We start from the raw sequence: 57,127 nt of genomic DNA on the forward strand, positions 1-57,127 counted from the left end.
ATTTTCATCGCCCCAAGAATATCAGCACGGCACGGCGGCTTGGCAAGGATGATCGCAGGATCACCAAGCCTTTCCCGATATGAAGCTGCTCTCAACAAGCGTCGCGACGCCAGCAGAATGCCGTATCGCCTGGCCGCGTATATCAGCCGGGATCGGAGCGGAGACGGCAATGTCTGGACACATCGCGAAACACTATTCTGTCCCACTTCAACTGCGACTAAGTCCTGCGGCGAACGCACTCGCAGCGTTACACCGACGAATTTTAGGTCAATCTACGACAAGTTCCGGCGGATCATAGGTCAATCATCGACGCAATTTGCGATAGTAAAGAATACGAACCGAGGAATAACTGCCGATTTTATGTAGATCACCGAAATATCGGTGAGATACGAGCAGTCCTCTTGCGTTATCCTGCCGTTATAGGCGATTTTTTCGTGCAGCCGATGTGGCTGCGATGAGAAAAGGAACGCGAGTATGAATTTTAGTTCATTAGCTCCACGGGGGGGAGGTCGATTTATCGATATAACCGTTGGTGCAGCGGTATGCGCTGTCGCCGCGGCGGCGGCACATGCCGGCGCCGACACCACGTTCGCGCCGGCGTTGACCAAGTTCACCGACTTTCTGGAAGGTTCAGGCGGTAAGATCATCACCGTCATGAGCCTCGCCGGCGGCGTCATCGGTATGGCGTCGGGGCGCTTCAGCCTCGGCCAGATTGCCGTGCCGGTCGGTTGGTGTCGGCGTCGGCACCGGTGTGCCGATCGTCACCGCCGCCGTCACCGCGCTGATCTAAGCGCGGTCTGTCGCAACCCGGAGGGCGGTGACACTTCATGTCGGATCAATATCAGATTCCCCAGCGGCTCGACGATCCCGAGCTCATCGGTCTGTGGACGATCGATGAGTTCCTCGCGATGGTCATCCCGTTTGGTTGGGGCATCCTTTCTCAGCACATCTTTATCGGGATTCTTATTGCAGGGTCGGCGTGGTTTGGTCTGCGAAAAGCAAAGTCAGGCCGAGCTTCGTCGTGGCTGCTGCATGCTGCTTACTGGTATCTGCCGGGATCGTTTGTCCGACTGAAGCTGACACCGCCCTCGCATTGCCGCTTGTTGGCGGGGTGAGGGCACATGCTCGCCGAGATCTCGCACGGCCGTTCGCAATCGCTGCTCAAGCAGCGCAATATGCTCGCGGTCTTCGCCCTGGCGCTGATCAGCATCGTTCTGATGCTGGTCCTCGCGCTGTCGACCAAAGACCGCGAGATGGTGTTGCAGCCGGTGCTGTCGCGTCCGCTTACGCTGTCATCGGCCGGCATCAGCCCTGAGTATTTCGAGCTGGTCACCCGCGATACCGCGGTGATGGTGCTCAACCGGACCCCGTCGGGCCTCGACTACTGGATGGAGCAGGTTCTCAAGGTCGTTCATCCGTCAGCCTACGGCCGGGTCAAGAACGCCCTGACCAAGATCGTCGCCGAGCAGAAGGGCTCCGACGTCGCCCAGGCGTTCGCGATGACGCGAATGACCGTCGATCCCAAGCGTCTCGTGTCCGAAGTCACGGGTACCGTGACGACTTATGTCGGCACCAAGATCATCGCCAGCGATGTGCGGACCTTCCGCTTCCGCTGGTCCTACTCGGGGCTGTCGCTCAGCCTCGTCGAGTTCGGCGAGCTGGTCGCCGATCACGCGGGAGCAGCATCATGAATATTCGCGATGCCGGGATTATCGGCTTCGCCGCCGGCGGCGCAACGTACATCGCCGGCACGCTGGCGGCGGTCGAACCGCGGCTCAAGCTCGCCGGCCTCGGCCTGCTCGCCGTCGGCTCGATGTTCACCACGCGCCCCGCGCTCGCCGATCAATATCGCATGGCGGGCGACAACGCCCGGGTCGAGTGCGTCGCGTCGAAGAAGGATCTGACCCGGATCAGCCTCGTCGGCGACCAGTTCGCCAGCCTCAACAAGGTCGCGACCGGCGTCCCGTACAACGACTTTTCGGTGGTCAACGAGCCCGTGCGCGGCGACATTTATCTGTCGGTCCCCGAGACCTATGCGGCCAAGACGATCAACTTCTTCGCCACGTCGAAGAAGGGCTATGCCTATAAATTCACGTGCACCGTGTCACCGGTCGAGGCGCAACAGGTGTTCGTCACCAACCCGGGTCTCGCGCAGGCGAAGGCGCGGGAGTGGGAAGAACAGACGCCGGTCGAGGAGACCGCGGTCCGTCTGATCGAGGCGATGGCGACCTCGGCAATCGTCGAAGGCTTCGAGGTTCGCCAGCCCAACTCGTCGCCCGCGATAGTCGGATCTCTCTCCATTCGGCTGATCGCCGAGTATCGCGGCGCCAGCCTGCTCGGCAAGGTTTTGCGGGTCGAGAACAAGGGCACCGCACCGGTCACCCTGCACGAGGCCGACCTCGCGCCGCAGGGCACCTACGCCGTCACCATCGCCACGCCCGAGATCGGCCCCGGTCAGTCGACCGTCGCTTATCTCGTCGGCCAGAACGAGAACTGAGCCATGGCCGATCGTGACATGGGTGCGGGCGGCGAGCGCGATGCGAGCGGACGCGCTGCGCGCGGCGGGCTCGGGCGGGGCCGCGTTCCCGATCCGCGCGATCCGCTGGGCGGGGTCAACGCACGGACGAAGAAGCGGCAGGCGATGTGGCTCGCCGGGATCAGCGGTGTCGTTTTGCTGGCCGGCTCGAGCTACATCTTCAGCGGGTCGAGCAAGCCGGTCAAGAATGACCCGTCGCAGCCGCTCGTCACCAAGATCTCAACCGACGACATGGTCGGCAAGAACCTCGCCGACAAGGCGTGGCGCAGCCAGGCCGAGGTCATCCAGTCGGACCAGTCGATGCGGCTGAAGACGATCGAAGGCGAGGTTCCCAAGGTCCAGACGATGCAGCAGCAGATCGCCGATCTGCAGCAGCAAAACGCCGCGATGAAGGCCAATGGCGAGAAGGTGCTTCAGGTCCTCAACAGCGATAACGCCGCCAAGGCGGCGCAGATCGAAGTGTTGCGCAAGGGCGGCGGACCAACCGGTGGCACGCCCGTCGCCGGCGGTGCCGAGCCCTTTCGGGTCGCGGGATCGTCCGCCCCGACCTATGGCCCCGCCGCGGGTGGCTACGACGCCCAGGGTCGACCGATGGTTGCCGGTGCCGCGGGAGCGCCGGGCGGGATGCCGTCGATCGCCGAGGTCAAAACGATCAGCTTCGGCGGGCAGGGGGCAACGGTCGGCGGTCCGAGCGGCAAAGACCCGATCGGGTTCAAGCTCGAGCATCCCGACGCACCGCCGACGGTGGTCGAGGATTCGATCGATTATCTCCCACCCAACTCGTACGCGTCGGCCAAGGTCATCGTCGGCGTCGATGCGTCCGCGGGCGTCCAGTCGCAGACCGATCCGCTTCCGGTGGTGCTGCGCATCACCGGGCCGGCCCGCTCGGTTGTCCAGAACGGTCGTGTCCTGACGACCAAGCTCGAAGGCTGCATCGTCAACGGCGCGGCGCGCGGCGATCTCTCGGCCGAGAAGATCTACGTCAAGCTGGCCAAGATGACCTGCGACCAGCCCGGCGGGCGCGTCGCGGTCAGCGAGGTCAAGGGCTTCATCAGCTTTGGCGGCAAGACCGGCGTTCGGGGCAGGGTGGTCACACGCGAGGGCGGTTTGATCGGTCAGGCATTCCTTGCCGGTATCGCTGGCGGGTTCGGCCGCGCCTTCACCGCCAACACGGACTCGGTGCTGCAGGGCTCGAACGTTACGGTCAATGGGACGCGGCAGCTGCTCGGCCCCGGCGCAATCGCCACCGGCGGCCTCGGCGAGGGTGTGTCGAAGGCCGGCGACATGGTCAGCAAGTATCTGATCGAGCGCGCCGAACAATACCAACCCGTAATCGAGATGCCGACCGGCATCGATGTCGAGATCGTGTTTCTCGACGGTGTTTACGTGAGGAGCAGCAAGTGAACCGTACATCGATTGGGCGGTTCGTCCGCTCGCCGGCAGTCGTCTTTGGTGGTGTCCTCGCGGGCGCGGCCGCGATCGGATTGGTCAGCGGCGTAGTTCCGGCGCTCGCGGCGGGACGGGTCGATATTTCATTGCGCGCCGCGCTCGCCAAGCGTTTGCCGCGGACCAAGATAACTGCGGTCGACTGCAACAAGCTGACGGGTCTGTGTGAGGTTAGCGCTGGCAACACGCTGTTCTACACCGACAAAAATGCCCGCTATCTCGTCATCGGTCGCGTCTACGATATGGAGACGCGGACCGACCTGACCGCGGCGAAGCTCCTCGAACTAAACCCCGACACGCTGCTCGGCGCAGCGGCGCACAACGACCCTGCAACCGGCGAAGGCGGCATTCGCGCTGCGCCGTCCAAGGTTGCGCTGTCCGAACTTCCCGCAGCCGGTGCGATCCGGTGGGGTCCCGCGACCGGCCCCAAGGTCGTCGTCTTCACCGACTTCCATTGCCCGTATTGCATGAAGCTGTCGGAAAGCCTCGGCGCGATCGGCGCGCGCGTCGAAGAGCGCCCGATCTCGGTCCTCGGCACGCGCGCGCTGACCGACAAGGTCTATTGCGCCAAGAACCCGGTCGCCGCGCTCCACGGCGCGTATCGTCACGAAGAGCCGGAGACCGACACCGCGAAGTGCGACGTCTCGGGCCTCGATGCCAACGAGGCGTTCGCCAAGCGGCACATGTTCTCGGGTACGCCGATCGTCGTTCGCGCCGACGGCGCAGTCATCGAGGGCTATCGCCCGGCGGCCGAGCTTGCCGCTTGGCTCAAGGGCGGCGCGGCATGATCCAGCTGGCGATCATGGCTGGCGCGACGATCGGAACGGTCGTCCGGCCCTTCTGGGTCCTGACCGCCGCTGCGCTCGCGGCCGTCGCCGATGTTCTTTTTTCCGGGAGGTGGTGATGCGCGCGTCTCTACGACTGCTTTTGCTCGGTTCGTTCGTGCCGCTCGCCAGTTGCATGACCTCGGGCACCAACATGCACGGCGATTTCGCCTGCCGCGCACCGAACGGCACCTGCGCGCCGATGTCGTCAATCGACGCCAAGGCGGTTGCTGGTATGGGAGCATCCGCGCAGCCGGTCGGCGGTATCGCAGATCCGGCGATGCCGCGCGAGGGCAGGGTGGTCACCGCGTCGACCGATGGCTCGCCCCCGGGACGCACCTCGGATCGTGTCCTTCGCGTCGTCTTCCCTGCGCATATCGATGCCAGCGGCATCTACCATGATGAGTCGACTGCCCACGCGGTGATCGAGCATGGTGGCTGGACCGACAGTCTGACCGGCGGCGCGCGGCGCACCGCCGAAGCGACACAGACCGCTGCGGTCGCACAGCCCGCTGGTCCTGACGGGTCGGCGACGAGCAAGCTCGCATCGCTCGACGAGGTGATCGCGGGCAAGGCGGCAAGTACGCGGAAGAGCGAAGGCGAGGCGGTCGCTGGGTCATTTCCCCCGACGTTGGCGGTCTCGACATCTGTGGTGCCGCGTGCGGCGATCATGCGCTCTGCAAGCGCGATCGACCTTCGCGAAGCGGCGGCAGCAGCGTCGGCACCGCCGGTTGCCGGCCTCGATCCGAACTTCGACACGCCCGATGTCGCCGCTGTGGTCGCCGACCAGACGACGTCTGCGGCAGAGCATTGCACCGGCTATCGCCCGGTCTGGTGGCATGGTCACGCCTATCGCCGTCTCCGCCCTGTACCGTGCTCGACGACTGTCGCTGCAGCCGGAGCTATCTCGACCCCTGGCGGTTCGGTTTCCGCCGCGTCGTCGACGCGCTCGCTCAACCTCGCGCGTCTTGATTCTGCAGCGGCTCCTGTTGTTGCCTTGGGGTCCACTGCGCCAGTGTCATCGCCTCCATCGTCCACGGTTCCCACGCCGGTGGTTGCTCCGACGGCATCTGCGCCCGCGAACAAGGCTGTCGGCTACGCGCCCACGACCGATGCGAACGTCGCTGCAGCCCGCGTCTCGATGCTGACCAGGCCGATTATCGCCGATCAGATCCGTCTCGGTCGCGCCGATGCCATGGCTGCCGCACCCCCGTCGATCGGCCAGTTGCTTGCCGGAAGCGGTGTCACCACGAGCGCGGTCACCGGTGAGACGCCGCAATGAGCATTTTCAGCAAGATCGCCGGTGCCGCCTTCGGGGACCGCGCCGAGCCCGACGCCGAGCGGCCTGTCATCGGTCTCGACATGCTGTCGAGTTTCCTGCCGTACCGGTCGTACGACGCGAAGGATGGCATCTTCCTCAACTCGCGCTCGAACGGTTTTGCGATCGAGATCCCGCCGTTCGTCGGCTCGGACGAGCGCACCGGCGAGGTTCTCGCCCAGTTCTTCCAGGAGGCGATGCCGCAGGGCGCCGACGTCCAAGTCCTGTCATGGTCGAGCCCGCGCATCGCACGCAACATCGGGGCGTGGTTTTTCCCGCGCTACGAGTCGGGGGCGTTCTACCGGCGCATGGCGCGGCACCGCGCCAAGCACTTTTTCAACGGCGTCTGGACTTCGCTGTCGGTCGACGCGCCGTTTCACCTCAAGAACCACCGCGTCATCATCTCGGTGTCGGTCGACCATAAGTCGAAGTCGTCGCGTGAGGAGCTGGTCCAGTGCCGCGACGGGCTCGTCAGCGTGTTGCGCTCGCTCGAGGCGAACGCGACGATCCTCGACCCGGTCGCCCTGATCGCGCTCGTCGACGATCTGACCTCGCCGACGACGGCGAGCGAGGACGAGGCGGTCGACTATAACGAGCTCGATCCGATCGCCGAGCAGGCGGTCCGCCGCGACATTGAGATCCACGTCCACGAGGATCGGCTGATGCTCCGGACCGAGCGGTTTCGGCCGACCGGCGAGAACGATGACGGCGTCGCCGAGATCGGCGAGGTCTATCCCGACACCTTTGACATTCGCCACTTCGGCGTTCGCAACTTCCCGCAGCGCTGGGCACCATGGGAGTGCGCTCGGCTGATCGGCGACCTGTTCTCCGACAAGCTGCGGCTGCCGTGTCCGACCGCGACTGTGCTGTGCCTGCGTTACCCCGATGAGACCAAGTCGAGCGGCAAGGCCGGGTTCAAGGTCATGCGGACGACGAGCCTCGCCGAAAGCCGTGGCGCAAAATACATGCCGAAGATCCGCGAGCAGTCGGCCGAGTGGAAGCATGTCCAGGACCAGCTCGGCGAGGGCCGCAAGATCGTCCGGCTGCACTACGGGATCACGACTTATTCGGTCGCCGACGAGGGTGACACTAACGAGCGGACGCTGAAGTCGATCTACCGTTCCGCCGGGTGGGACCTGATGGACGAGCGGTTCCTGCAGATCCAGGGTCTGCTGTCGGCGTTGCCGATGACGCTCGGCGACGGGCTCGGCGACGACATGGAGCGCCTCAAGCGCTTCAAGACGATGCTGACCTCGACCGCCGCCAACATGGCGCCGATGCAGGGTGAGTATCTTGGTGGGCCGATCGCTCACCTGCTCCTCGTCGGTAGGCGGGGTCAGCCGTTTTTCTGGTCGCCGTTCGAGAACGGTGCGGGCAACCATAACGTCACGATCATGGGCAAGTCGGGCTCGGGCAAGTCGGTGCTGCTCCAGGAGGTCTGCGCCGCGCTGTGCGGGGCCGGGGCCAAGATCGTCGTCATCGACGACGGCCGCAGCTTCATGAACTCGGTCAAGTTGCAGGGCGGGGCATTCATCGAGTTTACGATGTCGTCGGGGTTCTGCCTCAACCCGTTCTCGATGATCGATGCCGAGCGGATCGCCATCGACGAGGACTATAAGCTCGACTGCCTGGCGATGCTCAAGGCGATCGTCGGCCAGATGTGCCGGTTCATCGACAAGCTCAACGACACCGAGCGCGGGCTGATCGACGCCGCGGTCAACCACGTCTGGGACACCCTCGGCAACACAGGATCGGTCCACGACGTCGCCCAGGCCCTTGCCGACGCCAAGAATCGCGATGCCAAAAACTTGTCGCTGGCGATGAGCCCGTTTTGCAAAGGGGGCACTTACGGGGGGTTCTTCGTCGGCCAGTCGACCTTGAAGCTCGAAGCCGATTTCACCGTGTTCGAGCTGAGCGACCTGTCGACGCGCGAGGAGCTGCGCGCCGTCGTCCTGACGACGATCATGTTCATGACCACCCAGATGATGACGTGCACGCCGCGCAGCGTGAAGAAGATGCTGCTGATCGACGAGGCGTGGCAGATGCTCAAGGGCGGCAGCACCGCCGACTTCGTCGAGGCGTACGCCCGGACCTGCCGTAAATATGGCGGTGCGCTGTGCACCGCGACCCAGTCGGTCAACGACTATTACAAGTCGCCCGGGGCGCAGGCCGCGCTTGAGAACTCCGACTGGATGCTCGTCCTCCAGCAGAAGCCCGAGACGATCGCAGACTTCAAGAAGCACGATCGCCTCGAGATGGACGCCGCCACCGAGACAATGATCCGGAGCCTCAAGCGCAACGGCTCGGAATACTCCGAGGTGTTCATCAAGGGTCCTGAGATGCGGGCGCTGGGCCGCCTCGTCCTCGATCCATTCTCGGCTACAGCGTATTCGAGCTCACCCGCGACGTACGCTCGGATCGAGGCGCTGATGGCGCGCGGCATGACCGTCGACGCCGCAGTTGAGGCTGTCGCCTTCCCTGAACAGGAGGTTCGCTATGATATCGCTGCGGAGTAGAGCCGGTGTGAGCGGTGGTCCGCGCGTTCACGCTGACCTAGTTGCCGACCTTGCCTATATCACCCTGAAGACCGCTGGATGGCTCGCCGGCAACCTGCTCGGCATCCTTGGCTGTGCGGTGGCGATGTTCATCGTCATCAGCCACGGCCGCGTCGACACCTTCTTCCTCCACGTCGACAACCTGGCGTCGCGCTACGTCGCCGCCGATCTCGGTCGCCGCGAGCTGTTCGAGCATCAGCTGGTGCAGGTCTTCGTCATCGTTCTCGGGGTGACCCTCGCGGTCCGCGGGCCGCTGTTCGTCAAGCGCCTGCGCCGTGAGTTGCGCGAAGGGAAGGGGGCATGAGCGCTGCTGATCCCCTCTACCTGCCTGGGTTCGACGCCCCACGCGACGGCGAACCCGTTGCGGTGGGTGATACGCCGCTAGCACCGGTCGCGCTGCAGGACCGCACGTTCGCTGGCTTGACCATTCCGACGCTGATCCTCGCGGCGATCGTGTTGCTGCTCGGCCTGTTGTCGGCGTGGCAGACGCGCGAGATCCTCGCGTTGCGCTCGCACCGCATGGTCTCGGTCAGCCTTGCGACCATCGTTCGGGATTTCATTGCCACCGAGGCGCACAACGGTGGCACGCCCGAGACCTCGGCGATGCGGACCAAGCTCTATCTCGCCGCGACCCAGGCGTCGATCCGCGAGCTCACCGAGCAGGGCACGACGGTGCTGGTGTCCGAAGCCGTCGCTGGCAACTCGGTGCCTGACGTCACGCCGGCGCTCAAGGCGAACATCGATGCCAAGCTGAAGGCCGTCCAGATCTCGGCGGCGGGGAGGTAGCGATGCCGACGGGGCCCCACGCTGTTGTCGTCACGATCAGCATGCTCCTTGCCGCTGCCAGCGTCTTGGTCAGCGATGGTTCGTCAGGCCGCTGTGGTGCGCTTTCCGCGGGGCTCGGTCTGATCCTGTGCTTCATCAAACCCTCGCGCGGCTCCCGTGTCCGCGCCTGCAACTCGGCTGGAGGCGAAGATGCCCGCTGACAAGATCATTGGTGGCTCGTCCGCCAGCGTGGCGACCGACAAGGAACGGTTCTGGACTGGCAAGCGCAAGCGCTTCTATGCGACGATCGCCGGCGCCGGGCTGATCTATGCCGCCGCGAGAAGCCTGTCGGACTGGCGCGACACCCATACCATTCTCATCAATACGACGACGTCGCTGCCGAACTGGGCGTTCGTCCTCGACAAAAGCCACGAGCCCGTACGCGGTGCGCTGGTCTTCTTCGACCCACCGCCGTCGCCGCTGATGACCGCGCACTTCGGCGCGCACCCGTCGGCGTTCGGCAAGCGCGTCTACGGCGTCGCCGGCGATTTCGTCACCCGCGTCGGTCGCACATTCTTCGTCAACGGCCACCCGGTTTCGGTGGCGAAAGCGACCTCGACCCGCGGCGAGCCGCTCGCGCTTGGACCGACCGGCGTCATCCCGCGCGGCTGCTTCTACGTCGGCTCGGGCCACAAGGATGGTTTCGACAGCCGCTACGCTGCGATTGGCTGGATTTGCATGAAGCGCGTGTTCGGCACCGGGACCGCGATCCTGTGACCGTCGCGGTCGCCTGGGTCCGTTCGGGTGTGCCGATGTGGGAGGCGTGGGACGTCGAGATCTCGCGGGCTGAAGCGATTGCCGAGATCGACAAGCATGATGTCGAAGGTGGCTCGGCGGCCTTCCTCACCGAGGTCGGTGACAAGTCGATCTATCGTGGCGCGGAGGTGCTCGAGTGGCTCGGCTACTAGGCCCCGTCGCTCTCCCGCGCCTCGCCTGTGCGATCGTGGTAGCGTGCTTGGCTGCAAGCACGGTTGCCGCGCGCGACTACGGCCAGCTTGGTACGACCACCCCGGTGATCGAGCCCGACCTTCTCGCGGCGATCGAGGCGCGTCTGCTCGCGGCGCAGGCCTCGGGCAAGATCGCCGCGATGAACAAGACGCTCGCCGCGCGGACCGAGGCCAAGGTCAAGCGGCCGCCGCCGGTCGAGGGCCTGTCGCCGACGACAGCGGTGCGGTCGTGGACATACGATCCCACGATTACGGTCGGCAGCGACATCTCCGACCATCGCGGCAACCTGATCATTCCCAAGGGCCGCAAGGTCAACCCGCTCGACACCGTCTCGCTGCGTCAGAGCCTGGTGTTCATCGATGCCGACGACGCGGCGCAGCTTCGTTGGGCGATCAAGTCGACGACGGTGCTCAACGCCAAGCTGATCCTCACCGGCGGGTCGCCGTTCACCGTGATGAAGGCTGAGCAGCGCCGGGTGTTTTTCGACCAGGGCGGCAAGCTGGTCGCCAAGTTCGGCATCCGCCACACGCCCGCAGTCGTCGAGCAGGCCGGGCATGTCCTCAAGGTCACCGAGGTCGTGCCGCCGCGAGCAGCCGCGCGTCGCGAGGCCGCCCTGTGACGGCCGCGATCCTCACCCGCGATTCCGCATTCCGTCGCTGGCTCGCCGCGCGTCCCGGTCTGTGGCTCGAGGTCGGCGCGCTCGATGATGCGTGCTCGCTGCTCGCGTTGATGGTCGAGCGCCGGCGTCTCGCGTTGCCGCCGATCGCCGCGCTGAGAGTGCCGCGTGCAGCACGGAGGCGGCATCGCGCGGTTCCAGCTGAGCGGCGCGAGGCGGACGCCAATAGTGTCAGTGGAGGTCATTTATGAACATGATCGACCAGAGCCGGATGGCGACGCCGCCGGCACCGCAGCCGCCGTACCTGCGGCGCTTGCGTATCGCCAGTGCCACGCTGTGCCTCATCACCGCGCTTGGCGTCGCCGGCATCGAGCCGATCCGCCAGTTCAGCATCTATGCGGTCGGCGTCGTCGCCGTCGCGATGATCGGCGCTGTCGTCACCGTCCTGCTCTATTGGGTCCTGCGGCGTCGGGTCGAAACCGCGTACTGGACGCCTGCTCGCGAGGCGGCTCACATCGACAGTGTCGTTCGTGGCATCGATCTGAGGCGCGCGGAGGGAAGGGGTCGACCGGCCTCCGGTCGCCGCAACGTCATCGTTCTCGATCGACGTGCCGCCGCACCCGAAGGGGTGTTTACCCGGCTGTGGGCGGCGACCGTCAGGCTCCGCCGCGGTCACAGCGCAAAGTGGTGGACGCCGCGATGAAGCGCGGGTCTTTCCTGTTCCGAGCGCTGGCGCGTGTGTCGATCATCATGGCCGCGTTCGGCCTTGGCGCGGCACCGCCGGTCGCAGCGGCCCCCGGCGTCTGCACCGGCCACTTCGTCAATCCGATCACCGACATCTGCTGGGGCTGCCTCTTCCCGTTGTCGGTGGGGGGCCTGTCGATCTGGCCGTCGTCGAACGTCGACACCTCGAACCCGGCGCTGCCGGTCTGCGCGTGCGCGACTCCGGTCCCCCGGATCGGTATCGCTATGGGGTTCTGGGAGCCGGTTCGGCTTGCTGATGTCTCGATGAAGCCGTGGTGCTTCGTCAACCTCGGCGGCCTCAAGCTCGATCCCGGGTTCGACATCGGGTTCAAGACGATGGCGGGGCCGAGTGCCGTCGGCGGTGACCAGCAGAACAACGGCAGCTGGCACATTCACTGGTACATGTACCCGCTGATCTACTGGCTCGAGCTGATCGGCGACTGGATCTGCCTCGAGAAGGGCTCGATCGACATACTCTACCTGACCGAGATTGACCCGCTGTGGCAGGACAGCGAGCTGACCCTGATCATCAATCCCGAAGCGGTGATCTTCTCGAACCCGCTCGCGGTCGCCGCCTGCGCCGCCGATTGCGCGCTCGCCTCGACCCATCTGCCCAACGACGCGCTGTTCTGGTGCGCTGGATGTCAGGGGACGATGTACCCGCTCAACGGCAATAACTCGGCGCAATACGGCCACGTCCAGGGAAGCCGCCTCGCGCTCGAGCGGTTCGCGTTCAAGCTCCACCGTGAAGCGATCGCGTGGGGGACGTCTGGTGGGGCGGCGCTATGCGGGCCGTACGTCATGCCGATCATGCAGAAGTCGCAGTATCGGTTCCAGATGACCAACCCGGTGCCGTCGACGTTCGGCCCGGCGACCTGTCCGCCGATCGGCGCGACGACCGCGGTCGGCTCGGGTCAGATGCTGCCCGTCATCGGCGAGGACATGGGCTACCTCGTCTGGCGCAAACGCAACTGCTGCGTGCTGTGATGGCCGATCGTCTCACCTCAGCGCCCCGCCTGCGCCTTCTCCTCCCCGCGCTTCTCGTGCTGGCGGTCGACGTCATCGTCGTGCCGTGGCTCGCACCGATTCACGCCCAGGTTGTCGAAGGCGTCGATGTTGGCGCAGCGCGGGCGCGGGCCAAGGCGCAGTCGCACGACCTTGAAGCGTTCTCGGCTGAGGTCGGCAAGCGCGGCGAAGCGCTTCGTCAGGAAGCCCTCGATATGCGCACCGGAGCGCAAGCGAACCGTGCGCGCATCGGCTCGGTCAAGACGGGCGGTGCCAAGGGCGTATTCGACTTCGATGCGATGATCGCCGGCGCCGATGCCGCCGCCACGGGCAGCAAGCTCGAGCGTCCCAAGCTCATCGTGTTCGCGTCGCTGTCGATGCCGGTGCCATCGCTCAAGACGCTGTGCCGCGACGTCACCAAGGCAGGCGGCGTCGTGGTCTTTCGCGGATTCAAGAACGGGTCGGTCAAGGATTTCATGACGGGTCTCGCGCCCGCGTTCGACAAGGGGCAGAAGATCGACGGCGTTGGCATCGATCCCCGACTGTTCCGGGCGTTCGATGTCCAGGCGGTGCCGACCTATGTCGTGACCGCCGGCGACGTCGAGCCGTGCGATGGGTTTCACTGCACAACGACGTTGCCCGCGTACGATCGCGTCGCTGGCAACGTCACCACCGACTATGCGCTGTCGACGATCGCCGGTGGGCGCGGTCCCGGATCGGCGGCGGCTAAGGTCTATCTTACGCGGCTTCGGCGCGGAGGGCAGGGGTGACGCCGCAGTTGCATGCGCAGTTGACGGCTGCGGGCCAAGCGGCTGCCGGAGGCGTGTGGCGCGTCGCCGGTGGGTATGCGCTGCTCACGTGCGGGATCGTGGTTTTGCTCCTGCTCATTCGCATTGCCGGTCTTGGAGCGGGAAGGCCGTGGCTGTCGCGCATCGAGCGGAAGCGTCTGATGACCCCCGCAGAGGTCCGGTTTTGGCACGTTCTTGAGACCGCGCTGCCCGACCAGCGCATCTTCGCCCAGGTCGCGATGGGGGCCTTGCTCAAGCCGGTTGCGGGTCTCTCAGGTAAGGAGTGGTGGTCGACGTTCGGCCGGTTCAGCCAGAAGGTCGTCGATTTTGTCGTCGTCGACAGTGCGGGCGAGGTCATCGCCATCGTCGAGCTCGACGATCATTCGCATGTGACCGCCAAGGATCAGGCGCGTGACGCGCTGCTCGCCTGCGGCGGCTATCCGGTCGTTCGATTCCTGCCCGGCGATGGGCGTAACCCGGCCGTTGTTCGCGCGAGGCTTATCGCGGGTGCGGAGCCGGGTCCGCAGCGACCGGCCCGCCGTCACCTCGAGGCGGTGCGATGATCGGGCGTCGCCTCATCGGTCTGCTCGTCGCCGCGGGTATCGCGTTCGGTGGCGGCGTCGCGATCGGTCAGACCGCGCACGATGACGGCAAGGCGTTCGGGGCATTGCTCCGGCCTCGCGCGGCGACCAATGCCAAGACGACGCCGACGCCGTCGACCATCCCTGGCTACGTCGCCAGCACACCGCCTGAGACGAGCTACTACACGTCGCCGAGCAGCCTCGCCCCGGCTGCCGCGGCTGCGGCACCGGGGACGACCGGTTATCAGGTCGTAACCTCGTCGGTCGCCAGTCGGGCGCATTTTGCACCGGTCGATCTCGACGCGACGGTCGCGCGGGGCAGAACCGTCGCCGCCGATCCGATGACCTATGTCGCCGGCTACGGTGTCGCCGGAGCGCCGGGATCGTGTCATCCGCTGCCGCCGAGCACGCCGTCGGGCGCGACCTATGAGGTGACGTGCAACACCGGCTACACGATTGACCCATCGGTGCCGCATTCGTGCGTCATTCCGGTGACGCCGCAGTTCGCATCGACCTATCGCTACGAATGCACCGACGGCGATTATCGCGGTAATCACACCGCGAGCTGCGACCCGTTCTACGCCGCCGCCTGTAGTGTGACGGCATCGCGGCATGGCCGGTGCCTCGAGGGTGCGTGGCCCGATTGCGTCGAGCCCGGTGATCCGATCTACACGATGACGTGTTCGGCGATCGTTCCCGGGCAGACCCTGCTCGGCTCGTCGACCGTCTATACCGGCTCGGTGACCGATACGAGCGCGTGCGCGACCTGGGCCGGCGACACGACGTGCACGGCCGCGCCCGACGTCTGCACCGACAGCGATCCCGTCACGCGTATCGTCAGCGGCGTATCGGTCACGCAACCGTGTTGGGCGTGGTCGCGGACCTATACCTGTGGCGGCGGCCTCTCGACTGCACCGAGCAACGACTGTTCGAGTCTGCCGACCGGCTGCGTGTTCGAGCGCGAAGACTGCCTGAGCCCAGCGGGCTTGCCGTGCACGACGACCGACCGGGTCTATAAATGCCCGGTGCCGCCGGGTCCGGCCGACAAGACCCAGTTCATCTGTGACGGCGACGTCTACTGCCTCAACGGGTCGTGCGACACGATCGTCCGGACGCCGAACACCGACTTTGCCAACGCCGCGGTCGCGCTCAATGCCGCGAGCCAGGCGGGCAAAGAATTTAACCCCGCCGACCTCACCCTGTTCAAGGGATCGCGGCAGACCTGCCAGAAGGCGATCTTCGGGTTGATTAACTGCTGTGTGCCGCGCGGCCTGCCGCTGCTCGGCGGCTGCAACGCGGCCGACGCCGCCTTGAAGACCCAGCAGGACAAGGGGCTGTGCAGCCTCGTCGGTAGCTATTGCTCGAGCCACACCCTGTTCGGGATCTGCCTGCAGAAGAAGGAGGCGCACTGCTGCTACCTGTCGAAGATCAGCCGCATCCTGCAGGAGCAGGGCCGCGTCCAGATCGGCAAGCCGTACGGCGATCCGTCGAAGGAGACGTGCCCCGGGTTCACCATGGACGAGTTCCAGCGGCTCGACCTGTCGCGGATGGATTTCAGCGAGATCTACGCTGACTTCACCGACGCCGCGGTCCTCCCCGACGAGCTCGCCACGACGACGTCGATGCAGACCAAGATCACCGACTATTTCGCGACGCACCACTGATGGAGGGCAATAATTTCATGACCGTGGCGTTCACTGACAGCGCGGGGATGACGATCATGGAGATCGGCATGGCGATGCTGCTCATGCGGACCGGATCAGCGGAGCTTGACGACTTCGCGGCCGAGTTCGCACGTCAGTTCCGGGTTCCGGTCGAGCCGGTCGACCTTCGCCCCTGCTATACCCGGATGCTCGAGCGGCACTGGATCGAGCCGCATCCGACCGAGCCGCTGCGCGTGCTTGTGACCAAAGCGGGCGAGGACACCACCTTTGCCGCGTTCGCCGGCTTCGTTCGCCTCGTCGACCCGACCGGCGATTACTTCAAGGCGTCGATCATCTTCGGGATGACGACGCGTCAGCACCAGGAGGATGACGATGGGTAACCCTGTGAACCGGGGGCGCGCGCTGCTCGCCTACATTGCGACGCTGATGGCGATCGCTGCGCCGATCGCGCCAGCGATCGCGGCCGACGGTGCCATGATCGAGGACCCGGCCAACGGAAGCAACTTCTATTGTGCCGAGCGCAAACTTGGCACCTGGTTCTATTGCACCAAGCCGAAGGCCAAGCCGGTCGATCCTGCGGTCGCGACGCCGCCCGCAGCTCCGGCCGAGACCGCGACCGAGCGCCTCGACAAGGTCACCGCCGAGCTGCGTGAGCTGAAGGCGAAGGCCATCCTCGAGCCGTCGACCGAGAACATCACCGCCTATGTCCAGTTTCAGCGCGAGCAGCTCGACCGCGCCAGCATGTTCTCCGACGTCTGGCAGCGCGCCGTGTGGCAGAACCCCGAGCTCGACTACACGCTCCAGCGTCCGGTTGGGACCGTCGCCAAGGCGGCGTGGCTCAATGACCGGAAGGTCGACCGCGACCAGGCGATCAACCATCTCGGCGAGCGCTACGGCATCTTCTACTTCTTCGCCCAGTCGTGCGGCGCGTGCGAGATCTTCTCTCCGATTTTGAAGTCGGTCACCGACAGCCATGGTCTGCACGTCATGGCGATCTCAACCGACGGCGGACCGTCCGACGTCTTCACCCATTATTCGGTCGACAGCGGCCAGCGCGAGCGCATGGGCCTGACCTCGAAGGCCACGCCGGCGGTGGTCCTGTTCGACACCGTCACGCATCGCGCGGTGCCGATCGGTTACGGCGTCATCGCCGCCGACGAGCTGATGGACCGGATTTACACTCTTACCCAGACCAAGCCCGGCAGTGATTACTGACCGCGCACCCGCAATCGGAGGCTGACAATGGACGCTCCCCGCTGGTTCCTGCTTGCGCTGCAGGCGTTTCCTCGAGCCGCGGGGAGGGGGCTGGTCTCGATGTATTTGGCACTATGCCCGATCTGCAATCTGGCAAGACTGCTCATCTGGCTGCGTACCAAGATCAGCCTTCGCTCGCTCCCGCGCCTCTTCTGCCGGGCTGCCGGTCACGGCAGCGCGGCGCTGTTCGTCCTGGCCGCCGCTAACCTTCTGGTAGTTCCGCTGCTCACGTCGCCTGCGCGCGCCGACGTCGCCGGCGCGATGGACGGATACTTCAATGACATGGGCGCGGCGGCGAATGTCACCGGACCGAGCGCGTATCAGGGCCAGGAGGCCGGATACTACTCGGCCGGGAATATCTGGACGCGGTTTCCGCAGAAGAACACCAGCCTGATGAACCTCCAGCTGCCGCACGCCAGCGCCGGTTGCGGCGGCATCGACATTTTCGCGGGGTCGTTCTCGTTCATCAATTCGAGCCAGCTGATCTCGCTGATGAAGTCGATCGCCAACAATGCGGTCGGGTTCGCCTTCAAGCTGGCGATCGATACCGTCTGCCCCGAGTGCTCGAAGGTCATGGAGGAGATGAAGCAGACCGCCCAGCTGATGAACAACCAGGCGATCAACAGCTGCCAGATGGCGGCGGGCCTCGTCGGCTCGGTGTGGCCGAAGTCCGATATGGCCGACAAGGAGATCTGTCAGCAGTTCGGCAGCTCGACCGGCGTGTTCTCCGACATGGCCGCTTCCATGGCGGGCTGCGGCAACGGCGGTTCGCGGACGTCGACCCTGACCTCGGCGGCAGCTGATCCGCAGTTCAAGGATGCCGCGGCGATGAGCGTTCCAATCAACTTCACCTGGCACATGATGGAGAAATCGGACTTCTTTGCGCCGGGCGGAACGATGGATACGAGTTTAGCCCAATACGTGATGACGATGGTCGGCACGATCATCTATGTGCCGGCAACCGATGGTAACCCGGGCGTCTACAACACGATCCCGGGCGACGTCTCGACGACCCTGGTGACGGCGCTGCTCGATGGCACCGATGCGACCGGCGCGGTCAAGGTGTGGACGTGCGATACGGCCGACCCGTGCACGGCGCCGACGCTGCAGCCGACGACGATCGCGGCGGCAAAGGCGATCCGCTATCGCGTCAAGGCGCTGATCGACGGCATGGCGGCAAACATGGCGAGCGACACGGCGCTGACCGCACAGCAGATCGCGCTGCTCCAGGTCGCATCATTGCCGCTCTACAAGATCCTCGCGGTTCAGGCGGCTGCCGGGCGCGGTGCCGGCATCGAAAGCTCTGACACGCTCGCCGAGATCACCTCGGTCGACCTGCTGACCTCGATCCTCGATCAGCTGATGGCCGAAGTCGGCAAGACCCGGGCGACGCTCACAGCTGCTGACGCGGTCAAGGCCGAGGCGTGGCAGGCGAACTTCGTCGCGACGCGGACCGCGCTCGCCGAGCGTCAGGCGAACACTCAGGCCAAGGTCTCGGCGCTGATGCAGATCATTCAGAAGACCGCGTTCCTCGAATCGACGCTGGCAGCCCAGATGTCGCCGACGATGACGGCGACGCTCGACTGGTCGCGTTCGGTCGGTTCGCACGGTCTGAACTAGGAGCCCTCGTCACGCGCAGAGGCGCGAGGCGGGAAAGCGCGGAGAAGGAAGGGCGCGTATGTCGGTCGTTGAGGTCTACACGATTGGTGGCGGCGACTATATCGTCAACACCTTCAACGCCGTCGCCGCGTGGACCGGGGAGGGTGGCTACAAGAGCCTGCTCCAGGTCGTCCTCGTCATGGGATTCACCATGTCGTGCCTCGTCGTTGCCTTTAACAGCGACTGGCGGGCGTGGATCAACTGGTTCCTCCAGGGCACGTTGATGTACATGTGCCTGATGGTGCCAAGGGTCGACGTCCAGGTCATCGACCGGATCAACCCGAGCCTCGCGCCGTCCTATATCGCCAACGTGCCGATCGGGCTCGGCCTTGTCGCGAGCTTCACTAGCCAGGTCGGCGATTATATGACGCGATCGGCCGAGGTCGTGTTCGGCATGCCGACCGACATGCAATATTCGACGAACGGCATGGTTTATGGCGCGCGTCTGATCGAAGCGGCGAACTCGATGCGGATCGACGATCCCGAGTTCGCGACCAACCTCGATGAGCATATCCGCAACTGCGTGTTCTACGACATCCTGCTCGGCCACAAGACGATGACTGCTCTCGGGCAAAGCTCCGACTTATGGGCGTCGATCGGTCCTGGCAGCCCCGCGCGTGCCCAGAAATATATCACGATCGATGCGTCGAACGCGACGACAACGACCGACATCGTCACCTGTCAGACCGCCTATGGCCGCTTGTCGACTGCATGGACCGATGCTGAGAACCGTGCGATGTGGGGCTTGGGTCGGTTGCTCTATAAAGGCCCGGACGCGGTCGTCGGTGCCAAGCTCGCGGCCGACCTTGGCGGCGCATATTCCTTTCTGACGGGCGTCAGTCAGGACGGCTCGGCGACGTTCAAGCAGACGTTGCTGTTAAACGCGTTCACACAGTCGATGCACACGATGTCGGCGTCCGGCGGCGGCGGCGCAGTCGACGTCTATGCTCAGACGCGCGCGGAGATCCAGACCAAGAACACCTATGGGTCGATCTCCGCGGCTGCACAGAAGTGGGTGCCGATCCTCCACGTCGTTCTGACGGTGATGTTTTATGCCCTGTTCCCGGTGCTGTTTCCGTTGTTCCTGCTGCCGAGTGGCGGGGTTGCGGCGCTGAAGGGCTACATCACCGGGTTCTTCTATCTCGCGGCGTGGGGACCGCTGTTTGCGATCCTCCACATGATCATGATGCTCAAGGGGGTCGATACGCTGACCGGTGCCGCCGGCGGGGAGGCTCATCAAGTTCCCACGCTGTTCCACATCGGTGGCATCAGCGATGCGGCGAGCGATATCGCAATGCTCGCGGGCTATATGATGGCGTCGGTGCCGTTCCTCGCCGGCGGCATCGCCAAGGGCGCGATGGCGATCTCGAGCAACGCGACGAGCTTCCTGCAGCCGTCGCAGAACGCGGCCGAGGTCGCGGCGAATGAGGCGTCGACCGGTAACATCGCGCTCGGCAACACCAGCCTCGACAACTTCTCGGGCAATAATCGCTCGTCGAACAACTGGAGCGACGTCGCGAGCTACTCGTCGGGCGCGTCGGTTTTCAACACGCGCGGCAGCGACGGGTTCATGACGCACGGCTACCCGGGAGCCGAGGTCGGCGATGCCAGCGGCGCGCTCTCGCGTCTTGCCGTCACCCCATCGCTCACGTCGGATCTGCAGTCGTCGTTCTCGACGTCGGCAACCGAGGCCCGCTCGCGATCGGAGACATTGTCGAATAGCGCGTCGTCCTCTCTCTCCGCGGCAAACACCCAGGCCAGCGAGCTGCGCTCGGCGTTGCAACACACGGTCGCGAACAACAACGACATCGGCGCCGATACGCGGCAATCGATCACGACCGGGCTCAACGCCCAGCAGCAGCTATCGGAGCGACTGCAGCAGGGCGCGCACTTCACGAAGAGCGAGGCCGATGGTGCGGCGTCCGAACTGTTCCTGACGGGTCAGGTCAACGGCAGCTATGGCACGCCTCTCGGGGGCATCGTCGGGTCATCCGTTGGTGTCAGCGGTTCTGCAGGTGGCCGTACGTCGTCGACACACACCACCGGCAACAGCGCCACGGCCGACGTCGGTAAGGCGAACGAGATCCTTGGCAGTGTCGCGAAGTCGGCGACGTTCAACGACCAGCGCGACAGCTTTAATCGTGCGGTGAGAAGCACCGGCGACAGCTCGATCACGGCAAAGGCAGATACCGCCAGCGCGTCCTATACGACGTCGGCAAGCCGTAGCCAGGATGCGCGCACCGCCTACGACCAGTCGCAGCGGTTCGAGAAGGCGGCGTCGCTCCGCGACAGCGAGGGTGTGTCGGTCTCTGGCAACCTTAGCCAGCGGTTCGTCGAGTACGTCCACGGCGAACAGCGCAAGCTCGCCGCCGGCGGGGCTTATGCCGATGGGACGAAGGCATGGAATCCGACGCGCGAGCTTGCCTCGACGCCTGACGAGCAGGCTCAACAGGCGTTCTTCATCGCGGGGTTCGTGAAGTCGGAGCGCGCTCGGGTTGCAGCTGGTGTCGAACCGAGCCTTTCGGCGCCGACGCCGGCGGGGATCGTTCGGCCGAGCGCAAATGGGCAGTCGAAGGTTCATCCGCCGCTCGGTGTCGTGGGCTCGGGCGGATTACCCGCGGCAAGCGGACCGGGCGGTGGATCGCTCGACCAAAGCCGCGCATCGATCGCCGGGGAACTGGCGACGGCCAATCGTGACACCGCACCCATTCTGCAGCGCGGTGAGAGTGATCTTCGAGGCGCAACCGCTGGTGTGACCCGTAATCCCGGCACTACGCTTGACCGAAGCAGCGATCGCGGTGCCGCGCATTGGTTTGATGACAAGGCGAAAGCTATCGCCGACAAATTTAAGTGAGATAATCAGTCACAAGGCCAAAAATGACGATCACGCCAAATGCAACGAAGGGCGCTAACACGACAACCGCGATGGTGCGGGTCACCCACTTCGGCTGTGCCTTTTCGCGGACGAACGCGCCGAGCCGGTTGTTGACGATCGCGTCATTGAGCTAGCGAAAGCCTTCCATGTCGGCGGGACGTGCTGCTTTCAGCGCCGCAACCTCGTCGCGGAGCCGGGCAACTTCATCCTCAAGAGCAACGTCGCTCATCACACCGTCCATCCAGAACAATACAAGTACACTTCTAGCACAATCTGCGGTACGATTCCAGTCCGTTACCGATGGATCGTGCGCCATGCCAAGCCCTTCCACTCCCGCGCCGTACACGCTGAACGACGGTCGGCTTGAGTTGCTGGCGGTCGACCACGCTCGCAATATTGCTCGTCGCTATGCGCTCGAGGTGTCGGAGGATCTGTTCGGGTTCCACGTCGTCGAGACGGCGTGGGGCAGGGTCGGGGGATGGACGACGGCCAAGCGTGTATCGTGCCCGACGCTCGCCGAGGCGGATCGGCTGATCTCCCACCATCTTCGCCGACGGGCGTCGGCCGAGCGACGGATCGGCGCCGCATATCGGCCTGTAGGAGCGTGATGCGGGCCGCCCTAGTCCTCGCCGCCGCCGCCATTGCGATCGCCTCTCCAGCAAGCACGTGGGGCGACAGGGGCCATGCGTGCGATCGCCGACATTGCCTGGACGCAACTGACGCCGGCAGCGAAGCGCGACCTCGCACAGCTGCTGGCGGCTGCGCCCGATCTGGCGACGCCGGCGTGCCCGGTTGGATCGTTCGAGGATGGCGCAATATGGGCGGATTGCGTGCGGTCACAGTACCGCGATCTCTACGCGCAGACCGCGACATGGCATTATGTCGACGTCTCGATCTGTCGGACGTTTCAACTTCCCGAGGACCGTGACGCTCGGTATGTCGTTCGTCGCTACCAACACGAGCTTGCAGTACTCTCCAACCACGGTGCTCCTCCAGCTGTTCGTCTCGAGGCACTACTCTGGGTCGAGCATCTGGTCGGAGATCTCCATCAACCGCTCCACATCGGAGATGATGACGATCGCGGCGGTAACGAGGTGCAAATCCGCCCGCAGTCCGGGCGCTATCCGCTCAACCTCCACGCCGAATGGGACCGGGTGCTGGTCGACGACACCGTGCGTGCAACACCGGGTGGTGTTGCCGGTCTTGCCGCCGCCGCTGCTAATCACTCCGGTCGAGCGCGCGAGTTGTCGCCGACAGCGTGGGCGCGCGAAAGTTGGGATATCGCCGGTCGCGTGGCGTACGGCCGGGCGCTGGATGCCAATTATTGCGACCACGGCCATCGCTCGATCGATGTCGGTGAGGATTACCGGTTCGCGGCCATTCCGATCGTCCAGACTCAGATTGAGCGCGCCGGGGTCCGGCTTGCAGCAGTTCTAAATTCAGTCTTGCGGTAGTAGGAGGCGTCTCCAGGCGGCGCTGGTCGTATCACTCAAGGTTAGCAGAGTTCATCGAACAGTTTTGGCGCGAGGCACAGGCGATAGGTGGCGCGTGAGCATGCGACGTAGAGAAGATTGAGGAGCTGATCCGTTTCCTCGGTCTTGGTCGCATCCTTAGCGCGTCTGGCCATGAGCTCGCGCGGAGAGTCGAAGTCATCAAGGACGAACACGGTACGAAACTCCCGCCCTTTGACCTTGTGTGCGGTCGACACCGTGATCTGCGCGTCGCCTTCCTTGTCACGGTGCAGGCCGGCGAGCCTCTGCAGCAGGGCTGGAAGCTCAATGCCGTGCTTCTCGACGATGTCGCGCAGCCGCCTCGCGTCGACGTCGCCGCGCTCGGCCGCGTCGTTAAACTGCCCCCACGACGTGAAACGGGAAACGTCGGCGTCGGTGACCTGAGCAAGCTGGTTGTGGCGCAGCGCGTAGGCCGATGAAAGTTGACGCTCGAGCCCGGCAAACCCGCCAATCAGGTGGAACGGCTTATCGACCAGCGACAGGCCTTCGAACAGGCGCGCGTTGGTCCGGGCGAGGATTGCGGTGCCGGGGCCGGCACTTGCTGCCCCGCCGTAGCGGATGATCTCATTCTCGATCGCAGGGTTGCCGTGCAGCGGCCGCCGCGGCGGCCGCGAGTGGTGCTTGAGGATGCGGTTGCACAGCGTCGCGATCTTCGGGCCGAAGCGCCAGCTGTGCGTTAGCGGCAATTCCTCCGCCGAGAACTGCTGCATCGCATCGATTGCGCCCCTGAAACGGTAGATCGACTGGTACGTGTCGCCGACCACGACCGTCGGAAGCGCCGCCTTGCGCGCGACTGAGATCAGCACCGGGTTGAGGTCCTGGGCTTCGTCGAGAAGGAGATATGCAAAATTCCCTTCGATCCGATGCCACAGCTCGAACGCCTTGAGGTAAGTGTCGTGGGTAATTGGCAGGTCGTGCCGCTCGAACCGGAGCAGCTTGACGGCGATCGCCTTGACCATGTGGCGGATCGCCGACCGTTGGTTGAGATCCGCGAGCTGGCAGTGGTCGGCGCGCAGCTTGCTGCCGGCATCGATCAGGAAGCTGTCGAGCGTGTTCAGGATAGCGGCACGAACCTGACCGTAGGTCATGCCATCGACCGGGCGGATAAACTCATCGTAGGGGCGCAGGTGCTCGAAGCGGAACTTGTTGATCGGGTCGCCGCGCTTGCCGATCTGCAGCGCGCGGTGTGCGAAGCTATGGGCGGTTCGCGTCTCGATCGAGCCCGGGAACTTCCGCCGCGCCTCGTCGGCGATCGAGCGATTGAACGCCAGATAGAGGCCTTTCGCCGGCCAGCGCTTGGCATATTCGACGAGGGTCGAGGTCTTTCCGCATCCGGCACCGGCGGCAACTTTGATGATGCCTTGTGGCGGTCGCGCGAGAATCTGCGCTTGTTCGGGCGTCGGGGTCATCGATGTCTTACTGATGGTTGGCCGACCGCGCTTCTATGTGCGACCTGCATAAATATATGATCTCGTCGGGATACATGATTAGCGCGGACGACACGAGACGATTGAACGGTCGGAATGCGCGCACCTTAATTTTAAGGGTGCACGGCGTCGAAGAATGGCGGTAGGCGAACTAAGCTATGATCGGCTTTAGAAGCCCAATCAATAATGGAGCTCGCCACGCCGGCTATGGGGAGCGTCGCACCGGGTCGCCACGCAAAATGCTCGACACCTTCCGTTGCTAGGAACGCGGCAAGCGCATCGTTGTCGATCTCGTTTTCGGTATCGGCGGCGATGTGAACGGCGATCGCAGTGGGCTGCGTATCAGTCAATGTGATGTTCGCGATCGTCCGGTCAGGATTCAGGTCGACCCGAAGTCCCTTGACGAACTTTCGCTGTGCCGCGACGGCGATGCGAAGCAGTTCGCGCTCGGGCAAGTTCTCGTATGGCAGCCATTCACGGGTCACCGGCATAAGGGCGATATCGAACATCTCTGCCGCGCCGGATGGTCTCAGCGCGAAGCTGGCAGCGATGATCAGATGACCGTCTTCGGCGGCCGACGATCGCCACAGATCATGCTCGAGCGCAAACCGCTTGTGGAACCGCGCGGCGGTGTCGGTGTCCATGTACAGCGGCCAATCGGCGAGGTGTCGGAGGGTGATGACCTCGCCGTAGCGGGACGCACCGATCGACTTCACCTCGCCGATCACGACCATCAGCGTGTCGGAAACACGGGCAGGGGCCAGCGTCGTATGCCGTCGACCCGCTATGCCGGCGACGTCATCGCTCTTAAACGTCTCGGGGATGAACACGCGCGGGCCGAGCGTGGCGCCTTTGGCCCAGCAGTGTTCGACGGCACCGAGCAGCGCACGGCGAACGACGTACCAGTTTCGTTTGCTTGCCATGCGCGGCACCCAGTGGGTCAGCTCGGCCTTGTACCACAGGACATGAAGCAGGCCGCGCATCGATAGCTTGCGCCCATTGTGCTTCAACGCGGGCTTCTCGTTGGTGATCGCCGACGGGGCTGCACGCGCCGCGCCGCGTTTCAGCGGGAACGCGAGCTTCAAATAGACGTCGCCCGTCTCGTCTTCGCAGACCGCGTTGCCGAGGACCTGGCCGATTCCGGTTAGATCATCAGGAGCATCATAGTGATCGCACCCGGGCAGATGCTGCGCGCCGCTACCAGGCCAGCGTGCAAGCACGCAACCACCGGTTCTTTTGGCGACGTAGAGCGCAAGCTCAACATCGTCCCGGCATTCGCATAGAGCCCGCGCGCGCTTGGCGTGGGCGCGGGCGAGGATCGCCTCGAAGTCCTCATCCGCCGGCGAAACGGACCGGTCGAATAGTCGATAGCTTTGCATATCGTCCCCCCCCCGTTCATCGGCCGGAATCGACTGCGGCCCAAAGTTTGATAATATGGGTTATGTTAAATGATTACAATTGGTTAGGCAGTTTTCGCGTTTGACGATACTCGTCAATAGCCTGCCGGTTGCGTCTGGCGTGCTGGTGCCGAGGCCGCATTCTCCGGCAATGACGGGTCAGCTTGTTGAACGCTTCAAGTAGTGCGGCGGCGATCATCTTCGCCATGTCATTGAAGACTCATTGTCTTTCGCCGTAATTAAGATTGTGGGCTGCGTCATTGCGGCTAGAGGCCGTGATCTGGTTGGATTTCCGGTGCGCGCGCGGGCACGCGCTCGATGAACCGCTCGGGCGGCGCGCGTGACGGTTCTGGTGCCTTCGGCTTCGCATTCCGCGCTGCGATGCCGGCGGCGATCGCTTCGCGCTCTCCAGGGCGGACTGGTGGCGACAGAGAGCGCAGCGCGCCGATAATTTCGAGAGCGCTCGTCTTGTCGCCACTATTGCCCTCGAGGCCGGCGGCGATGCGGTCGTGGCTGTCAATGACGAGCGTTATCGCGTCGCGTGGGCGGGTCGTGTTGACGAGAAACAGCTTGGCGCTCGCGAGCGAGCGTTCGCTGCTGTCCATCACTGCGATTGCGCGGTCGGCGGTCGCCCCCTGGACCTTGTGGGTGTTGAGCGCATAGCCGAGGTCGAGGTTCTTTAGCATCCTGTCGCGGGTGGGAAGCGTCACCTCGATGCCGCTGGCGTTGCGTACGACAACGCCGTTTTCGCCGATCGAGACGACGTCGGCGATGCCGGCGTTGAGCAGGCCGCGGTCGCGGTCGTTCGCGGTCCAGCGCACCTTGTCGTTCTCGCGAAGCTCGATCTCCTTGATCGTGCCGATGCGGAAGCTGTTGGCGGTCCGCCGATCCGATAGGCGCTTCGGGTCGAGCCGATCGACCGTGCCGTTGGCTCGCGTCAGCTCGACGATATCGTTCTTGATCGCCGTCACCGTCGCGCTGCCAGGGGCGATTTTCTGATCCTTGATCTCGCGGCCGATCTCGACGATCGCGCCGATCGCGTAGCTGCTGGCGTAGCGCTCCTGCTCGCGGGTCAGACTGAGCGTGTCGAACACCTGCAGCTTGAGCGACCCGGCCCCTACCCGCCCTTCCTCCACCAGCGCCCGCTGAACGCCCTTGTTAAGCGCATCTCCCAGCACGCGGCTCGACGAGATTAGCAGCGTCGACGCGCGCTCGTCAGGCGTCTGCGCCAGGTACTCGGCGGTGGCGGTGGCGACGAGCCAGTCGCGGCGGCTGTCGCGGTCCCGCAACGTGGGCGCTTCGGCCGCCGCATCGCGGGTCCATGGTTTCAGTACGTCGAGCGCCGCGACGGGTCGGTCGTTGTTGACGTGTTCGGCCGCCGCACGGACAAGTGAGTGCCGGCCACGGAGATTTTCGGTCAACTCTGCTGTCTCGACCCGGTCCTGCGCCTGGGCGAACGGCTTGCCGGCTTCGATCGCGCCAAGCTGGCGCTTGTCACCGACGAGCGCGAGCCGGTCGACGCCGAGGAGGTTGGCGAGCGCGACCAGCTTGGTCGTTTGGCCGGTGCCGAGCATCGACGCTTCGTCGACGACGATGACGCTGCCGTGGAATGCCTCGCGGGCGAACGTGAGCCGCTCGGGATTGACCGTATCCTTCAAGAGCCACTGATGACTGGCGACGAACTTCGCAGTCGTCATCGTGTCGATGCCCGAACCACGGCCGAGATCGTCGACGAGCTTGTGCGTCGGTACCAGCGCGAGAACGTTGCGCCCCTGGGCGCGGGCGACGTCGGCGACCGCGCCGAGCGCGGCACTTTTGCCGGCGCCAGCGATCCCCTGCACCGCGACGATACGGTCGCGCGAGGCGAGGATCAGCCGTCCAGTGCCTTCCTGCCCTGCATTGAGGGTAAACTGCCCGCGGGTCGCGGCAGCGCTCTGCAGACGTTGTCCGGCGTCATCGCGGTCGGCGACGATCGGCACGACGGTGCCGTGATCCCTCGCGATCGCGTCGAGCAGCGCCCGCTCGAAGCCGATCGCCGCGGGCGTCGTCAGCATATGTTTCTGGTCGCCTGTGCCGGCAACAAGCTTGCCTTCGCGGACGAGCGACTTGAGATTGCGTTCGACGTCGCCGATCGTGATTGGCAGGCCGAGATCGAGCGCGGCTTTGATTACCCCGGTGGTGCTAAACGCCGCCTCGCGCTCGTGGAGATGCCGGATTGCCGAGGCGACGCCGTGCGCGGCGGCGACCTCAATTGGGGTGCCATATTCGGCACGCGCGGGGAGTAGTACGGCGTTGTCGTTCAGCTCGATGCCCAGATGCTCGCGGATGTAGTCGACGATACGAGCGGTGCGCTCGCTGATCAGTCGGGTGCCAGCGACGAGCTTCGTCCAAGCGGATGGTCGCTCGGCGGCAGCGGCAGCGGCGGTTCGGGCCGCTTCGACGACGGGGGTAAGATCGATGCCGTTCGCCGCCGCGCGATCTTGCCACGTTTGCAGCAGCTCGGCGCGATCGGCGATATCGGCTTTCTCGGCGCGCGTACGTAACGCGACCTGCTCGAGACCTGCCGGGCTTTGATAGTCGAGGACTTCTGCCGCGGCGGCGAGGATCTCGGCGCGGCGCGTGCTGAACGCCTCGACAGCGTTCCGGTCGACACCAGCGATCTCGAAGCTGCCGTGCTTACCGATGCTGCCGATGGCGTAGCCGAGCTTGGTCACACCTTCGCGGAGATAGGCATGGTAGATCGAGCCGAGCAGCGTGTTGTTCGACCACAGCTTGTCGTTGTGCAGCGCGTGCCATTTACCGTCGGCTGTCTGCGTCGCGTTGGCGATAACGGCATGCACATGCGCCTGGGGATCGAGGTTACGGCTGGTGTCGTGCTGGAACAGGGCAACGATTAAATTGCCGGTCTTGACGACGTTCGCGCCGCCGGCGCCAGTTCGCGCCTCGGCGAGGTGCTTTTCTGCCCAGGCGAGCGTGGCTTTTACTGCTGCCATATTGGCATCGAGGAGGCGGGTATCTCCGCCGACGTAAGCGAGCATCGAGAGCGACTTCGGCGCTGAGAATGTCAGGTCCATCCCGGCGCGGTGAGTGCCGGTCTGGCCGTTGCCGATCACCCTGCCGTCAGGCAAGCGGCCCTTGAGGACCTCGGTGAACGTATCGATCGATACCGACCCGACGAGGCCCGCGGTCTGTGCACCAGCGCCAAGCCATTGCGAGCTCTGTTCGAGGTCCTCGGCGCTGTAGGAGTTGTCGCGCGTGTAGTAGCTCCCCGCGGCCCCTGCCCCGCCAACGCTTGCTGCCGAGATCACCGGCTATGCTCGTCGTCATGGTCGCGGCCGACGTTGAAATCGGCGACGTCCGCTTCGGTACTTTGCTCGGCAGCGCGCCGGTTGGCGGGTGCGGAGACCACGCCTCCCACGATGTCGCTGCGATGCGCGTGCGAGCGATCGCGCGGGCCGAAGTTAAGTGTGAGTTCTTTGAGGCTGAGATGAGGAGGCTGATCTCGACCGACGGCGTCTGATGCCCGGCCAACGTCATCGCCGCGATCGGGTTCTGACGGTTCGCGTTGGGGCGCTGTCTCTCCGGAGGTCGCGCCACCAAGTGGATCGGCGCTTAGCCGCTTAAGGGTCGTCACCATCGCGGGCGACACGTCCGTATTGACCCTCGTCGGGAGGGTGATCAGCTTCGCAACGTCCATCGGGGCGCGCTCGGGTGGCTCGCTGCCGACCGCTGTCTGATAGCCCTCGCCTGTCGTATCGACAGGCGTCCCGGACGTGCCGCCGTTTGCATCATCTTGTGATGCAGGCGTAACCGCGTCGGTCGACGAAGCTAGAACGTTCGGCGCAACCGATGGCCTAACCGTGACGAAGTCTCTGAACGATGTTACCGGTGCGTCGGCAGCCGGATCGGGGTCGAACCCGGGAAGCTGCAGCGGAGCGATCTCGCGCTCAATGAAGCCGGGGGCCTGGCGCCGATATTTGACGTAGGTCAGCTTGACCCGCGCCGCTGGCAACCCTTGCGGGAACTTGAGGTAGCCGTGGAGGTCGGGCAGCTCGCCGAACTCGGTCGGGAGGACCAGCGGCTCGAGCTTGATCTTGCGCTGCAGAGTGGCGGCGTCGCGGACGTTGTCGACGCCGTACGACCAATTCTCCTCGAGCTCGGACCACTCGCCTTCGCCGATCTGCTCGGACTCCCAGTCCTGCGTGCCACGGTCACGGGTGTTCATTAGGAGCTTGGTTTTAGCTAGGCTCGAAATCGTCTCGGCATTGTTGTCGCCGTAGGTTTCGCGCAGCTGCGCCATGGTGTGCACACCAAGAACGAACGCTCCGCCATAGTTGCGGCTTGTCTGCATGCCAGCGACGATTGCCGGGATGTTGTGGAGCGCCCCGATTTCGTCGATCAAGAACCACAGCCGGATGGCGCGCTGGTCGCCGCGCATCGACATCAGCGTGTTGATCGCGGTCGTGATCCACATGGTCAGAAGAACGCGAACGCTGCGGAGATTGACGTGCTGGGCGGCGACGAACAGCACCGATCCTGCCGGGGTTTCCGCAAGCTCGGTCGCGTAGACGGCCCGCGTTTCCAGCTCGCCGTCCTGAGCCGTTATCGGTGCCCTTTCAGACAACTCTGGGTCGGTAGCTCGTGAGACAATTGAGGTTTCGTCTGCGGCCTCATCCTCTTTCCCGTCCGCGCGGTTTCTGTCGTTGGTCGACGCGGCTGCGGCGTTTTCTTCGGTTTCGAAAACTTCCCCGGTAAGGGCGTCGATTATGATCGATTTGTCGTTCGCGGCGGCGCTGTTCTCGACCGCGGCGGCATCACTGACAGCACGGGCTTCAGCTTGCTCGGACGGGGATAGAGACGTGAGGATATCAAGGCCTTCGTCGTGGCCGTATGAACCCTCTGGATCGATACCGAGCACCCAGTCGCGGATCGAGAACAAGGCACCCTCATCCGGGAGCACCATGAGTGCTTGGGCATAGGTATTAAACGTCGCACGGATCGATTCCGCCATGCGCTTGGCTTCGGGGTCTGTCAGCGGCGCGGCGATCGTCCTCGCGACGTGGGCGTGGAGGTCCTTGAGCTTCGACGTCATCAACACTTCGGCCAGTGCCTTGTTGTTGCCCCTCCCCTGCTGGACGAGCCGCACGCAGGTCTCGACGAACAGCATGCGGGCCGTCTCCTGCCAGAAGCTGTCGCCGCCGGTGTCGGCCATCGGGATGAGTGCCTGGCTGACCTCCTTGAAGTGCTCGCGCGTGTGCGCGTCAGCGAACGGCGACCAAGCCGGACAACGGCTATCGAACGGGTTGAGCAAGACGTCGGTTTGCCGGTTGAAGAAGCCTTCGACATAGGTGCCGGTGAGGTCGAAGACGACGGCGCGGTCGCCTCGGGCCTTGATCTGCCGAAGCAGGTCCTTCATCGCCGTCGACTTGCCGGTGCCGGTCGTGCCAACGACCATCGTGTGCGACTGCTCGGCCCGCCAGGGATAAGGCACGCCAGCGATCGTATAAGGCGTGTGGAGCATCCCCTCGACCTCGGCGCGGGCTGCCGGCGTCATCATCTTGATCGTTGCTTTACGACCGTAAAGCTGTCCCGCGATTTTGCGTCTGTCATCGATACATTGGACGCGGTTCAAGGCGACCACGGCGGCAAGCAGAAGTGGCACGTCGCCGATGGTTGCGCCGCGGGTGTGTTTGCGTTGTGTCAGGTCATGTCCAAAGCGCCGAAGCGCGATTGCGGCGATGATCGAAAGCGGCAAACCGAAGACCAGACCAATGCCTGAGCCGTGCCGGAGCGCGGCGGTCATCCGGTCCCACGCTTCGATCAGTGCGGGGTACGAATTGATCATGCTGATCGGGACGCGAACGGTGTCGCCGGCGACCATCTTCAGGCCGATCAGATGGCTCGGATTGAACGCAAAATAGTGCCACACTGAGGCGTAGCAGTGCATCATCCAGTAGTAATCATCGCCTTGATTTGTGTGCCGCCAGAACTGGTAGCCGATCGCGGTCAGAAGAATTGCGACGACGGTCCAGAACATCGGGCGCAGCGCGGTGCCGAACATCATCCCCACCGTCTCGGCGACCTGGCTCCCGCGCGTGAAATCGAGGAAGCTACCGCGCATTGGGAGCCTCCCCAAACTGCGTACGGTAAATCTCCTGAACTTGGGCGACCAAGCCCGGGCTCAGCCGTTCGGCAGTCGCGTTCTGGATGACCATCAGATAGCGAGCGAACTCGAGGACTTCGTCCAGGCGCGCGCTAAGACGGTCGAAATCTGATTGTTGTTTCGATGCCTTGGACGCCTGATCCTGTTCGATCAGAAACTTTAGATAACGCCCAATCGAACCGTGCGCGGCCACGGCCTTGGCTTTTAACGCACGACCTTCATGCTGCGGATAATACACCGACAGCTGATGCAACTTTGATGACACCGACACCTCCGACAAAGTCGGGCGGCGTGGCTTGGCCTGCGAAAAGCGTCACTAATGTATCATACGCATCCGATAACACAACTTCGCGATTATGCCGTTATACCAATGGCTTAAGAGTTTTCATTCACCTTTGCAGGGTGAACCATAGAATATATGTCGCAATGGTATTATATCTATCAGGCAAACCGTACCATAACTGGACGCTACATCGCTGTTATGACTGGCGTTTCGATACCATAAGGCTCCCGCCAAGGTGCGTAGGGTGTGGTAATCTTAAACACCCAATTCGACTGCGCGCAGCCGGGTTCGTGGCACCGTGTAAGGGACTGATTTTCAATAGGGTCGCGGAACCAGGCGGGTGTCTGACGCCGATTATTTGGTGGGGCAGAGGCGAAAGGTGTCGCCGATGTCACGGCGAAGTCTTTTGCCAACATAAGCCGGAACATGCCGGTGGCCGCGGTGCTATCTACGCTGACAATGCCAGCTGACCTCATGCGCCGCGGGGGTCGATCCGCCGCAGCACGCGCGGGGGCCGGGGCGATCCGCGACGTCCTTGGTAGCATCCGGCGGACGCGCGGGGTCAAGCCGGGGGCGCAAGGAGGCGGTCGATGGTGACACGATGCGCGACATTCTCCGCGCGGTCACCGGCGACAGCCCGCGCGCGGTCGGGACCGCGCGCTGCTAGCGATCGGCATGGCGGCAGCGCTGCGCAGTTCCGAACTTGTCGCGCTGACGCTCGCCGACGTCGCGGTCGTGCCGGAGGGACTGCGCCTGGCCGTTAACCGGTCGAAGACCGACCAGCAGGGCGAGGGTGCCGAGATCGCCATTCCCGAAGGCCGGCACCTCGCGCCCAAGACGCTGCTGCTCGCGTGGATCGCGCTCGCCGGCTTCGCCGACGGCCCGGTTTTTCGCAAATTGACGCCTCAGGGCGCGTCACGGCGAATCCGATGTCCGACCTCGGCGTCGCAACTGTCGTCCAGACGCGCGGCGGCGGCGGGGTACGACCCGGCGCTGTTCGGCGGCCATCCGCTACGCGTCGGATTTTTCACCGAGGCGGCGCGGCAGGGCGCGAGCGTCTTCAAGATGCGCGAGGTCAGCTGGCATAAGTCGATGGAGGTGCTGATGGACTATGTCCCCAGCCACGAGCTGTTCCGTGACCACGCAGATGAGGAATTCTATGGCAATAATGGCTATGGCCGTTGTCGTGTAAGATTAGGTGGGCTATACCCGGTATATGCCGCGATCCTCCGCCACTTCGGCGCTTCCTTCTGCCGCTGTGCAGGGTCTGCAGGCGCTCGGTCGCGATCTGGCGATCGCGCGCAAGCGGCGGCGACTGACCCAGGCACTGCTCGCCGAGCGGATGCTGGTCAACGTCGAGACGGTTCAGCGCCTTGAGCGCGGCGATCCGACGGTATCGCTCGGCATTGTCGCCTCGGCGCTATTCGTCTTTGGACTCGGCCGTAGGCTCGCCAGCCTTGCCGCGCCGGCGACCGACGGCGTTGGCGAGGCCGAGGCAATCCGCGCCCTGCCCCGCCGCGTCCGCCGCCCCGCCGCCGCCGATATTGATCTCGATTTCTGACGCCGATGCTTGAGCAGACTAGCTTCGTATTCATGCACCTGCCCAACGGCCCCGTCCCCGCAGGGCGGCTACGCATGGTCACTGATGGTCGCAACAGCTATGCCGCGTTCGCTTATGGCACCCGCTACCTCCGCCGGGCTGACGCCGTCGCAGTCGACCCCGAGGTCTTGCCGCTCGAAGGACCGACGGGCGAGATCCTGACGGGCGAAGGCTTCGACCTGTTCAATGGCATCCGCGACGCCGCGCCCGATGGCTGGGGCCGATATCTGATGCGCAAGGCCGCGGCCGGGCGCGAACTATCCGAGTTCGACTATCTCGTCGCCTCGGGCGAGCACCGCGTCGGCGCGTTGGCATTCGGGCCGACGCCCGCGCGGCCTGAACCGGCGCTCTTTGGTGCGATCGCTACCGACGATCGCCCGATCGACCTCGCAGCCCTTGCCCGAGCCGCAGGCGATGCCGCGGCCGGCGAAATTGCCGATGCGGCCTTACGTGCGCTTCTCGCCGCAGGCTCGTCGCTTGGCGGCGCGCGTCCGAAGGCGGCCGTGGTTGAGAATGGCAGCGGATGGCTGGCGAAGTTTTCGGCGCCGTCGGACAGTTATGACATTCCGCGCGCCGAATACGCCGCTATGTCGCTGGCCAGAGCGTGCGGCCTCGACGTGCCCGACCTAGACCTGCGCCTCGTTGGCGGCCGTGCGGTTTACCTCATCAAGCGATTTGACCGCGCCGGCAGCAACCGCCTGCCGTTTGTCTCGGCGCTGACACTGCTCGCGGCGCACGAGATCGCCGCCGGCGAGTATTCCTATGCAGATGTTGCCGCCCAGCTGCGCAAGTACGGCTCGGCCCCGGCGCGCGACCTGCGCGAGTTGTTCCGCCGAATGGTGTTCAATGTACTCGTCGGCAACAGCGACGACCATCTGCGCAACCATGGCGTGATCTACGATGGCAAGGGCTGGCATCTGTCGCCGCTTTACGACGTCGTCCCAACGCCGCAGCTGGGTACCGACCGGTACCTCGTTCTGGCGCTCGGCAGCGGGGGCAAGCGCGCGACGCTCGCCAATGTACTGTCGGGCCATGCTGCTTTCGGACTGCCCTTTGAACAGGCGGCGCACGAGATTGAGCGGCTGCGGCGGCAGGTGGCGGCGGAGTGGCCGAGCGCCCTTGCAGCCAGCGGACTGAGCAGCGAGGATCGCACCCGGCTTGCGCGGTGCTTCGCCGCGAGCGGCGACGATGGCTGGATGAGCGATTAAGGTCTAGGCGATTCCGCGTTAACGGATCGCCCCTTTGCGCTTCGTCGTTCGACTCCAGACGGCGTGTTCGTCGGCGACTTCGGTTGAAAATTGGCGTGGGTGGATCACCTCAAGCCCCGAAAGCAGGCATGCCGCTTTCACCCCTACTTCGTAGCGATTGCTGCCGTTATCTCTGCGATGCGAGCTGAAGTCATGCCGACCGCCGCGGCCAGCTTCGGCCACTGATCGATCGCTGCGGCTACTTCCTCGAAGGTCGTCTCTAACCGCTTTGCCGGCAGTCCTGCCGACGCACCTCCGGTCAACAAATGCTCCCTGGTAGGTCTGCGGCCCTCACCGCCAACCGCGAGGTAATGCTCGCCGCCTGGACCGGACGAGACCGTCAGGTCGAACGCCGGTGCCAACCGCCATTCGCCGCTGGCGTTCATCAGGAACGCGTGATTGCGGGCATGGTCATCGCGGTTATGCGCGATGACGTTGAATGCCATCCGGCGGAACGCAGCTTCGACCTCGCGGACGTCGCGGGTAAGATACTGTGTAGCGCGAAGGTATTCTCGGTAGCTCACCGACGCGCTGTCCGGATCGGCCTCGAGGAGCCCCGCCAATGAGTGCAGGTGAAGAGGGCCGTCGGCATCCCGGTCGAACCGCCGGCTGGCGAAGTGTCCGGGCCCTGTGCGCGACGGCAGCAGCCGCCAGGGTGCAACCTCGATGCCGGCAGCGCTGGCCATCGCATTATACGCCGCCTCGAGTGCGCCGATGTCTTCGGGATCGCCGGGTGCGCGGAACTTAACGAGCCACGGATCGAGCCCTGGGGCATGCGACGTAGCGAGGCTGGCGTCGTCCTTTCCGAGCCAGACCTGCGCCTTGGGCCGGGCGCCGCCGGCGCTGCCACCGAGACGCTGGAGCGCCCCAAGCATGTCCGATGGCTCGCCAGCGATCACGGCCAGAGCCTCGGCCTGAAGGCGGTCTAGGTCGGGCATCGGCAGATCGTCGTCGGCCATGTTGTCGGCGGGCACGAAGCGCAGCGCGCCAAACCCGCGTTCTCCGACCAGCGCCAAGCGATCGAGTGGCGTAAGTGCCCCTGGATCGCGTCCAACGCTGCGGAGGCGGCGGTCGAGCAGCAGCCGCCCGTAGCTCTCGGGGAGGCTGTCGGCGAACACGCCGAACAATCCGGCGAACGGCTCACGCGGTGCTGTCTGGACGCTGGGCTTCAGCGGCAGGCGAAGCGGTGAAATTGGCAGCCCTGCGGCAAGGAACTCAGGCGTATACTCGAACAACGCCCGCCGATCGCGCCAGGCAAGGCGACCGACCTTCAGTCGGCGCGAGCCGATATCGAGACGAACGTCGAGCAGCGCGGTCACGAGCGCCGACCCCGCCGACGCGGTTTGCTGGAGGTGACTAATTCGTCGAGGTTCGCCGCCGGCGGCGGCGCGAACAAGGTCGCTATATCGGCGTCGCGCCCGAGCGCCTGCGCCAGTCGGATCAGGCTCTCGAGCGCGATCTGCCCCGTCGTCTCGAACCGCCGCAGCGAGGCGAGCGTCACGCCGGAGCGCGCAGCAAGCCCGGCTTGGGTCAGATCGACATCGAGCCGAACCGACCGAAGCCGGGCCGCCACCCCATCAGCAAGCTCTTGGACAGTCTCAAGCATGCTGACATCTTAGCAGTTATAGGGCAAGTTGGCACCCTGATGCTGTTATTTTGGCAGTTGTTAAAATCGCAGTGTTGGCGCCTTTCACGAGATGGATGCGCCAGTCGCTATCGTACGCCTTGATCGTCCCTGGCTTTCAGCGATGCACGCCGACACGCCGATAGAGGTCGGTGAACCCCGTACACATCGGTGCGGCCAGCGCGTTGCGCTTGTGGGCCAGTGGATCGCGCCGGACCTTCGCCTCGAGGATGAGAAATGCGCCGCGCCGCGTGCTTGATGATCGGTGACCACCGCCCGATTGCCGAGACTGCGCTTGCGCACCACCCCCTTGATCCGGGTGCAGACGATCCACGTCTGCCGCCGCTAGGTAGGCAGCGCAGCCCGAACCCGGGGGGCGTCATGCCCCACTCGACAGGTCATGCCCGATCAGCGGGACCAGCTCGCGATCAGCGAACTTCGGGCCGCCGGCACGCTCGCGTCTTTCGATGCCGGGCCTCGCGGTTGCGAGACCGTTCACTGGGCGTCTCCCTTGGCGACGAACCCGGTGGCGCGAGCAAGGTGAGTCGATACACGGCCCACCGCCTCCCGGACGCTGTTATCGCCGGACATCGCATCTCGGTCCCTGATGAATTGCGGAGCATCCTCGGTTGTTTCGCACTGTAGCGAGCCGGACAATATTACTGTGCGGTAAGTTGGTCGGTCGGCGAAGCCGTTTCAGGCGAGCCAAAAAGCGCCGCACCTCGCCCTGCTGGCTCACGCCTGCGCGTAGGTCTCCCGGCGCTTGCGGCTGAGCATCGCGTCCCAGGCGGCGTCCTCGGCGTCGTCGTCGCGGCCATCGCGGCGCAGCTGCTGGACCCGGTCGAAGCTAAGTTCGACGAGGTCATCGTAGGAGATGTTGTCGTAGTCGACTTTGGCAATCGCTGTGTTGGCCCTGATGAACATCGTATCCTCCATCTAAATCGCCTCGTCATCGAAGCGGCGGTAGAGAGGACGGGCGCGGTCGCTCGGTCAGGAACCGCGTGAGCGGCCGCGGCACGCGGTGGTAGGGGCAACGATTTTGTCGGCCGCGAGCGTCAGCGAAGACGGGCCGGCAAAATGGTGGGACCCTGCCGTTCTTGACGGAGCGAGAGCCGCGCCCGTCAGACTACCGCCCAGTTGAGAGAGAGAGCGTTCACTTCGTGGCGCGCAGCGCCGCGGCGGTCGGGGCCTTGTGCCCCGATCCGCTTCCCTGCCTTGCTGCGAGCACGACGAAACCCCGGCGGGCGAACCCGCCGGAGTTGGTGTCGATCAGCCCTCCTGACCGTTGTCGGCTGCGCCGGGGGCCTTGGTGAGGAAGTCGACCGTCTCGGCGATGACCTCGACACCGTAGCGCTCGGTGCCGTCCTTATCGGTCCACTTGGTGTAGTGGAGGCGGCCCTGCACCGAGACCTTCGAGCCCTTGCGGACGTATTTGCCGACGTTGGTGCCGAGGCCGTTGAAGCAGGTGACCTTGTGCCACTCGGTTTCCTTCTTGGCTTCGCCGGCGGGGGTGTTCCAGCGGCGCTCGGTGGCGACCGAGATCTGGGTGACGTTGCCGCTCTGGGTGGCGCGGGTGATGGGATCTGCGCCGACGTTGCCGACGATTACGACGATGTTGGTCATGGTGGTTTCTCCTGAGCTTCGCTATCGCGGGCCTGCCCCGTCGATGGCTCCGTTAAGAGCCGTGCGGTGGTGGCCCGGCACCGAGCGCGCAGACGCGAGGGGAACTCCGATTGCAGGGTCTTGGTGCGGGCCGCCTGTCCCCCGGCCCCGCGTTAGCGGAGAGCCGGAGAGGACGGGCAACACGGCCCTGACAATCGGGGTTGCTGGGCCATCGCTGTCGCGGCTTAGGAAGGCCATTGAGTACGGGTCGGGCCTGCGAGCGAAGCGTCCCCGTGAGAGACCGGTGGCCCACTCGCCAGGTTGATGGCAGCGTCGGTCCAGGCCCCTGCCCTGCTCGACCGTGGCAGCGTCACCGCCGTCGGTTGCCCTGCGTCCGATCCCACCGTCGGTGAGGCCATAGCGGAACTTGGCACGGGGCTCCGGTCAACGCCGATGGCACGCTCGAGCACTCGTCGCCGATGGCGGGAGCCGAGGCCCATGCCGGCTCGCCAGCGTCGTCCGCAGGACGGCCCCCGCGTCGGTGTCGGCGATCGCCGGTTTGACGCACACCAGACCCTGGTCGCCGCGCAAGAGGCAGCGGCTCGCCACCGATCCCGTGCGGATCGTTCGCCGGGTCGCGAGCAGCCCTTGCGCGTCGCGCGCGGCGTGTTGCGACAGGGATCGTGACCTGAAGGGCCGAGACGCCTTTGGGCGGCTCGGTGAAGCGCAGCCGTATGGTAATCGTCAGCGCCAAGGGGTCAGGGCGCTGAAGGTCGCTGATATTATGGTCATTATTATGCCCGTCGATCGCTGGGTGCACGACTGCGATCGATCAGACGGTGCTTCGAAGACGGTGACGGGCGGGATGGAGATGAGCTACGCCTCCGGGTGAGACCAAGAAGGTCCCGGCGGGCATTAGCCCGCCGGGCAGAACCGACTCAGAACGGCACGTCGTCGTCCAGATCGTCGAGGCCACCAGTCGTTGCGGGCGTGCGCGCCGGCGTCTCGGTGCGGGTCTCGCGCTTGGGCGCATCGCCGGCCTTGGGTGCGGGCGTGAGGAACTCGACGCTGTCGGCGAGGATTTCGACGCCGTACTTCGTTGCGCCGTCGGTGCCGGTCCAGCTCGTATAGTGGAGGCGGCCCTGGATCGAGACCTTCGAGCCCTTGCGGACGTACTTGGCGACATTGGTGCCGAGGCCGTTGAAGCAGGTGACGCGGTGCCACTCGGTCTGCTCCTTGATCTCGCCGGTATTTTTGTCAGTCCACTTGGTCGAGGTGGCGACCGAGAGCGAGGTGACGGTGCCGCCGGCCTGGATGCTGCGGCTGACCGGGTCGGCGCCGGCGTTGCCGATGATGATGACGAGATTGGTCATGGTGATTCTCCTGAGCTTCGGCCTACGGGATCGTCCCGTCGACGGGCTCCGTTAAGAGCCGTGCGGCGGTGGTCCGGCACCAAGCGCGCAGACGCGCGGGGAACCCCGATTTCAGGGGCGGTGGGGGCGGCCCGTCCCCCGGCCCCGCGTCAGCGGAGAGCCGAAGAGGACCGGCAACACGGCACTGACAATCGGGGTTGCCGGGCCGCCGCTGTCGCGGCTTAGGAAAGCCCAGTGAGACGGGGCGAGGCCGAGGTCGATCGCCCGCAGTGAGAACCGCTGCGTTACGCAGTCATCACGGCGTTGCCGCGCTACCCGGGCGCTGTGTCAGAGTCGGCAACGATCATTGCTACGACCGCCCTGCCCGGTGGATTGCACGGACCACGGATCGAGGTGTTCGAGCGGCGGCGTCGTAGCTGGCCTCGGCCAGCATCACCGCCGCTTGGTCGGCCTCGAGGCGGCGGTAGATAGCCTGGCGGCTGACGCCGAGCAGGGTGGCGATTTCGGTCACAGTCGGTGTCAGATCCACCTTGATTGAGCGTCGTGCCTGCTTCCATCGGGCCGGCGATATCGCGGGCTGCCCGAAGCGGGTGCAAGCGCGCTGTGCAGCGGCGATCCCGGCCATCGTGCACTCGTGATTGGTGCCACGCTCGCACTCGCGCGATCGCGGAGAAGACGTGGACGATCAGCGTGCCGCTGGCCGACGTCGTGTCGATCATCGTCTCCTTGAGCGAGCGGAACCTGATGCCGCGCTTCTGAAGATCGGTCACGACGTTGACGAGGTCAGGGATCGAGCGGCCGAGCCGGTCGAGCTTCCAGACGATGAGAACGTCCTCGCCGGGACGGACGAACGAGATCGCCTTTTCAAGATCGGGCCTGGCGAGGGCGGCACCACTGACGCCGTGGTCGTCGAAAACGCGCTCGCAGCCGGCGGCAGCGAGCGCATCGAGCTGGGGCTGCGGTTGTTGGTAGGCGGTTGAGCCCCGGGCGTAGCTAACAAGCATGTGCGTCCGCTACTATGATCGTGTCGGTCTGAGCACATCTGTCGGTGTCCGAAACGCAACGCTGCTACGTTGGAAACGCGCAGGGTATGTAACGGCATCCACTTCGCGGCGTCGGGCCGCATATGCGGTGCAAGCGACGCTTATACTCAGTTTCAGGTCTGATGGTGTGCCGAGGAACGCATGAGAAGATGCACGTCGTTTGCTTATGCTCGTCGGATCGCCTCCTTCTAGCCGGAACTTGCCATTGGGGACGGTGACCCGCATTCCGTTCGACCATCCCCTGCCAGAACGGACGCCCCTTCCGAGCGTCGCTGTAAATCAGGAGCATGGTAGTTGACTCCGTCAACAGTGTCGTTCGATAAGGCAGGAATGGACACCGCGATCGAGGCCATCCGAACCTTCAACCGCTTCTTCACCCGGCACGTGGGTGCCATTGATGCGCGCTTCCTGGATACCGACGCGAACCTGCCAGAAGCGCGCTTGCTGTTTGAGATCGCTCGGCAAGAGCCGGTTCAGGCGAACGCGTTGCAGGCCGCACTCGGCGTTGATCGTGGGTATCTCAGCCGCATGATCGCCCGCTTCGAGGATCGGGGGTGGATCATGCGTAACCGAATTGAAGCCGATGCGCGCACGCGCCCGATCCATCTTACTGCGGTAGGACGCGCAGCTTTCGATCAGATCGACCAGCGGCAGCGTTCCGCAGTCGCCCACGACCTGAACCGTCTTAGCGCCGTGGAACAGGATGATCTGGTGCAGGCGCTGACCAGGGCACGGCTGCTACTCGACCCGAACGCTCCTATCGAGTTCGTCATTCGACCGGCCGGCATTGGAGAGGTCAGTCAGGTCGCGGCGCGACAATCGATCCTGTATGCCGCGAACCACGGCTGGGGGCGTGCGCTAGAAACGTTAGAGGCCGAGACGACGGCCACGTTCCTGCGCCGCTTCAAGCCTGATCGGGAACAGTGTTGGGTGGCTGATCTCGCCGGGGTGATGGCCGGTGCGGTCTTCCTCACCGACGAAGGGAATGGCGTAGCCCGTCTCCGCCTGCTGCATGTCGAACCATTCGCTCGCCGGCGGGGCATCGGCGATGCGCTGGTACGCGGGTGTGTCGGGTTTGCGCGCGAAAAGGGTTACGACCAGATCGCCCTGTGGACACACACCGTGTTGGACGCAGCCCGCCGCATCTATGCGCATCACGGTTTCGAATGCATCGCCACGGAAGTCCATCACGAGTTCGGAGAGCCAGTGCAGGGGGAGACGTGGCGGTTGATTCTGGCGGGATAGATGCGCACCGCTTCCGAACTCGGCTTCGCGCACCTATTCCCCCTGCCCCGCCCCGGGATCTCCGACCGGCATCGCCCTGCGCATGAACGCGCCGAACATCGGCACGGTGAACGCCGTCTCGCCGTATCCCGGCGTGTAGATCATCCCCTTGGCGATCAATGACGCGCGTACGGGACCAAAGCTCGAAGGCTTCCGGCCAATATGATCGGCAATGGCGGTTGAATTAAAGGGCCCCTCCCCGAGCTCGGCCATGCCGCGCAGATAGCGCTTTTCTGACGGTGTCAGCCGGTCGAAGCGGACACGGAAAAAACTGTCGTCGAGTGCGGCGATCGCGGTCGGGTGAGCGAGGTCAACGTCCGCGGCCGTAATCGGGCAAGCGTCGGCCGCGTCCCAACATTGTTTTCCCCACTCCTGCAGGAAATAGGGATAGCCCTCGGTGACGGCGAGGATCTTCGCGACCGCGTCAGGCTCGATGGCACATTCCTCGGCCTCGATCGGGTGGACAATGGCGGACGTCGCGGCGGCGTCCCCGAGCGGACCGATGCTGGTGAACAAAAACAGCCGCTCGGCATACGACTTTGCCTTGCCCATTTGCCCGGCCAGTTGCGGGAGGCCGGCGGCGACCAGCGTGATAGGGCGATCATTTTGGCGCGCGCGGTGAAGCGCCGTAATTAAGGCCGCCAGGTCGCGTTCGGGCACATATTGCAGTTCGTCGATGAACAGCACGAGCGCGGTCTGGCGCTCCCCTGCCGCGGCCCCGGCAAGGTCAATCAAATCGATCAGATCGGCTTCGAGATCGCCGTTGTCGGCGACCCCTATCTCGCCAAGGTCGAGCGATGCCTCCAGTTCACCGTAGCTCAGCTTGAATGCCTTTACGAACCGGGCGAGCGCTCCCAGGCCCCGCTTGGCCAACGTCATAGCCGCCTGGCCGCGATCGAGCTTCAGCATGGCGGTGCGGAGTGCCGGGACCAGCATGGCAGGCAGCGACTGGCCCTCTGGTGCCTCGATCGGCACGCTCAAGATGCCCTCGCCTTCCGCTGCCCGGCGCATCGCGTTGAGCAACACCGTCTTGCCTACTCCCCGCAAGCCGAGCAGAATCATGCTCTGCGCATGACGGCCGCTTTTGATGCGGTCGAGCGCGACGGCGACGCTTTCGAGGACGTCCTCGCGGCCGGCAAGTTCGGGCGGGCGGCTACCCGCACCAGGCGAGAAGGGATTGCGGCGTGGGTCCATTCTAGGCTGTTTATACGGTTCTAGTTGGTTCGCATAGAACAATGTAAATCATCTATATCTTGCCATGCCTCAATCAGGCTGACGTGCAGGCACGGGATCTTCCGGTGACGACCGACCAGCATTTCACGGCGACACGATGCGCGATTCCGAGCCGTACCGTGTCGTTGGCGGCGTCGCTGCGAACATTGGTTGACCCTCAGGCGTCGGTGCGGTGCGAGTATGGCGCTCATTCCGATCAACGAAGCTTGCACGAGTTGAACGATTGAATGTCACCGACACCGCACGCACCATCATCTCCGAGCCAGTGATCGGCCCTGCAACACTGCATCTCGCTTCGTTGGATGGGACCGAAGCCGAGCTTATTACGGTCGACACGCTTGATGACCGCGCTTTTGCCGCGCTGCGCGACCCGACCGAGTTCGCCGAGGTGGAGATCGCGATTGAGGCCACAGTCTTGTTTGGCTGTCGGGAGTTGAGCTCGGTGGAGATGCACCTTGGCTCGACACGCTCTCGCCGACGGGACATGGCGCCGATCGCGCGTTTCTCGAACGGCGAATGCGACCCGCCCTGTCATTAGCCAAGGCGGCCGAGGCACTCGGCGTGTCGCGTCGGATGGCGGCCTCTTATTCGACCGGTGAGAAGACGTGCCGAAGCCAATCCTGCGCGCTTGCCGGGGGTGGGACGTCGGACATGGGCTTTATCAAGCCGCGTCGTCGCTTCCAAAGCCAAATGCTCACGCGTATTGAATGCGGCGGGATATCGCCGAGCCGCAGACGGATAGTGAGTGTTCCCGCAGCATGACCTATGGTTTCTTTGAAATATCCAAGATCGGCTGGGCGCTGTTTGCGCCTGAAACGTTGCTCTTCCTTCCATTCGCCGTCGCCCTCTGGTCGGTGTTCGCTCATCGCCGCCGCTTAGCGCTGTACGCGCTCGCGTTAGGATTTGGCCTCGTGCTCGCGGTCGGCATTTTCCCGCTCGGTGATTTATTGCTCGTGCCGCTGGAAGGCAGATATCCGGCCAATCCGCCGCTGCAGGAGGTTGATGCAATCATCATCCTTGGCGGTGGGAGTAACCCGGCAGTAGCCGCGCGGTGGGGGACATCCGGGATCGGTGACGCCGGCGATCGATATCTGACAGGCGGGGCTTTGGCCCGTCGCTTTCCGACATCGGTGATCTATTTCACCGGCGGGTCCGGGGACCTGATCGGCGACAGGATGAGCGAAGCAACCGTTGCCCCTCAGCTCCTGGAAGCGACAGGCGTCGATCGGGCGCGCGTGCGTCTGGAAGGCGGATCGCGATCGACGGCAGAAAATGCTCAGCGCTTGCGCGAAAGCGCTAGGCTTCAATCAGCGCGTCACATCGTTCTTGTGACGAGTGCCTTTCACATGCCCCGAGCCATGCTCGCATTTTGTGCGGCTGGCTGGCATGGCTTAGTCCCTTACCCGGCAGATTTCCGATCAACGACCTTCGGCAATGGGATCGGCTGGAGCTTCGCGCATCATTTACAGACGCTGGACATAGCGGCGAAGGAGTGGGTCGGCCTTTTCGCGTATCGACTTACCGGACGCGCCGCCCAGTCTTGCTAAATCTAAGCGCAGACTCCAACGTGATCCGACAGTAGCCGGACAACTGGAGGGTAAAATGCCAATCGCTCGCGCGCTCATGGTTCTCATCGTTGTTTCGGCCGCCGGATCGCTGTCGGCGGCACCCTGCAAGGATGCCAAGGGCAAATTCATCAAATGCCCGCCTGTCGCCGCAGCCCCCGCCGCCCGGTGCCGCAACGCCAAGGGTGCGTTCGCCAAGTGCGGTTCCCCCGGCGCCAAGCCCGCGTAAAGCCGATCCCGCCATATCGGGTCGTCGACCAGCGATCTAAAACGCTGCCCGATAGACTTATGGCTTAACTCCGCGCCCGTTCGACCAGTCGTTTCCGCTCGCGCTCGCTGGCACTATTCCAAGCTTCGATCGATACGCCGGGGGGCGGCGGGTGAAGGCCAGGACGCAACGCGGCCGCAACAGGCGTGAGATGACCCCCGCGCTTCTCTTGCTGCCGACGAACCGAGCGTTCGTAGAAGTCCGGCGACAGCATCAAGCGCTTCGAGCCGCACTGCGAGCAGCGAAACCGACGATGCGCCTCTCGCCAGTCGGTCGGCCAACCGCGGCGGCGAAACAGGGCCAGGATTCGGCCGATTGCGACCACGACGTCGTGACGGCACTCGCCACACTTGATGCGGAGATCCGCCTTGCCCATCAACTGCGTGAGATCGTGAAGCGGCCCGGCCATAGACGGAACATAAACAGAACGGGCCGTGAGTCGCTAGTCCGGCAGGATGATCATATCAACGTCGAGAAGGTCGACCCCCGCGCGCGTGCCGGTAACGACGACCTGTTTCGAGACGAGCCAGGCGGCGGCATGAGGATCCGTAATATCGAGACGCCAGCGGCCTCCGCTGTCTGTATCAAGCGCGAAGCCATGCCTCGTAGCGACGAGACGTCCCTTGAGGCTATGATGCGTCGAGCACGGCATCCGCTGGGTATAAACTATTCGGTAACCAACGTCGTCAGGAGGTCGTGAGGAATGTGTGGCCGTTTCCGTAATCTGCAGACATGGTCCGACTTGTACGGGGATCTGCAGCGTTTTCTCGGCCCGGTTACCCAAGCGGCGGTCAACCTCGAGCCCCGCGAGCAGGTGCGTCCGACACAGACCGCGCCTATCGTTCGAATGATCGATGGCGCGGTTGGCGTGACGAACGCGCGCTGGTGGCTCGTGCCCTGGTTTCACAAGGGCACGCTAAAGGATTGGAAGGCGACGACGTTCAATGCCCGCGCCGAGACCGTCGCGACCTCGCGGGCGTACCGCGACAGCTTCAAGCGAAGGCGTTGCCTGGTGCCGGCAGACGGCTGGTATGAATGGATGGGGCCGCACGACGACGACGATAAGCGCAAGCAGCCGTGGCTGTTCGCTCCGAAAGATGGTGCGCCGATCATGCTCGCGGGTATCTGGGACCGGTGCGAGACGATCGATCAGGGTTGGATTGAGAGCTTTTCGATCGTGACGCAACCCGCTGGTGCCCCACTCAACGGCACCATGATCGCGCTCCTGCCGTGCTGTTCGGTGATGAATGGGCGCGCTGGCTCGATCTGGATGCCAATGTCGCGGATCTGCTCGGGCCGGAAAGCCGCGATCGGTTCGACGTGGTGCGGTGTGCAATTAGATAGCCAACGCCCCTCCCGAGCCGGCGCGCGTTCGCCCACCCCGGATAGCCAAATCTTTCTTTGAGCGTTGGCGGCAGCAACTGGCAGCCATACGGCGGTGAAGTGGCTAGCGGGTTGTGCTTGCAGCCAGCACGTTGCGGCCGATCTCGGCTACGGGAACGCAGCGAGCTTCGTCACCATGTGCCGCAAGGCCTTCGGCACCCCTCCGGCTCGCGACATGATCGGGCGCCATGCTGGCGACCCTGAATCTCATCGCATGCGAGTAGAACTGAAAAAAATCGGTCAACGAACAGGCGTCGGGTGCCACCACCGAAAGTATGCACTTCGTTGCAGTTTAATAGCACACCCTATGTACCAGGGTAGCATCGCAAGTCCGTCGGCCAGAATGGAGGAGATGCCGATGACGGGCTGGGATGGTCACGATCCGGCGTACGCGAAACAACTTAGATTATCAGTCCGACGCGTGGTGGTTCGTTCACGTTCGGGGGCGTTTTCATGAGCGGCTTGAATTGGGTGCGTAGCGATCAGAGGCTTAACAGCGCACCCGAAGATTTCACTGCCGTAGGCGTAATAGTTGCTTGCTATCCCAATACGAATTGGTGAACTCGGCTCGATACCGCGCCGGGTCATGTCGGCGAACTCGCATAGCGAAGGATCGAAGATGGCAGTCAAGATCAAGTCCCAGCCGGCAAAGATCAAGAAACCGGCAGCCGGTGCAGCGCCCGCCCAACCGCACGCCGCAGCTGACAAGGGTTCGACGGCGACGAGCGCACCCCAGCGCCGCGCCAAAGCAAAAGGCACACCGACTTACCCTGCGGTTGGATCGCTGCCAGCGGCAGAGTTTGCGCGAGGCACCGGTGGCGAATTGCATCAGGTCGCCGCCAAGGGCCAGCCTGTGCTGACGACCAATACCGGCACACCGATCAGCGACGATCACAATAGCCTCAAGGCCGGTCCGCGCGGACCGATCCTAATCGAGGATTTCGTCCTTCGTGAGAAGATCCATCATTTCGATCACGAACGCATCCCTGAGCGCGTCGTACACGCGCGCGGCCTTGCCGCGCACGGACAATTCGAGCTGACCGACAGTCTTGCCGACGTTACCACCGCAAAGACCTTGACTGAAGTTGGGGTCAGAACGCCGGTGTTCACCCGCTTCTCGACCGTTGCGGGAAACCGTGGTTCAGCCGACGTCGCGCGCGATGTCCGCGGCTTCGCGGTCAAGATGTATACTGCAGAAGGCAACTGGGACATTGTCGGCAATAATATCCCGGTCTTCTTCATCCAGGATGCGATCAAGTTTCCCGACCTGATCCATGCCGTCAAGGAAGAGCCAGATCGTGGCTTTCCGCAGGCGCAGTCGGCCCATGACACGTTTTGGGACTGGATCGCTTGCACGCCCGAGGCGATGCACATGGTTATGTGGCAGATGTCCGATCGGACAATCCCGCGTTCGGTGCGAATGATGCAGGGCTTCGGCGTCCACAGCTTCCGGCTGATCGCCGCCGACGGCGCGGTGACGTTCGTCAAATTTCATTGGCTTCCGGTGCTCGGCATGCAGTCGGTCGTGTGGGACGAGGCCCTCAAACTCAACGGGGCCGACCCCGACTATCATCGCCGCGACTTGTACACCTCGATCAACGACGGCGAGCATCCGGCGTGGGATCTCGCAGTCCAGCTGTTCGACGAGGAACGGGCCGCGACATTCGACTTCGACCACCTCGATTCGACCAAGCTGATCCCCGAAGAAGTCGTGCCCCTGCGCGTGATCGGGCGAATGACGCTCGACCGCAATCCCGATAATGTGTTCAGCGAGACCGAACAGGTCGCGTTCTGCACCGAGAATGTCGTGCCCGGAATCGGTTTTTCGGACGACCCGCTGCTCCATGGTCGCAGCTTTTCGTATCTGGATACGCAGCTGAGCCGCCTTGGCTCGGTCAACTTCACTCAGATACCGATCAACGCGCCGCGTTGCCCTTTCGGGAACATGCAGCGCGACGGCCACATGAACGTGCGGCCACAGGCCACCCGCGTCGCCTATACGCCGAGCCTAATCGACCCGTCGGGCCCACGCGAGGATCCGGTCGGCGGGTTCCGCAGCGCGCCGGCCGCCGATGTTGGGCCGAAGGTGCGCGAGCGCTCGGCGACCTTTGCCGACCATTATAGTCAGGCGCGCCAGTTCTTCTTCAGCCAGACCGAGCCCGAACAGAATCACATCGTCGCCGCGCTGATCTTCGAGCTCTCGAAGGTCGAGCTGCCGATCATCCGTTCGACCATGCTCGGCCACCTCGCGGTGATCGACGTGACGCTTGGCGAGCGTGTCGCCACCGGGCTCAACCATAAGGCAAAGATTGTCCCGGCGGTTCCGGCGGTCGAGCCGCGCACCGACCTTCCGCCGAGCTCCAAGCTCAGCATCCTTGCTAGCGGCCCGCCAACGCTCGTCGGGCGGCTCGTCGGCATGCTCGTTACCGATGGCGCCGCGTCGGCAACCGTCGGTGCGCTGATTACAGCGACCAAAGCGGCTGGGGCATCGCCAAAGATCATTTGCCCGCGCGTTGGCGGCGTCACCCTCGACGATGGGACGCTGCTTAAGGGCGATTTCCAGCTCGCTGGCGGCCCGTCGGTGCTGTTCGATACCGTCGCGGTCGTGACCTCAGCCGATGGCACGACGAAATTGCTTAACGAGGCTGCGGCGGTTGCCTGGGTCCATGACGCGTTCGCTCATCTCAAGGTGATTGCCGCGACGGCCGATGCCGAGCCGCTGCTAATCGCGGCAGGTGTGATACCAGACGCCGGCATCGTGAAGCTCGCTGGCGCTGCCGATGCGGCAGCATTTACCGCGCTCGCCGGCGAAGGCCGGATATGGGCACGCGAGCCAATGGTGCGGACTATCTACTGACGTTGGTTCCTCTCTCCCTGCCGGCCGATAAAGCGGCTGGCATGAAATTCTCGTTTAGATCGGACGACCGCGGTTGCATTTAGACGCTGCAACCGCGGGTGTTCGGCGTTAGCGTCAATAAGACGGACTGATGTTTTCAACGACCGGGGAACCTCGTTGTTAGGACGGAATAACTCGAGTACTTCAAAATGGATTATAGTAGCTAAAACACAAAAATTACATAAGCCGCGCGTAGCGTTATTGCGGATCTGAAATTTAAGTAAATCGCGTGAACGGAGCTAATGAACGAGCATCATGCGATCTGGGACGAGTCTGAACTCCGGCGTGCGATTGACGCCGCCGAGGTGGCGTTGTGGCGGTGGAAGGTCGATAGCGATGCGTTGAGAATGATGCATGTGCTTATGCGCTGTGCGGCGTGCCCCACGGTATACCGGTAACGTTCGGCGCCTTATTTGAAAACATTCACCCGGCAGACCGCGACCGCGTTCGCGCGGCATTCGCGGCGACCCGGGCCGGTCCGGGCGGTTACGAGATCGATTTTAGGATCGTGCTTGGCGAAAACATTCGCTGGATTTCTACGCGAGGTCAGGGCGGGGATATCGGCATATCGGGGCAGACGATGGTCGGCATCTTCCTCGACGTCACCGGCCGCCAACAGGCGGAGGAAGGCCATGAGCTGCTCGCCGGCGAGATGAGCCACCGCATCAAAAACTTGCTTACGATCGCTACAGGGCTGACCATGATTACATCGCGTTCGGCGCAGAGTGCGGCGGAAATGGCCGAGCAGCTTACCGGCCGGCTCGCGGCGCTTGGCCGTGCGCCCGATCTCGTCCGCCCCACACGTGGCAGTGACGGCCATGCGACCCTTCTCGGCGATCTGCTGGTTGTGCTGCTGGCGCCCTATGACGATCAAGGCGCCTTCGCCGGACGAATCCGCATTGCCGTCCCGCGCATGGGCATCGGCGAGCAAGACCTATCTGCTGTGCCGAGCCGACAGTGAAAGTCAGGACATAATGTCGTAGGTAATGGGGCACTAGCATGCGATGCAACTCAGCCCATACGCTCGCTCTTGCGACGCCTTGGGCAGGGGCAAAACCGCAGGGGTGCAACAAATGGCCAGGACTTTTCTTTACTGGAGCGCGTCTGCCGTAGCCCTTGCGATGGCCGCGTCAACGCTGGCCGCGCCGGTCTATCCGCCGTTCGGCCTCGACTTAAGCGCATTCGACCACAGCGTGCGGCCCGGCGACGATTTCTTCGCGGCAAGCAACGATGCTTACTTGAAGACACTGGTCATTCCCGCCGATCAGTCGTCGGCAGGACGCGGCCGCGACATGGGGGATCGTGTCGAGGCGCGGCTCCGCGGCCTGCTTGACGCTGTCAGTCGCAACGTGTCAGTCGCGCCTGCTGACACCGCCGGCAAGGTCGGGGCGATGTACGCCGCCTTCATGGATGAGGCAGCGGTCGAGGCTGCCGGGGCGACGCCGATCGCGCCCGAACTCGCCGCGATCCATGCCGCTCGCGACCCTCGTCAGATCGCCGCGCTGATGGGGCAAACCGGCTACACGCTGTTTCCCGCACCGTTCGTAACGTCAATCGACCTCGATCTGAAGGCTACTGACCGCTACGCTGTCTACCTCGGCCAGTCGGGGTTGCTGTTGCCCGACCGCGACTATTATCTGAAGTCTGAGTTCGCGGCACAGCGTGAGGCCTATCGCCACCATGCTGCGACGCTGCTGAAGCTGGTCGGCTGGACCGATCCCGACGCGGCGGCAGCGGCCGTGCTCGCGTTCGAAACGCAGCTGGCGACGGTGAGCTGGACCAACGTCGAGCAGCGCGACCTGACGACGCAATATAATCCGATGACACCGGGCGAGCTGGCGATCTACGCGCCCGGCTTTGACTGGCCCGCGTTCATCGCCGCGCAGCAGCTCGGCGGCAAGGCGACGCTGGTGGCGACGACCAATACCGCGCTACCGAAGCTCGCTGCCGTCGTCGCCGCGACGCCATTGATAACGCTGCAGGCTTGGCTTGCCGTCCGCGTCGCCGATCAGGCCGCGCCGTATCTCAGCCGGGCTTTCGCCGACGCGTACATTGAGTTCCACGGCAAGGCGCTAGCTGGCCAGACCGAGCAGAAACCGCGGTGGAAGCGCGGTATCTTGGCTGTGAGCGGAGGCGATTGTGAGGGCGGCACTACCGAATGCTTCGGGACGCTGGGCTGGGCAGTCGGGGACCTCTATACCGCGCACTATTTTCCGGCTGCGGACAAGGCCAAGATCGAAGCGCTGGTCGGCAACCTGAAGGCGGCGTTCCGGACGCGGATTGAACGCCTCGACTGGATGGGTCCGGCGACAAAGGTCGAGGCGCTGAAGAAGCTGGACACCTATATCATCAAGGTCGGCTACCCCGACCATCGGCGCGATTATTCCAATGTCGTTATTAGGCGTGATGACCTGCTTGGCGACGTACGCCGGGCGGCGGCAGCGGAGTGGGCGTTTCAGCTCGGCAGAAGCGACGGGCCGGTTGACCGCAGCGACTGGGGCATGACGCCCCAGACGGTTGATGCCTATAACGGCTCGCTCCGCGACATCGTCTTCCCCGCCGGCATCCTACAGGCGCCGTATTTCGATGCCGCGGCCGATCCGGCCGTCAATTACGGAGGCATTGGGGGCGTGATCGGTCACGAGATGACCCACGGCTTTGACGATCAGGGCCGCAGCATCGACTCCGCCGGGGCGCTGCGCGATTGGTGGACGCCGGCCGATGCCGCCGCGTTCAAGGCACGCGCGGCAGTACTCGGCGCGCAATACGCAACCTACGAGCCACTGCCCGGCGTCCACATAAACCCCGACCTGACGATGGGCGAAAACCTCGCGGACCTCGGTGGCCTGGCGATTGCGCTCGACGCCTATCACGCCTCGCTCCACGGCGCTCTGGCCCCGGTACTTGCTGGACTGACCGGAGACCAACGCGTCTTTCTTGGTTGGGCGCAGGGCTGGGCCGGCAAGGCGAAGGACGAGGCGATCCGTGAACAGGTGGCAAGTGACCCGCACAGCTTCCGCAAGTACCGGGTCAACGGCGTCGTCCGCAATATCGATGGCTGGTACGCGGCGTTCGGAATCAAGCCCGGCGACGCGCTTTACGTCTCGCCGGATAAACGCGCTCGGATCTGGTGATCAAGAATGCAAGTCCGCCGCCAGTTGCTCGCGACGCCCCAATGGCGGACGTACAGAACCGCCCGCCCGCTGCACGAAAGCGGTCGCTCGTTCAGGTTTCGATTTCTTCTTAGAGGCCGGTAACTGCCTGGCGGATTTGGAACGTAGTACGCTGCATAACTGCCGTTCGAATATTGCGAATGCGGCGGCGGCTCTGGCCTAGCCGCGCTTCGGCTGCCGGAGCTCGATCTTGATGCCGTGATCTGAGTGTGATCCAGCCTAATGTTGGGAGTTAATCGCCTGAGGTGCCACAATGATTTGTTATCCACTGCGCGACAAAGCCTTTCGCGCTGCCAACCTGCAATCATATGAAATCGACCTGCCGCAGAAATCGGGCCAATGCCCGCTTTCAAGCCAAATCGCTACCAGCTTCAAGCGCACGGCAAGGTTCATAAATCGGGGATCTGCGCGGAACGCCGCCATCGTCGGGATAAAAAGCCGATCGGTGTCGACCTCCGTGTGGTCGTCCAGGCTCGTTCGTTCGATAAGCTCGTAGCCCGCGGTGATCTGTTTGAGAACGCCAAGCTTGACGACCGGTCCAATCCCGCCGTGCTGCGGGTCGGATGCGCTGGCAACTATCGCGCGCCCCGCATCGTCGAGCCGGGCGGGCGACGGATCGATGCGGGCGTCGATAAACTGGTTCCAGCCCGGGCTGTCCGTGTCGAGGCCGCGCGAGCGTTCATCAGCGAGCAACTTGCGGGCGCGGCGGGGGTCGCCGACCAGGGCGGCGGCGATAAACTCGCTGCGTAGGATGAAGCGGCTCTTCGGAAATCGCTGCCGCGCCTGCTTTGCAGCAGCCGCCGACGCGTCGAGTTGCCCGTCTTCGGCGAGCAGTTCGACCAGCCACGCGACCTCACGTGGATTGAACGGATCGAACTCGACGGCCGAGCGAGCATAATCGACCGCCTCATGCAGGCGACCTACGAGAGCAAGGTTCCCGGCAATCGTACTGTTTACGACCGAATTGGTCGGATCGACGGCATGGCCAGCCGATAGAATTTCCATGCGACGGCGCCAGTTCACGAGGCCCGGCAGGATTTCGGCGCGCGCGTAATACGCTTCGGGCTCGTTGCGGCTGAGCGCCAGCGCCCGTGTTGCGTAGAGGCCGGCCTGATGCCGGAGATCCGCTGCCATGGCGTCGTCGCTCTCGTCGGCGACCGACGCGGTTGCTGCGGCCAGCATCGCCCAGCCATGCGCGAACTCAGGTTGTCGCGTGACCGCCTGCTTGAGCAGCTTGACCGATACCTCCCAGTCACCGTGTTTTTGCTCGCACGCACCAAGGAACAGACGCATCGTCTCAAGGTCGAGGGCACCGGGATCGTGGCGGCCCAAGGCACACAAGGTCACATCGGCGACTGCTGCGGCCATCTGTTCGCGGAGTGCGTCGACCTCGACGATCGGCCGCGAAAAGCTGTTCGACCATAGGATCGCATCATGGTCGCCGACGAGCTTGATGTTGGCGTGGAGGACGCCATTGCTGCTCTGGGCGTTTCCAAAAACCGCGAAGCGGGTCCGTGTAGCGCTCTGCTGGTCACCGGCGTCGACCACGGTCAAAGTCGCGTCGTTCCCGACGATCATGCGGGCGAGGTCGGTCGACAGCCCCTCCTTCAATGTCTGTGCGGTGCCGTCGCCGGGCGCGACACGAAGCGGCTCAACGAGGAGCATGCGCTGCTCCGCTCCGCTCGACGGCCAGACCCAGAGGCCGACGGCAGCGGCGATCACGCCGGCGACGGTCACGGCCACCGTCGCCCGCCGCAAATACGGTCGCCGCGCCGCCGGCGCAGTGAATTTACGCGCCGCTTCGACGCCGGTGACGTCGTCGACGCTGTGGCGGGACGACGGGGCCGCCGGCTTGTCGGGAGGACGCGCCGGCGGTGCCGACATCAAGTCCCGGTGCATCGCGACAGTTTCTTCCGACGGTGCCATGCCTATGTCTTCGCGCAGCGCCGTCTCGAGCCGCGCGAAGGTCTGGCGGGTTCCGTCGCGGTCGCCGGACAGGTGGTGCGCCGTCATCGTCAGTCGCGCTCCGACCTCGTCGATCGGGTCGATCGCAAGGAGGCAGTTGCCCAGAAGAAGCGCCACGGCTGCGTCGCCGCCGGCAAGTGCGCGGTCGCCCATCGCCAGGATAATCCGACGCCGTTCGTCACGCCGCTGGACACGCTCGACGACGAGCCAGTCGTCGAATGCCGGGTCGACGCCGTCGAGATCGATCAAAAGGTCGCGCGGCCGGTCGCCGACGATCGCCACCAGCGCAGATGCCTCGCCGCTCGTCCCGAGCAGCCGCATTTGATCGAGATCGGTCATGACGCTGCCTGCGACAAGCCAGATCCGCGTCCGGTCGAACGCCGCCATCGGTGGATGCTTGCCCGAAACCAATGCCCGCATCTCGTACAGGGTCTGTCGCAGGCTGGCGCGCGCCTGCTCGTCTCCCCGCTCACTCCACAAAAGGGACGCGAGCCGCTCCCGCCGGACCGGCTCGCCGGTAAAAATGAGATATGCGAGCAACGCCCGCGCCTTGCGTGCGCCTGGCGTAACCGGTTCACCGTTCGGAGCGACGATCGCGAAAGCCCCGAACAGCCGTACATCGTAAGACGATGCTTCGCAGACTGCGCCAGGGCCACTATCCTGGTCCACCATGCTCCTCTCGGCCGCGGCTAGTTGCAAGACTTATCATGTCTAGCATGGCCCGACTGCAAAGGTCGGCGCAAACGAATTCGCGGGCATCTTTCGCGCGTAACTGAGATGTGCCGCGGCAGCCATATCATCTTCCTTGACCGATTTGACGATCCTTTGACGGTGGAATGACGGTGTCCCCGCGCTTGTCCTGACGCCGCGCCACTATCCCGTTTCATCCTGGCCATTCCGGTCAGTTCTTGAGCCTGCGCGACGAAACGCGGGCACCGCAAGGGAGATGGTCATGCGTTTTTCAATACTGGTTCTAGCAGTACTGCCCGTCGCCTTGGCCGCTCCGGCAGCGCAAGCGCACTATGTCAAAGTCGACTTTTCTGGACATATCCTCGCTATCAATCCGGGGACGGCGGCGGCGTTCGGCGTCAATACGCCGATCACCTTCGAGGCTCGTTACGACACGAGCAAGCTTGTCGACCATACCCAGTCGGTCAACGACGGCACCGGGCTGGGCTTCTCGAGCGTCCTGACCGCGAGCCTGTCCGACGATCCCAAGGCCTCGCTCAGCATCAAGATTGGGTCGACCAGCTTCACCAAGTTCGATGCCCAAAGCTATGGCAATCCCGAAGGCGACTGCGGACCCGGATGCGACCTTGGCGGGGGAAATTATCCGATCGTCGAGATCCTCAATGGCGCTTTCGCCGGCTTCGGCAACATCTTCATCAACGCCGCGGGCTACAGCCTCGACGCCGATCCGATCGCCGATGCCTTTGGCGGCTTCGATCTCGGCAGCGGTAATGGCGGCTTTGACTTTTTCCTCGGGAAATCGATTGGCGGCGATCCGTTCGCGAAGACCCTCGCGGTCGGTAACTTCGACGCTTCGTCGGCGGTGACCGCTGCGGTGCCCGAACCGTCGACATGGGCGCTGATGATCGGCGGCTTCGGCCTTGCCGGCGGGGCATTACGCCGTAGAACCTACGTCGTACAGTGATAGAGTGCGGGCTGACGAATCATTGGCCGCTTGTGCCGCCCCTCTAAATCAGCCCGCCTCGCCCGTTTCGTTTGCGCTTTTCACTTCCGGCATGCCGGAAGTACCCAACCTTTGGCGGAAGCGTCTGGATCGGTAGCAGCGATCCCTGACGACTATCAGGCTTCGCGTGTCGCCATCGCGTCTCGCTGGGACGTATTGCGCACCCTTTGGATCAGTCCGCCGCCTCCGGTTCGGCGCCGCGGAATGCATCGCGCTTGACGATGCGTTCAAGCTTTACCGGACGCCCCTCCCGCGCCGAAGCATAGATCGCCTCTATGATCACTTGATCCTGCAATCCCTCCTCGCCGGGCGTGCGCGGCGTCCGGCTGCTGCGGATGCACTGGGCGAAGTGATCGATCTCGAGGGCGAACTGGTTTTGCGCCGGGATTGTCAACTCGGCATTATGCTCCTTGCCGTCGACGAGCTGCGCGACGCGCAGGCGCTGGCCCTCATAGGCAAAGGCGTTTTCCATCTCGAGCCACGCCGACGTCCCCATCAGCTTCAGGCGCTGCAACCGATGCGTGCCGTAGCTCGTCAGGCAGTTTGCGATGACGCCCGACGGGAAGCGTAGTGTGAAGCTGACATTGTCCTCGACTTCGGCAAAGCGCGGGTCGCCCGCAGGGCTCCAGATCGTCGCCGACACCTCGGACGGCTCCTCGCCGAGAATGGCACGCGCCGTGTTGAGGCAATAGAGCCCGACGTCGGGAAGCGAGCCGCCTCCGGCCAACGCGCGTTTCTGTCGCCACTGTGCGGGATCGC

53 protein-coding genes and 3 pseudogenes (2 of these 56 only partly in view) are annotated in these 57,127 nt (G+C 64.2%); 38 read left to right on the forward strand and 18 right to left on the reverse strand.

Going from position 1 to position 57,127, the window contains the following annotated elements:
* A protein-coding gene (locus KZX46_RS03125; protein WP_219773859.1) for a HEPN domain-containing protein crosses the window boundary here: on the reverse strand, positions 1-8 show its 5' end (the start). The gene continues 946 nt to the left of window position 1, outside the view; the window shows 8 of its 954 coding nt (coding positions 1-8); it begins with the start codon at positions 6-8; its stop codon lies beyond the left edge, outside the window.
* A gap of 466 nt (positions 9-474) precedes the next feature.
* Between KZX46_RS03125 and KZX46_RS22685 the strand changes: the two are divergent.
* The 25 genes and pseudogenes from KZX46_RS22685 to KZX46_RS03250 all read left to right on the forward strand — a co-directional run bounded on the left by KZX46_RS22685 (position 475) and on the right by KZX46_RS03250 (position 23,092).
* A pseudogene (locus KZX46_RS22685) lies at positions 475-790 on the forward strand (hypothetical protein).
* Between the two features lie 37 nt (positions 791-827).
* Positions 828-1,115 (forward strand): type IV conjugative transfer system protein TraL, encoded by a 288-nt coding sequence (gene traL / locus KZX46_RS03135; protein WP_219773861.1) that lies wholly within the window; start codon positions 828-830, stop codon positions 1,113-1,115.
* Positions 1,116-1,121: 6 nt separating this feature from the next.
* Positions 1,122-1,691 (forward strand): type IV conjugative transfer system protein TraE, encoded by a 570-nt coding sequence (locus KZX46_RS03140; protein WP_219773862.1) that lies wholly within the window; start codon positions 1,122-1,124, stop codon positions 1,689-1,691.
* The gene (locus KZX46_RS03145; RefSeq protein ID WP_219773863.1) at positions 1,688-2,497 is read left to right on the forward strand and encodes a type-F conjugative transfer system secretin TraK; all 810 of its coding nucleotides are present in this window, start codon (positions 1,688-1,690) and stop codon (positions 2,495-2,497) included. The genes KZX46_RS03140 and KZX46_RS03145 overlap by 4 nt, the downstream gene beginning before the upstream one ends.
* Positions 2,498-2,500: 3 nt before the next feature.
* Entirely contained in the window at positions 2,501-3,940 is a 1,440-nt protein-coding gene (locus KZX46_RS03150; RefSeq protein ID WP_226895835.1) for a TraB/VirB10 family protein, read from the forward strand.
* On the forward strand, positions 3,937-4,770 hold the full coding sequence (locus KZX46_RS03155; RefSeq protein ID WP_226895836.1) for a DsbC family protein: 834 nt from the start codon (positions 3,937-3,939) through the stop codon (positions 4,768-4,770). Before KZX46_RS03150 ends, KZX46_RS03155 begins: the two co-directional genes overlap by 4 nt.
* A gap of 115 nt (positions 4,771-4,885) precedes the next feature.
* Positions 4,886-6,088 (forward strand): hypothetical protein, encoded by a 1,203-nt coding sequence (locus KZX46_RS03160; protein WP_219773864.1) that lies wholly within the window; start codon positions 4,886-4,888, stop codon positions 6,086-6,088.
* Positions 6,085-8,640, forward strand: coding sequence for a type IV secretion system protein TraC (traC, locus tag KZX46_RS03165; protein WP_219773865.1), 2,556 nt, complete (start codon positions 6,085-6,087; stop codon positions 8,638-8,640). The genes KZX46_RS03160 and traC overlap by 4 nt, the downstream gene beginning before the upstream one ends.
* A 7-nt stretch (positions 8,641-8,647) precedes the next feature.
* On the forward strand, positions 8,648-8,983 hold the full coding sequence (locus tag KZX46_RS03170; RefSeq protein ID WP_219773866.1) for a hypothetical protein: 336 nt from the start codon (positions 8,648-8,650) through the stop codon (positions 8,981-8,983).
* Positions 8,980-9,465 carry a TrbI F-type domain-containing protein gene (locus KZX46_RS03175; RefSeq protein ID WP_219773867.1) on the forward strand — a complete coding sequence of 162 codons (486 nt, stop codon included), beginning with the start codon at positions 8,980-8,982 and terminating at the stop codon, positions 9,463-9,465. The genes KZX46_RS03170 and KZX46_RS03175 overlap by 4 nt, the downstream gene beginning before the upstream one ends.
* 189 nt (positions 9,466-9,654) lie before the next feature.
* Positions 9,655-10,221 (forward strand): S26 family signal peptidase, encoded by a 567-nt coding sequence (locus KZX46_RS03180; protein ID WP_219773868.1) that lies wholly within the window; start codon positions 9,655-9,657, stop codon positions 10,219-10,221.
* Positions 10,218-10,412, forward strand: a complete 195-nt coding sequence (locus KZX46_RS03185; RefSeq protein WP_219774267.1) for a hypothetical protein — start codon at positions 10,218-10,220, stop codon at positions 10,410-10,412. The genes KZX46_RS03180 and KZX46_RS03185 overlap by 4 nt, the downstream gene beginning before the upstream one ends.
* A 35-nt stretch (positions 10,413-10,447) precedes the next feature.
* Positions 10,448-11,071, forward strand: coding sequence for a type-F conjugative transfer system protein TraW (gene traW, locus KZX46_RS03190; RefSeq protein WP_226895915.1), 624 nt, complete (start codon positions 10,448-10,450; stop codon positions 11,069-11,071).
* The gene (locus KZX46_RS03195; protein ID WP_219773869.1) at positions 11,068-11,319 is read left to right on the forward strand and encodes a hypothetical protein; all 252 of its coding nucleotides are present in this window, start codon (positions 11,068-11,070) and stop codon (positions 11,317-11,319) included. The genes traW and KZX46_RS03195 overlap by 4 nt, the downstream gene beginning before the upstream one ends.
* A complete protein-coding gene (locus KZX46_RS03200) occupies positions 11,316-11,771 on the forward strand; it encodes a hypothetical protein (RefSeq protein WP_219773870.1) in 456 nt (151 codons plus the stop codon). Before KZX46_RS03195 ends, KZX46_RS03200 begins: the two co-directional genes overlap by 4 nt.
* Before the next feature lie 47 nt (positions 11,772-11,818).
* Positions 11,819-12,799 (forward strand): conjugal transfer pilus assembly protein TraU, encoded by a 981-nt coding sequence (gene traU / locus KZX46_RS03205; RefSeq protein WP_219774259.1) that lies wholly within the window; start codon positions 11,819-11,821, stop codon positions 12,797-12,799.
* The gene (gene trbC / locus KZX46_RS03210; RefSeq protein ID WP_219773871.1) at positions 12,799-13,587 is read left to right on the forward strand and encodes a type-F conjugative transfer system pilin assembly protein TrbC; all 789 of its coding nucleotides are present in this window, start codon (positions 12,799-12,801) and stop codon (positions 13,585-13,587) included. Before traU ends, trbC begins: the two co-directional genes overlap by 1 nt.
* Complete coding sequence (locus KZX46_RS03215) at positions 13,584-14,168, forward strand: DUF2726 domain-containing protein (protein ID WP_219773872.1); 585 nt, start codon at positions 13,584-13,586, stop codon at positions 14,166-14,168. Before trbC ends, KZX46_RS03215 begins: the two co-directional genes overlap by 4 nt.
* Positions 14,165-15,850, forward strand: a complete 1,686-nt coding sequence (locus KZX46_RS03220; RefSeq protein WP_219773873.1) for a conjugal transfer protein TraN — start codon at positions 14,165-14,167, stop codon at positions 15,848-15,850. The genes KZX46_RS03215 and KZX46_RS03220 overlap by 4 nt, the downstream gene beginning before the upstream one ends.
* A 17-nt stretch (positions 15,851-15,867) precedes the next feature.
* Complete coding sequence (locus KZX46_RS03225; protein ID WP_219773874.1) at positions 15,868-16,230, forward strand: hypothetical protein; 363 nt, start codon at positions 15,868-15,870, stop codon at positions 16,228-16,230.
* A complete protein-coding gene (gene traF / locus KZX46_RS03230; protein ID WP_226895837.1) occupies positions 16,223-17,065 on the forward strand; it encodes a conjugal transfer protein TraF in 843 nt (280 codons plus the stop codon). The genes KZX46_RS03225 and traF overlap by 8 nt, the downstream gene beginning before the upstream one ends.
* 27 nt (positions 17,066-17,092) lie before the next feature.
* On the forward strand, positions 17,093-18,724 hold the full coding sequence (locus KZX46_RS03235; protein ID WP_226895838.1) for a conjugal transfer protein TraH: 1,632 nt from the start codon (positions 17,093-17,095) through the stop codon (positions 18,722-18,724).
* A 58-nt stretch (positions 18,725-18,782) separates the two neighbouring features.
* Entirely contained in the window at positions 18,783-21,617 is a 2,835-nt protein-coding gene (locus KZX46_RS03240; protein WP_219773875.1) for a conjugal transfer protein TraG N-terminal domain-containing protein, read from the forward strand.
* A gap of 335 nt (positions 21,618-21,952) precedes the next feature.
* Complete coding sequence (locus tag KZX46_RS03245) at positions 21,953-22,246, forward strand: WGR domain-containing protein (protein WP_219773876.1); 294 nt, start codon at positions 21,953-21,955, stop codon at positions 22,244-22,246.
* 75 nt (positions 22,247-22,321) lie between these two features.
* A complete protein-coding gene (locus KZX46_RS03250; protein WP_219773877.1) occupies positions 22,322-23,092 on the forward strand; it encodes a S1/P1 nuclease in 771 nt (256 codons plus the stop codon).
* 41 nt (positions 23,093-23,133) lie between these two features.
* Here the strand turns inward: KZX46_RS03250 and KZX46_RS03255 are convergent, their stop codons facing one another.
* From KZX46_RS03255 to KZX46_RS03275, 5 genes are all read right to left on the reverse strand, one after another.
* Positions 23,134-24,558, reverse strand: coding sequence for a UvrD-helicase domain-containing protein (locus KZX46_RS03255; RefSeq protein ID WP_219773878.1), 1,425 nt, complete (start codon positions 24,556-24,558; stop codon positions 23,134-23,136).
* Between the two features lie 131 nt (positions 24,559-24,689).
* Positions 24,690-25,955, reverse strand: a complete 1,266-nt coding sequence (locus tag KZX46_RS03260) for a DUF1173 family protein (RefSeq protein WP_219773879.1) — start codon at positions 25,953-25,955, stop codon at positions 24,690-24,692.
* Between the two features lie 284 nt (positions 25,956-26,239).
* On the reverse strand, positions 26,240-29,281 hold the full coding sequence (gene mobF, locus KZX46_RS03265) for a MobF family relaxase (protein ID WP_219773880.1): 3,042 nt from the start codon (positions 29,279-29,281) through the stop codon (positions 26,240-26,242).
* Positions 29,278-32,094 (reverse strand): type IV secretion system DNA-binding domain-containing protein, encoded by a 2,817-nt coding sequence (locus KZX46_RS03270; protein ID WP_219773881.1) that lies wholly within the window; start codon positions 32,092-32,094, stop codon positions 29,278-29,280. The genes mobF and KZX46_RS03270 overlap by 4 nt, the downstream gene beginning before the upstream one ends.
* On the reverse strand, positions 32,084-32,401 hold the full coding sequence (locus tag KZX46_RS03275) for a hypothetical protein (protein WP_219773882.1): 318 nt from the start codon (positions 32,399-32,401) through the stop codon (positions 32,084-32,086). The genes KZX46_RS03270 and KZX46_RS03275 overlap by 11 nt, the downstream gene beginning before the upstream one ends.
* A gap of 693 nt (positions 32,402-33,094) precedes the next feature.
* Between KZX46_RS03275 and KZX46_RS22690 the strand changes: the two genes are divergently transcribed.
* From KZX46_RS22690 to KZX46_RS03285, 3 genes are all read left to right on the forward strand, one after another.
* Positions 33,095-33,796 (forward strand): hypothetical protein, encoded by a 702-nt coding sequence (locus tag KZX46_RS22690; RefSeq protein ID WP_226895920.1) that lies wholly within the window; start codon positions 33,095-33,097, stop codon positions 33,794-33,796.
* On the forward strand, positions 33,678-33,980 hold the full coding sequence (locus KZX46_RS03280; protein WP_226895916.1) for a helix-turn-helix transcriptional regulator: 303 nt from the start codon (positions 33,678-33,680) through the stop codon (positions 33,978-33,980). The genes KZX46_RS22690 and KZX46_RS03280 overlap by 119 nt, the downstream gene beginning before the upstream one ends.
* A gap of 74 nt (positions 33,981-34,054) precedes the next feature.
* Positions 34,055-35,227 carry a type II toxin-antitoxin system HipA family toxin gene (locus KZX46_RS03285; RefSeq protein WP_226895839.1) on the forward strand — a complete coding sequence of 391 codons (1,173 nt, stop codon included), beginning with the start codon at positions 34,055-34,057 and terminating at the stop codon, positions 35,225-35,227.
* Positions 35,228-35,370: 143 nt separating this feature from the next.
* Here the strand turns inward: KZX46_RS03285 and KZX46_RS03290 are convergent, their stop codons facing one another.
* From KZX46_RS03290 to KZX46_RS03305, 4 genes are all read right to left on the reverse strand, one after another.
* Complete coding sequence (locus KZX46_RS03290; RefSeq protein ID WP_226895840.1) at positions 35,371-36,585, reverse strand: type II toxin-antitoxin system HipA family toxin; 1,215 nt, start codon at positions 36,583-36,585, stop codon at positions 35,371-35,373.
* Complete coding sequence (locus KZX46_RS03295; RefSeq protein WP_219773885.1) at positions 36,582-36,872, reverse strand: helix-turn-helix domain-containing protein; 291 nt, start codon at positions 36,870-36,872, stop codon at positions 36,582-36,584. The genes KZX46_RS03290 and KZX46_RS03295 overlap by 4 nt, the downstream gene beginning before the upstream one ends.
* 753 nt (positions 36,873-37,625) lie before the next feature.
* Positions 37,626-37,814 (reverse strand): hypothetical protein, encoded by a 189-nt coding sequence (locus KZX46_RS03300; protein ID WP_219773886.1) that lies wholly within the window; start codon positions 37,812-37,814, stop codon positions 37,626-37,628.
* A gap of 345 nt (positions 37,815-38,159) precedes the next feature.
* Complete coding sequence (locus KZX46_RS03305; protein WP_219773887.1) at positions 38,160-38,513, reverse strand: single-stranded DNA-binding protein; 354 nt, start codon at positions 38,511-38,513, stop codon at positions 38,160-38,162.
* Between the two features lie 520 nt (positions 38,514-39,033).
* Between KZX46_RS03305 and KZX46_RS03310 the strand changes: the two genes are divergently transcribed.
* Positions 39,034-39,384 (forward strand): hypothetical protein, encoded by a 351-nt coding sequence (locus tag KZX46_RS03310; RefSeq protein WP_219773888.1) that lies wholly within the window; start codon positions 39,034-39,036, stop codon positions 39,382-39,384.
* A 46-nt stretch (positions 39,385-39,430) separates the two neighbouring features.
* Here KZX46_RS03310 and KZX46_RS03315 read toward each other — a convergent pair whose 3' ends face one another.
* The 3 genes and pseudogenes from KZX46_RS03315 to KZX46_RS23415 all read right to left on the reverse strand — a co-directional run.
* A complete protein-coding gene (locus tag KZX46_RS03315; RefSeq protein WP_219773889.1) occupies positions 39,431-39,865 on the reverse strand; it encodes a single-stranded DNA-binding protein in 435 nt (144 codons plus the stop codon).
* A 349-nt stretch (positions 39,866-40,214) separates the two neighbouring features.
* The gene (locus KZX46_RS22695) at positions 40,215-40,376 is read right to left on the reverse strand and encodes a hypothetical protein (RefSeq protein ID WP_226895921.1); all 162 of its coding nucleotides are present in this window, start codon (positions 40,374-40,376) and stop codon (positions 40,215-40,217) included.
* A gap of 160 nt (positions 40,377-40,536) precedes the next feature.
* Positions 40,537-40,869, reverse strand: a pseudogene (locus KZX46_RS23415) (recombinase family protein); the annotation flags it as partial.
* Between the two features lie 369 nt (positions 40,870-41,238).
* Here KZX46_RS23415 and KZX46_RS03325 point away from each other — a divergent pair.
* The gene (locus KZX46_RS03325) at positions 41,239-42,153 is read left to right on the forward strand and encodes a helix-turn-helix domain-containing GNAT family N-acetyltransferase (protein ID WP_219773891.1); all 915 of its coding nucleotides are present in this window, start codon (positions 41,239-41,241) and stop codon (positions 42,151-42,153) included.
* A 33-nt stretch (positions 42,154-42,186) separates the two neighbouring features.
* Here KZX46_RS03325 and KZX46_RS03330 read toward each other — a convergent pair whose 3' ends face one another.
* Complete coding sequence (locus tag KZX46_RS03330; RefSeq protein ID WP_219773892.1) at positions 42,187-43,386, reverse strand: ATP-binding protein; 1,200 nt, start codon at positions 43,384-43,386, stop codon at positions 42,187-42,189.
* Positions 43,387-43,648: 262 nt separating this feature from the next.
* On the opposite strand from KZX46_RS03330, the gene KZX46_RS03335 reads away from it, so the two are divergent.
* The 3 genes from KZX46_RS03335 to KZX46_RS03345 all read left to right on the forward strand — a co-directional run bounded on the left by KZX46_RS03335 (position 43,649) and on the right by KZX46_RS03345 (position 45,219).
* Positions 43,649-43,963, forward strand: a complete 315-nt coding sequence (locus KZX46_RS03335) for a hypothetical protein (RefSeq protein ID WP_226895841.1) — start codon at positions 43,649-43,651, stop codon at positions 43,961-43,963.
* Positions 43,964-44,132: 169 nt separating this feature from the next.
* Positions 44,133-44,972 carry a YdcF family protein gene (locus KZX46_RS03340; protein WP_219773893.1) on the forward strand — a complete coding sequence of 280 codons (840 nt, stop codon included), beginning with the start codon at positions 44,133-44,135 and terminating at the stop codon, positions 44,970-44,972.
* Between the two features lie 55 nt (positions 44,973-45,027).
* Entirely contained in the window at positions 45,028-45,219 is a 192-nt protein-coding gene (locus KZX46_RS03345; RefSeq protein ID WP_216711198.1) for a hypothetical protein, read from the forward strand.
* Between the two features lie 64 nt (positions 45,220-45,283).
* On the opposite strand, the gene KZX46_RS23420 is transcribed toward KZX46_RS03345, so the two are convergent.
* Entirely contained in the window at positions 45,284-45,667 is a 384-nt protein-coding gene (locus KZX46_RS23420; RefSeq protein ID WP_219773894.1) for a hypothetical protein, read from the reverse strand.
* Positions 45,668-45,700: 33 nt separating this feature from the next.
* Complete coding sequence (locus tag KZX46_RS23425; protein ID WP_219773895.1) at positions 45,701-45,910, reverse strand: DUF5818 domain-containing protein; 210 nt, start codon at positions 45,908-45,910, stop codon at positions 45,701-45,703.
* 51 nt (positions 45,911-45,961) lie between these two features.
* Here KZX46_RS23425 and KZX46_RS03360 point away from each other — a divergent pair, with 51 nt between their 5' ends.
* The 4 genes and pseudogenes from KZX46_RS03360 to KZX46_RS03375 all read left to right on the forward strand — a co-directional run bounded on the left by KZX46_RS03360 (position 45,962) and on the right by KZX46_RS03375 (position 52,671).
* Positions 45,962-46,663: an SOS response-associated peptidase gene (locus KZX46_RS03360; protein WP_219773896.1), complete on the forward strand. Its 702-nt coding sequence runs from the start codon at positions 45,962-45,964 to the stop codon at positions 46,661-46,663.
* A 597-nt stretch (positions 46,664-47,260) separates the two neighbouring features.
* A complete protein-coding gene (locus KZX46_RS03365; protein ID WP_219773897.1) occupies positions 47,261-49,498 on the forward strand; it encodes a catalase in 2,238 nt (745 codons plus the stop codon).
* A 281-nt stretch (positions 49,499-49,779) separates the two neighbouring features.
* A pseudogene (locus KZX46_RS03370) lies at positions 49,780-50,465 on the forward strand (HWE histidine kinase domain-containing protein); the annotation flags it as partial.
* A gap of 145 nt (positions 50,466-50,610) precedes the next feature.
* A complete protein-coding gene (locus tag KZX46_RS03375; protein ID WP_219773898.1) occupies positions 50,611-52,671 on the forward strand; it encodes a M13 family metallopeptidase in 2,061 nt (686 codons plus the stop codon).
* 300 nt (positions 52,672-52,971) lie between these two features.
* Here KZX46_RS03375 and KZX46_RS03380 read toward each other — a convergent pair whose 3' ends face one another.
* Positions 52,972-55,215 carry a BTAD domain-containing putative transcriptional regulator gene (locus tag KZX46_RS03380; protein WP_219773899.1) on the reverse strand — a complete coding sequence of 748 codons (2,244 nt, stop codon included), beginning with the start codon at positions 55,213-55,215 and terminating at the stop codon, positions 52,972-52,974.
* A gap of 412 nt (positions 55,216-55,627) precedes the next feature.
* On the opposite strand from KZX46_RS03380, the gene KZX46_RS03385 reads away from it, so the two are divergent.
* Positions 55,628-56,329 (forward strand): PEPxxWA-CTERM sorting domain-containing protein, encoded by a 702-nt coding sequence (locus KZX46_RS03385; protein WP_226895842.1) that lies wholly within the window; start codon positions 55,628-55,630, stop codon positions 56,327-56,329.
* Positions 56,330-56,540: 211 nt separating this feature from the next.
* On the opposite strand, the gene KZX46_RS03390 is transcribed toward KZX46_RS03385, so the two are convergent.
* A protein-coding gene (locus KZX46_RS03390) for a Gfo/Idh/MocA family protein (protein WP_219773901.1) crosses the window boundary here: on the reverse strand, positions 56,541-57,127 show its final stretch. It continues 697 nt past the right edge of the window; the window shows 587 of its 1,284 coding nt (coding positions 698-1,284); its start codon lies off the right edge, out of view — the gene reads right to left on this strand; the stop codon is at positions 56,541-56,543.

Source organism: Polymorphobacter sp. PAMC 29334 (assembly GCF_019431245.1).
GTDB lineage: Bacteria > Pseudomonadota > Alphaproteobacteria > Sphingomonadales > Sphingomonadaceae > Polymorphobacter_B > Polymorphobacter_B megasporae.

Bases quoted from the DNA above. Each gene is read 5' to 3' on its own strand.
- KZX46_RS23420 (WP_219773894.1), bottom strand. From the start codon at position 45,667: ATGGCCGGGCCGCTTCACGATCTCACGCAGTTGATGGGCAAGGCGGAT.
- KZX46_RS03140 (WP_219773862.1), top strand. From the start codon at position 1,122: ATGCTCGCCGAGATCTCGCACGGCCGTTCGCAATCGCTGCTCAAGCAG.
- KZX46_RS03330 (WP_219773892.1), bottom strand. From the start codon at position 43,386: ATGGACCCACGCCGCAATCCCTTCTCGCCTGGTGCGGGTAGCCGCCCG.
- KZX46_RS03150 (WP_226895835.1), top strand. From the start codon at position 2,501: ATGGCCGATCGTGACATGGGTGCGGGCGGCGAGCGCGATGCGAGCGGA.
- traC (WP_219773865.1), top strand. From the start codon at position 6,085: ATGAGCATTTTCAGCAAGATCGCCGGTGCCGCCTTCGGGGACCGCGCC.
- KZX46_RS03220 (WP_219773873.1), top strand. From the start codon at position 14,165: ATGATCGGGCGTCGCCTCATCGGTCTGCTCGTCGCCGCGGGTATCGCG.
- KZX46_RS03375 (WP_219773898.1), top strand. From the start codon at position 50,611: ATGGCCAGGACTTTTCTTTACTGGAGCGCGTCTGCCGTAGCCCTTGCG.
- KZX46_RS03345 (WP_216711198.1), top strand. From the start codon at position 45,028: ATGCCAATCGCTCGCGCGCTCATGGTTCTCATCGTTGTTTCGGCCGCC.
- KZX46_RS03340 (WP_219773893.1), top strand. From the start codon at position 44,133: ATGCGGCGGGATATCGCCGAGCCGCAGACGGATAGTGAGTGTTCCCGC.
- KZX46_RS03160 (WP_219773864.1), top strand. From the start codon at position 4,886: ATGCGCGCGTCTCTACGACTGCTTTTGCTCGGTTCGTTCGTGCCGCTC.
- KZX46_RS03145 (WP_219773863.1), top strand. From the start codon at position 1,688: ATGAATATTCGCGATGCCGGGATTATCGGCTTCGCCGCCGGCGGCGCA.
- trbC (WP_219773871.1), top strand. From the start codon at position 12,799: ATGGCCGATCGTCTCACCTCAGCGCCCCGCCTGCGCCTTCTCCTCCCC.
- KZX46_RS03360 (WP_219773896.1), top strand. From the start codon at position 45,962: ATGTGTGGCCGTTTCCGTAATCTGCAGACATGGTCCGACTTGTACGGG.
- KZX46_RS03365 (WP_219773897.1), top strand. From the start codon at position 47,261: ATGGCAGTCAAGATCAAGTCCCAGCCGGCAAAGATCAAGAAACCGGCA.
- KZX46_RS03180 (WP_219773868.1), top strand. From the start codon at position 9,655: ATGCCCGCTGACAAGATCATTGGTGGCTCGTCCGCCAGCGTGGCGACC.
- traU (WP_219774259.1), top strand. From the start codon at position 11,819: ATGGCCGCGTTCGGCCTTGGCGCGGCACCGCCGGTCGCAGCGGCCCCC.
- KZX46_RS03245 (WP_219773876.1), top strand. From the start codon at position 21,953: ATGCCAAGCCCTTCCACTCCCGCGCCGTACACGCTGAACGACGGTCGG.
- KZX46_RS03285 (WP_226895839.1), top strand. From the start codon at position 34,055: ATGGTCACTGATGGTCGCAACAGCTATGCCGCGTTCGCTTATGGCACC.
- KZX46_RS03255 (WP_219773878.1), bottom strand. From the start codon at position 24,558: ATGACCCCGACGCCCGAACAAGCGCAGATTCTCGCGCGACCGCCACAA.
- KZX46_RS03260 (WP_219773879.1), bottom strand. From the start codon at position 25,955: ATGCAAAGCTATCGACTATTCGACCGGTCCGTTTCGCCGGCGGATGAG.
- KZX46_RS03175 (WP_219773867.1), top strand. From the start codon at position 8,980: ATGAGCGCTGCTGATCCCCTCTACCTGCCTGGGTTCGACGCCCCACGC.
- KZX46_RS03385 (WP_226895842.1), top strand. From the start codon at position 55,628: ATGCGTTTTTCAATACTGGTTCTAGCAGTACTGCCCGTCGCCTTGGCC.
- KZX46_RS03300 (WP_219773886.1), bottom strand. From the start codon at position 37,814: ATGTTCATCAGGGCCAACACAGCGATTGCCAAAGTCGACTACGACAAC.
- traF (WP_226895837.1), top strand. From the start codon at position 16,223: ATGGGTAACCCTGTGAACCGGGGGCGCGCGCTGCTCGCCTACATTGCG.
- KZX46_RS03295 (WP_219773885.1), bottom strand. From the start codon at position 36,872: ATGCTTGAGACTGTCCAAGAGCTTGCTGATGGGGTGGCGGCCCGGCTT.
- KZX46_RS03325 (WP_219773891.1), top strand. From the start codon at position 41,239: ATGGACACCGCGATCGAGGCCATCCGAACCTTCAACCGCTTCTTCACC.
- KZX46_RS22690 (WP_226895920.1), top strand. From the start codon at position 33,095: ATGGCGGCAGCGCTGCGCAGTTCCGAACTTGTCGCGCTGACGCTCGCC.
- KZX46_RS03225 (WP_219773874.1), top strand. From the start codon at position 15,868: ATGACCGTGGCGTTCACTGACAGCGCGGGGATGACGATCATGGAGATC.
- KZX46_RS03250 (WP_219773877.1), top strand. From the start codon at position 22,322: ATGCGTGCGATCGCCGACATTGCCTGGACGCAACTGACGCCGGCAGCG.
- traL (WP_219773861.1), top strand. From the start codon at position 828: ATGTCGGATCAATATCAGATTCCCCAGCGGCTCGACGATCCCGAGCTC.
- KZX46_RS03200 (WP_219773870.1), top strand. From the start codon at position 11,316: ATGAACATGATCGACCAGAGCCGGATGGCGACGCCGCCGGCACCGCAG.
- KZX46_RS03240 (WP_219773875.1), top strand. From the start codon at position 18,783: ATGTCGGTCGTTGAGGTCTACACGATTGGTGGCGGCGACTATATCGTC.
- KZX46_RS03315 (WP_219773889.1), bottom strand. From the start codon at position 39,865: ATGACCAATCTCGTCATCATCATCGGCAACGCCGGCGCCGACCCGGTC.
- KZX46_RS03270 (WP_219773881.1), bottom strand. From the start codon at position 32,094: ATGCGCGGTAGCTTCCTCGATTTCACGCGCGGGAGCCAGGTCGCCGAG.
- KZX46_RS03235 (WP_226895838.1), top strand. From the start codon at position 17,093: ATGGACGCTCCCCGCTGGTTCCTGCTTGCGCTGCAGGCGTTTCCTCGA.
- KZX46_RS03305 (WP_219773887.1), bottom strand. From the start codon at position 38,513: ATGACCAACATCGTCGTAATCGTCGGCAACGTCGGCGCAGATCCCATC.
- KZX46_RS23425 (WP_219773895.1), bottom strand. From the start codon at position 45,910: ATGCCGTGCTCGACGCATCATAGCCTCAAGGGACGTCTCGTCGCTACG.